Genomic DNA, 55,323 nt, shown 5'->3' with positions numbered 1-55,323 from the left:
GCACCATCTGCCCGCCGTGGGTGTGCCCGGACAGTTGCAGGTCGACACCGTAGCGGGCGGCCTCCTTGGCAGCCAGCGGCTGGTGTGCGAGCAGGACCACGGGTCGGCTCGGGTCGCGGTCACCCAGGGCGGCGGCGAAGTCCGGCCCGGCGGCGAGGCCGCTGCCGCCGGTCGCGTCCAGGTCGTTCACGCCGGCCAGGTCGAGCACACCGCCACGGGCCTGGATCTCCTGCCGCCGGTTCTGCAGGACCCGCAGACCGAGCCGGTCGACCTCCTGGACCCACTCCTCCACGCCGGAGTAGTACTCGTGGTTGCCGGTGACGAAGAAGCTGCCGTAGCGGGAGCGGAGGTCGCGCAGCGGCGCGGCGGCCGAGCCGAGTTCGGCCACCGAGCCGTCGACCAGGTCACCGACGACCGCGACGATGTCCGCGTCGAGCCGGTTGATCGCGGCGACGATCCGCTCGGTGTGTGCCCGTCCGCGCAGCGGGCCGAGGTGGATGTCGGAGACGGTGGCGATGCGCAGGCCGTCCATGCTGCGGGGGAGTTTGGCGAGGGGGATCCGCACCCGGTCGAGGTGGGGCGGGCCGAGCGCGGTACGAACGCCGTACCCCACGGTGCCGGTGGCGGTGAGGCCGGCGAAGATGGCCGCCCCACGGGCCAGCAGCAACCGACGGGACGGGTCGTGGTCCGGTGCCGCGACGGCGCCGGCTGCCGGTGGCTCGGTCGGCCCGGCGGCACCGACCAGCACCGGCTCCGGCGCGGCCGCGGTGGGCTCTGCGGCGACCACCCGGCGACGCAGCACCAGCCGGGCGACAAGCATTGGGACTTCCAGCACGACCAGTACGACGAGCAGGTAGAACATCAGCGCGAGCCACAGGTAGCCCGGCCAGGCGAGCCAGTAGAGCCCGGCCTGCGTTCCGGCGAGGGTGACCGGCACGAGCAGGGCCAGCACCAGGGCGGCGATCCCGCCGATCCGTCGCCAACGGCCCGGCGTGGTGGTGTCCCGAACGAGCCGCTTCCACAGGTAGAGGTGGATGAGGCCGGTGACCAGCGCCAGGACAGCCACGAACCCCAGAACCGCCATCATGTGTCGTGCCTCCCTCAGCCGCCCGCGAACGGGGGCAGGACATCGATCGTGGCCCCGGCCGGTAGGGGTGCCTGACGATCATGACAGGTGACGCCGTTCACGAGGAAACTCGCCACCCGCAGCACCCCGGCGAGCCGGTCGCCGTGGCGCTGGGTCAGCTCGGCCGCGAGGTCGTCCAGAGACGGCCCGGTGGGGATGGCCTCCTCGGCGCGGCCGGCGGCGGCGCGGGCACCTGCGAAGTAGCGGATGGTCAGCGGTGGCCCCTCCACGCTCAGCCTCCGATCGCGGACATCGGGCGGGTCGGCTGGAGGAAGGTGGGGTCGTCGATGCCGTGCCCGGCGCGCTTGCCCCACATCGCGGTACGCCAGCGCCGGGCCAACTCGTCGTCGTCCGCACCGGTGCGCAGCGCGGCGCGCAGATCCGACTCTTCGGTGGCGAAGAGGCAGGCGCGGACCTGACCGTCGGCGGTCAGTCGGGTGCGGTCGCAGTCCCCGCAGAAGGGGCGGGTGACGCTGGCGATCACGCCGACCCGGGCGGGGCCTTCGTCGACCAGCCAGGTCTCCGCCGGTGCCGCGCCGCGCTCGGTCGGGTCGGGGCTCAGATCGAAGACGGTACGCAGCGACGCCAGGATCTCCTCGGCGGTGACCATGGTGTCGCGGGCCCAACCGTGTTGGGCGTCCAACGGCATCTGCTCGATGATCCGTAGCTGGTAGTCGTGATCGAGGGCGAAGCGGAGCAGCGTCGGCGCCTCATCCTCGTTGACACCACGCATCAACACCGAGTTGATCTTCACAGGGCTGAGCCCGGCGGCCGCCGCCCCGGCGAGCCCGGCCAGCACCGCGTCGAGACGGGGGCGGCGGGTGAGCGTGGTGAACCGGTCCGGGTCCAGGGTGTCCAGTGAAACGTTCACCCGGTCCAGGCCGGCCGCCCGCAACGCCGGGGCCAGCCGGTCCAGGCCGATGCCGTTGGTGGTCAGCGAGACCCGGGGGCGGGGTTCGAGGGCGGCGACCGCCGTCACGATGTCGACCAGCCCGGCTCGGATCAGCGGCTCACCACCGGTGAACCGCACCTCGGTCACGCCGAGCAGCTCGACGGCCACCCGGACCAGCCGGACGATCTCCTCGTCGGTCAGCAACTCGGGGCCGGCCAGCCAGGGGAGACCTTCCGCCGGCATGCAGTAGGTGCAGCGCAGGTTGCACTTGTCGGTGAGGGACACGCGCAGGTCCCGGGCGACACGGCCGTACCGGTCGACGAGGACGCCGTCGGTCCCCGGGGCGGCGCTCACCTGTCGACCGTAGCGCGCTCGGCCCGGCTCAGGGCGCCACGGGCGGTCTGGACGACCACATCTCGGAAGCTGACGCCGAAGAGTGCCGTGTGCACGAGCAGCAGATGCAGTTGATGCACCGGCACCCGGTCATGCCAACCGTCAGGTAGTGGCCAACTCTCCTGATAGGCGGCCAGCACCCGATCCAGGTGTGGGATGCCGCCGAAGAGGGCGAGCTGGGCGAGATCCGTCTCCCGGTGCCCGCCGTGCGCTGCCGGGTCGACGAGCCAGGCCCGGTCGTCGGCCCCCCACAGCACGTTGCCCGGCCACAGGTCGCCGTGGATGCGCGCGGGCGGCTCGTCGCCGCCGAGCCCGTCCAGCCGACCGATGACCTGCTCGACCAGAGCGGCATCGGCGCTGGTCAGCGCGCCACCGTCGACCGAGCGTCGCAGGTAGGGGGCGAGGCGTCGCTCGGCGAACCAGGTCGACCAGCGCCCGCCGGTGGGGGTGTTGTCCTGTGGGAGCGAGCCGATGAACCCGGGCCAGCTGGCACCGAAGGCGGTTGCTCCCGCCCGGTGCAGCCCGGCCAACTCCCGGCCGAAGCGCTCCGCGGCCTCCGGCGTCGGTTCGCCGGGCTCCACCCAGTCGAGCGCCAGCAACTCCGGCAACACCACGATCACCTCGGGTACGCCGACAGCGCCCGCCTCCCGCAGCCAGCGCAGGCCGGCAGCCTCGGCGGCGAAGAATCCCTCCGGCGGCGGTCGGTCGGCGTCTTCAGGCCAGGATTTGGCGAAGACGGAGTGGCCGTCGTCGAGAGTGAGCCGAGCGGCCGCGCAGATGTTTCCACCGGCGACCGGCGTCTCTCGGAGCCGCTGATGGGTCCGGAAGGTCGGGAGGTGTGCCGGATGCGCGCGCAGGTACGCCAGGTCCATCAGCGCACGGTAACCGCTCCTTACGACAGCCAGGTGTCGCCCGACGACATCGGCGCTCTTTCCGCACCCGTAGGTGTGGCTTGAGCAGGTTAAACACGTTCAGTAACTGTGGATAAGCCGCGTGTCATCCACAGGGGTGGCCGGGCCCGGCACGCCCGCCGCAGGCTTCCGACATGACCTCGACCGAACGCCCTCAGCTCGCCGTCCGCTCACCCGCCGACCTGATCGCCGCTGTGCCGTACCTGCTCGGCTTTCATCCCACCGACAGCGTGGTCGCCGTGGCGCTGGTCGGCCGACAGATCGTCTTCGCCGCCCGCGCGGACCTGCCCGAGCCGACCGAGCTGGGCGGGCTGGCGGGGCACCTGGCCGGTGTGATCCGCCGGCAGGGCGCGGAGGCCGCCACCGTTGTGGGCTACGGGCAACCGGAGCGGGTCACTCCGGCCGTGGACGCGGTGCGCGACGCGCTGTACGACTTTGGGCTGCACGTGCTCGACGCGCTTCGGGTGACCGACGGCCGCTGGTGGTCCTACCTCTGCACCGAGCCCGACTGCTGCCCGCCCGAGGGCCGCCGCTACGACCCGAGCGTCAACCGAGTGACCGCCTCGGCGGTCTTCGCCGGTCAGGTCGCACTCCCCGACCGGGCTGCCCTGGTGGGGCAGGTGGCACCGGTGGACGGGCCGGCCCGGGAGGCGTCCCGGGCGGCCACCGCCCGCGCCGAGTCGAGACTGGCCGAGCTGATCGAGCAGGCGCCGGAGAGTGACCTGCTCGGGGCGCGGGCGTTGCGCGCCGCCGGGGTGGCGGCGGTCCGCGAGGCCCAGCGCCGCCAGCGGCGTGGTGAGCGGCTCGACGACGACGAGGTGGCCTGGTTGAGCCTGCTGATGACCCACCTGCCGGTCCGCGATCACGCCTGGGAACGCACCGACGGCCGGGACCGGGACATCGCCCTCTGGACCGACGTGCTGCGCCGCGCCGAGCCGGAGGTTGCCGCAGCGCCGGGTGCGCTGCTGGCGTTCGCCGCGTGGCGCGCCGGACAGGGCGCGTTGGCGGCGGTCGCGCTCGAACGCACGCTGAGCCTGCACCCCGACTATTCGCTCGCGCTGCTGCTGGACGACCTGCTCCGGCGGGGCGTGCCCCCGGCCGAGTTGGACGGCTGGCCGTCGGTCGGGATGCCCGGCGTCATCCGGCCCCGCAAACGGAGCCGACGTGGCCGCCGCTGATGAGCCGGTTCCCGATTGCCGCCCGGCTGCCGGAGACTCCCCGGCAGCTTTATCGCAATCTTGCTATAGTCGGCTCTGGCCAGTCTTCTTTCACCCGGAGGCTGTAACCGAGCTGCGAGCCATAGCCGCGATCGAACAGGCGGCAATCGGACACGCCGTCGAAAAGCTGGAGAGCCTCGGCCCCAACCTGGGCTACCCGCACTCCAGCAAGATCCGAACCGCCGACAACCTGCGTGAGCTGCGCCCACGTGGCGGACGTAGCCGGTGGCGCGTCTTCTATACCCAGGTTGGTGGCGCGTTCGTGGTCGGCGCTGTCGGTCCAGAAGCCAGCGTCAGTCAGCGGAACTTCGCCCGGGCCGTCGCAGCCGCAGAGCGAAGGATCAAGGACGTGGAGGTGGAGTGATGAAACGTTCCGAGCTCAAGACCTCGCAGCAGGTCATCGGCGATGCCAGCCGTCAGGACCCGGTGTTCCGCGCAGAGTGGGATCGGACAGCGTTCGCGCGCGAGGTCGCGCTTCGTATCGTGGGGTACCGCACCCAAAACCAGCTGACCCAGACCGCGCTCGCCCGCAAGGTGGGGATGACCCAATCAGTCATCGCGCGACTGGAATCAGGCGACCAGCCGCCGTCGATCGCGACGCTCGTCAAGCTTTCCAAGGGCACCGGTATGGAGTTCGACGTCAAGATCTCCCGCGGTGCCGTCGAGATCGTAGCCGCGTAGCCAGGCGGTTACTCCGCTTCACGGGACTCAGGGTGTCGAGAGCGGTAGGCGAACGGCTGGTGGCAGTGGCGTCCGCGCCGGACTTGTCTGGAATGACTGGATCATGAATGCCGCGAAACGGCGGGCGGCCGCCAGGCGGCTGGCGGTTGACTCGGCTCGGATGCCTTCGTTGGCCATCAGCGCCAGGATCAGGTCCTCCAGGACAAAGTCGTCCCGAAGTTCTCCTGTCGCTCGCGCCCGGTCGACGAGTTCGGCCAGCATGTGCAGTGTTCGGGTGCGATCGGCGGCGAAGCCGGCTTCCTGGGGAAGCTGACTGATGAAGGCGCGGGCGAAGCCTCGATCGTGGGCGTGCGTCTCCATGAGCTTCTCCACCACCAGGCGGAAACCCAGCCAGGCATCGGGTTGAGCGAGGCCCTCCTCGACGATCGCCGAACACACGGTCATCTGCTCGGCGAATGCGTCGGCGAGCAGCGCGTCCTTGGTGGGGAAGTGCCGGTAGATAGTGGCGGCGCCCACCTGTGCCCGCCGTGCGATCTCCCGGATCGGCACGTCGAGCCCGTTGGTCGCGAACGCCAGGCGAGCGACGGCCAGAATGCGCTCCCGGTTGTCGCGCGCATCCGACCGCTGGGCTTGTCTCACTTCGACCGTCACCGGTCTCACTTTAGCTAACCGGACGGGGTGCTCCGTTACGGTTCGGCCCATGAGAGCTGTCGTATTTGCCCAGTTCGGGCCACCCAACGTTGTGCACGTCGTCGAGGTGGTGGCCCCGCACGCAGGGCCGAGTGAGGTCCGTATCGCTGTCCGGGCGTCCGGGGTCTCGACAGGGGAGGTGCTGATTCGCGCCGGCAAGCTGGCCGACATGGTGCCCGTGACGTTCCCGTACCGGACCGGCTTCGAGGCGGCTGGGGTGGTTGACGAGGTTGGTGAGGGCGTTACCGGCGTCACCGTCGGCGATCAGGTGTTCGGCATGGCCTCGCCGACGACGCGTGGCGCCAACGCCGACCACGTGGTGCTGAGCGCGTGGGCCGCTAAGCCCGTCGCCTGGAGTTGGGAGGAGGCGGGCGGCGCTGCCGGCAGCGTCGAGACGGCCACCCGCGTTCTTGATCGGCTCGGGATCACAGCGGGGCACACCGTGCTGGTGAACGGCGCGGCCGGCGCGGTCGGCAGTGTCGCTGTCCAGGTGGCAGCCGCCCGTGGCGCCATCGTCATCGGCACGGCGAGTGAGCGCAATCATGAATTCCTGCGTTCACTCGGCACGGTGCCGACGACGTACGGCCCCGGGTTGCCCGACCGCATCCGCCGGCTGGCGCCGGACGGGGTCGACGCAGTCTTCGACTGCGCCGGAGGAGCACTGCCCGACCTGATTGCCATCGCCGGAGATACGGCACGCGTGGTGACGATCGCCGACTTCGCGGCCGCCGCCCACAAGGTCCACCTGTCGCACGGCGCACCTGCGGATCGGACTGGCAAGGCAGTGGGGTCCGGTGCCGATGTGCTCGCGGTACACGGCCTGGACATCGCGGTGCGCCTTGCCAAATCCGGTCGGCTGCACATTCCCGTCGCGGCCACCTTCCCGCTGACCGGGGCTGCGGCCGCACACGAGTTGAGCGAGGCGCACCACGCACCTGGAAGGATCGTTCTCATCAACTGACGTTGTTGCCTGCCGCAGAGACCGCCAGCCGCGTCACTTACCGCAGGCGAGCATCCTTCTGGATGTCTGGTGGGACAACCGTCAGTCGCTGGGGTCGATCTTTTCGCCAGCCCGACGAAGCCCGCCCAGGCGGGTTCCCCCGGCAACGCCCTCCGTCGAAGGATGTACGCGTTGCTCCTGTCCACGGCCGACGCGGCGGGGCTCACCGCCGCCGGAGAATGATCTCGTGACCGTTCTCCGCTCTGGTATGACATGACCCCCGAGTTGCTGCTGTCGCTGGCCGGGCTGGCGTTGATCGACAGCACCAGCATCGGCACCCTCTTCATCCCGGTCTGGTTGCTGCTCGCCCCCGGGCCGGTCAACGTCCGGCGGATCCTGGGCTACCTCGCCACCATCGCGGTGTTCTACCTCGCGGTGGGGCTACTGCTGGTCTGGGGAGGCAGCAGGCTGGGCGACGCGCTGGGCGGCGCCCTGGACAACCGGGGCGTCCTCTGGGCACAACTCGTTCTGGGCGTGGCGATGCTGGCGCTCAGCTTCCGCTACGACGGCAAACGGCGTCCTCGTACCGATGGTGTGTTGCGCTGGCGGGACCGGGCCACCGCCGGAGATTCCTCGGCCCGCTGGTTGGTCGGGCTCGCGCTGCTCGCGGCGCTTGCCGAGGTGGCGACCATGCTCCCGTACCTCGGTGCGGTGGGTCTCCTGGCCACCTCAGGGGTGGGAGCGGCGAGCGTGGTGGTGCTGCTCACCGGGTACTGCCTGGTCATGGTGCTGCCGGCGATGCTGTTGCTGGGTGCCAGGGTGGCCCGCCCGCGACTGGTCGAGCCGGTGCTGGCCCGCCTGAACGCCTGGATCGTCACGAAGGCGGGCAGCGCGTTTGGCTGGATCCTCGGCATCGCCGGTTTCCTGATCGCCCGTGACGCCGCCGCACGGCTGGCCCTGTTCGACCTGATCGACCGGATCGGTCGCTGACTCGGCCGCTCGGGTCAGGCTGGCTGCTCCACAGTGATCCGGTGCGGCCTGGTGTAGACGTTCATGGTCCGCCCGCGTAGGAAGCCGACAAGTGTCATCCCCGCCTCGTCGGCCAGTTCCGCGGCGAGGGTGCTCGGGGCGGACACCGCCGCCAGCAGCGGCAATCCCGCCATCCACGCCTTCTGGGTCAGCTCGAAGCTGGCCCGTCCGGAGACCAGCAGCAGGTGCCCGGCGAGCGGCAGCCGGCGTTCCCGCACGGCCCAGCCGATCACCTTGTCCACGGCGTTGTGCCGGCCCACGTCCTCCCGGAGCACCACCAACTCACCGTCCGGGGTGAACAGGCCCGCCGCGTGCAGCCCGCCGGTCCGATCGAAGCCGCGCTGGGCGGCGCGCAACCGGTCGGGCAGCTCGGCGAGCAGCGTGGCCGGGACGCTCAGCGGGTCCGCCGCGACCGGAAAGAGCGACCGGGTGCGTATCGCGTCGATGCTGGCCTTGCCGCATACCCCGCAGGAACTGGTCGTGTAGAAGTTCCGGGACGGGTCGGTGGTCGGTTCCGGTACGCCGGGGGCGAGCACCACGTCCACGACGTTGTACGTGTTCGGCGTCTCCGCGCCGGCGCAGAGTTGCGCTGTCAACACGTCGTCGGTCGACCGGATTAGCCCCTCCGTCAGCAGGAACCCGATGGCCAGGTCCAGGTCGTCGCCGGGAGTGCGCATGGTGACGGCGAGCGGCCGGCGTCGACCGGGGCCGGCCGCGCCGACCCGGATCTCCAGCGGTTCCTCCACGGCGAGCGTGTCCGGTCGGCGGACCGATCCGCGTCCGGCGGTCGCCGCGTCCAGGTCGATCCGGAGTACGCCACGTCGATCAGTTGCCCGTCCCATCTCGCCATCCTCCACCCCCAGCCGGCACACCCGCACAACCACCGACCATCAGCCCCCCAACCGCCACCCCCACCCACCCCGTCCAACCCCGTCCAACCCCGTCCAACCCCACCCACCCCCGCCCCGCGCACCCCCCACCCCACCCAGCACCACCCCACCCCGCCCCGCCCCAGGGCGTTGATCATGAAGTTGTTTGCGCGTGTCGTCGGCGTGTCGAGCAACAACTTCATGATCAATGGGCCGGGCCGGCAGGGTCGGAGGTCCGGGTGGGGGCCTCGCGATCGGGCCCGTTTGAGCGTTGGCCCGTTTGAGCGTTGGCCCGTTTGAGCGTCAAGCACGGCTACGGTGGCCGGGTGGGGACGTATGCCGCAGTGGTGCTCGCGGGTGGGGCCGCCCGACGGATGGGCGGGCTGGACAAGCCCGCGCTTCCGGTCGGCGGCCGGCCGATGCGTGACCGGGTGCTGGCCGCCGTCACCGACGCGACGCAGCGGGTGCTGGTCGGTGCGGCCGACGCTGTGCCGGCGGGTGTGCGGGTCGTCCGGGAGGACCCGCCCGGCGGGGGTCCGGTCGCGGCGGCGGCGGCCGGCCTGGCGTTGCTGGATCCCGACACCACACTGGTCGCGCTGCTCGCCGCCGACCTGCCGCTGCTCACCCGGGCCGCGATCGGCGACCTGCTGAACCACCTCCACCAGGAGACCCCCGACACCCAACCGGCGGGCGGCCACTCCACCCCGGCCTCGCTGGCCCGCCCCGGCCTAGCTCCGGCGCCTCCGGCCGGCGGTGGCCTAGCTCCGGCGCCTCCGGCCGGTGGCCGCCTCGCTCCGGCGTCGCTGGCCGGAAGTGGCCTCGCTCCGGCGTCGGCCCGCGGTGGCCTGGACGGTGAGCTGGGACCGGACGGGGCGTGCTTCGTGGACGGGGACGGGCGGCGGCAGTCGCTCTGCGGTGTCTGGCGGGTCGCCGCGCTGCGGGCAGCTGTGCACCGGCTGACTGTCGAGCGGGGCGGCAGTCTGTCCGGAGCCCCGGTGCGGGCCTTGCTGGCCGGTCTCGTCGTGCGGGAGGTGGCGTGGTCCGGCGAGGGCCCGCCGCCGTGGTTCGACTGCGACACTGACGAGGACGTACGCCGGGCGGAGGAGTGGGCGCGATGACGGTGATGGACGACTGGGTCACGGCGGTGTGCGCCGAGTTGGATCTGGACCCGGCCGCGGTGCCGGTGCCGGCGGTGCTGGATCTGGCCCGGGACGTCGCCCACCAGGTGCTGCGTCCGGGGGCGCCGATCACGGCGTACCTCTTCGGGTTGGCGGTTGGCCGGGGCGCGGAGCCGGCGGACGCCGCGGCCCGGCTCAGCGCGCTGGCGGGCGCCTGGCCGGTCGAGCTGGGCGCCGACCCCACGGACCCGACGGCCCCCTGACCGCCGCTGTCCGATCCCGGTCGGGGCTGATTCGAGCCACGGGCGGCGTGGGTAGGGTGATCGTGACGGACGGAGGCGATCATGACGGCTGACCACCCCTCGGCGCCGCACGGTGAGCTGCCCGGTGCTTCGACTGAGCCGGCGGAATCGATCCTGCTCGACGAGCCCAGCACCACCGACCTGCGGGCGAAGGTGACCGAGGCGTGGCGGGAGTTCGCCCGCGCGCTCGCCGTACGGCTGCGGGAACTTCCCGTCGGCGCGCACCTCGACGTGACCCTGGACCCCACCGCGTCCGGCACCGGGGACGCCGTCTATTCGATAAGCGTCGACGTGGACGCGGACCGGGTGTTGTCCGCCCGCGCGGTCGGCAACGCCGCTCTGCCGGCGGGCTACCGACTGGACCGGGGCGCGGTGGCGGACATGGTCGCGCTCGGTTGGTCCCCGCCCGGGGTGGTCGCCGGCTCCGGCGGTTCGTTCGGGCTGAACGCCACGACGGCCGAGTCGACCCAGGTCGCCACTCTGCTCTCCCGCACGCTGCGGGACGTCTACGGTGCTCCGCACCCGGCCTTCCTCGTCTATCTGGTGCACGACGCGGAGGGCGAGCCGCTGACGGTGGAACCGCTGGGCACCGCCCGCAGCGAGTTCGGTCCGGACGCCGACGTCGAGGCGGACCTGGAGGAGGCGTTGGCCGAGGCGGCTGCCGCTCAGGTCGAGCAGGACGACGTGCTCGACCTGGCCGATCGGGTCCGCACAGTGGTCTCCACCATGTTGAAGTCGGACACCGACCGGTTGCAGATCGACTCGGACGGCGACATCACCATCCGCGCCGGCTCGGCGATGGTCTTCGTGCGGGTGCGGGACAATCCGCCTCTGGTGGACGTCTTCTCCCCGGTGCTCACCGAGGTGGAGCCGACCGAGCGGCTCTACGTCAAGCTCTCCGAACTGACGAACCGGATGCCGATCGGCCGCCTCTACTGCGCCGACGACACGGTGTGGGCGTCCATCCCGGTGTTCGGTCGCAACTTCCAGGCGACCCATCTGATGCTGGCGGTGCAGGTGATGACCGGTCTCGCCGACGAGTTGGACGACCGCCTGCACGGCGAGTTCGGCGGCAAGCGGTTCTTCGGTGAGGGTGACAAGCCGGTCCGGCGCGACGAGTCGGAGCACCGCACCGGCATGTACCTCTGAGCCCGATCAGGCCACGTCCAGCAGGGTCTTTCCGATCGTCGCGCGCGCCTCGATGGCGGCGTGCGCGTCGGCGGCGCGTTCCAGTGGGAAGCGCTGGCCGATGAGCGGTCGCAGCTGGCCGGCCGCCGCGTCCGCCAGGGCCCGTTCGGTGTACGCCCGCAGCCGTGCCGGTGGCACGTCCGGGCGGACCATTGTGACCTGGCGTGCCGTGGCGGCCTCCGCCGACACCGGGGACCACTCCCCGCTCGCCAGCCCGAAGCTGACCATCCGGCCGCCCGGAGAGAGCAGGTCGAAGGCGGTGCGGGCCACCGGGCCACCGACCCCGTCGAGCACCACGTCGACCCCGCCCACCGCAGCGCGGACCTGCTCGGCCCATTCAGGCAGCAGGTAGTCGACGGCCAGCTCGGCGCCAAGGCCGGGTAGCAGGTCCACCTTGCGTCGCCCACCGGCCACGCCGATCACCCGGGCCCCGGCCCGGAACGCGAGCTGCACCAACAGGCTGCCGACGCCGCCGGCCGCGGCCTCCACCAGCACCCGGTCACCTGGGCGGACGCCGACCGCCTCGATCAGCATGGTGGCGGTCCGCCCGTCGGCCAGCAGTGCCACCGCCTCGTCCAGAGCCAACCCGGCCGGCACCGCGATCGTCGCCGACGCGTCCACCGCCGCGCGTTCGGCGTAACCGCCGGAACCTCCGGTGGCGCTGACCACCCGCTGCCCGGTCAGCGCCGGGTCGACGTCCGACCCGACCGCCGTGATCACCCCGCCGACGCCGTTGCCGGGGATCAGCGGTGGGGTGAGGCGGAACGGGCCGGGGTGGCCGGCGCGCAGTTGCGTCTCGATGAAGGTGATGTTCGCGTGCGCGACGTCGATCAGCACCTGGCCGGGACCGGGGACCGGGTCGGGCGCGGGGCCGGGCACCAGCACCTCGGGTCCGCCGAACTCACGTAACCAGATCGCCCGCATGACAGTCCCCTCGGCCCGGATGGGCTGCCTCGCCCACTCGGGGCCAGTCAATCTCCTCAACCTGGGTTGAGGTCAAGAGGTGCTGGCGGACGGGCCGACGCCGGGCGATTCGACCAGTCGGGAGAGCACGATGGTGCTGCGGGTGGAGGTCACGAAGGATTCGCCACGCAGCCGCTCCAGTGCTGCCTCCAGGTGGGCGATGTCGGCGGCGCGCAGGTGTACGAGCGCGTCCGCCTCCCCGGAGACGGTGTAGGCGCCGACCACCTCGGGGTGTCGGCGGGCGGCCACGCCGATCTGCGCCGGGGTGGTCCGGCCGGCGCAGAAGAGCTCGACGAAGGCCTCAGTGGTCCAGCCGACGGCGGCCGGATCAACGACGGCAGTGAATCCCCTGATCACGCCGGTGGCGCGCAGGCGGTCGACGCGACGTTTGACCGCTGGGGCGGAGAGTGACACCCGGGCACCGATGTCGGCGTAGGACGCACGGGCGTCCGCGACGAGTAACGCAATGATCCGCTGGTCTACCGCGTCTATCTGCAACGTTCCGCCTCTGGAAAGCAACGCTTGTGGCTGTTTTCAAAGTTCTACGGTACCTACTCTTGGTGACCGTGAACCAGCAGCGTTTCCCGCGAAAGCGGACATATCTCATGTGCTCGCCGGAGTACTTCGCTGTCGAGTACGCGATCAACCCGTGGATGGACGTGACCACACCGGTGGACCGGGACGCGGCCGTCAAGCAGTGGGACCGGCTGCGCGAGACGCTTGTCGGCCTCGGCCACGAGGTGCACCTGCTCCCCGCCGAGCAGGGCCTGCCCGACATGGTCTACGCCGCGAACGGCGGCTTCGTGGTGGACGGCAGCGTCTACGGCGCCCGGTTCAAGCACGAGCAGCGGGCCGCTGAGGCCGCCGCCCACCACGCCTTCTACGAGGCGCAGGGCTGGCGGTTCATCGCACCCAGCGAGACCAACGAGGGTGAGGGCGACTTCGCGTACGTGCCGGAGGCGCACGGAGGGCTCATCCTGGCCGGGCACGGCTTCCGTACCGAGATCCCCGCGCACGCGGAGGCGCAGGAGGCGCTGGGCCGTCCGGTGGTGTCGCTGCGTCTGATCGACCCCCGCTTCTACCACCTGGACGTGGCGCTCGCGGCCATCGACGACGCGAACGTCGTCTACTTCCCGGGCGCGTTCTCGGCGGCCAGCCAGCGGGTGCTCACCCAACTCTTCCCGGACGCGGTGATCGCCGACGACGAGGACGCGATGGCCTTCGGGCTCAACCTGGTCAGCGACGGCGCGAACGTGGTGCTCAACAGCGAGGCCACCCGCCTGGCCGGCAAGCTCAAGGCGGCCGGGTACACCCCGGTCCCGGTCGAGTTGGCCGAGCTGAAGAAGGGCGGCGGCAGCGTGAAGTGCTGCATCGCCGAGTTGCGGCACTGACCCAGTGAACGTCTCGGGGCCGGCCTCCCACTGGGAGACCGGCCCCGAATCGTGCTCCGGGTGGGCGTTCAGCCCAGCGTGGCCAGCTCGTTGATCAGCACGTTCGACATGACCTGACCGTCGCGCTGCACCTCGCGCAGGTACCACTTCTGCTGCGGGGTACGCGGCTGGTTGAACTGCCAGATGCCACGCGGGCTGTCGATCTGGCCGATCTTGCCCAGTGCCAGGTTGACCTGCTGCGGAGTCGGTTTCCCACCGGCCAGTTGGATGGCCTGGTCGAGCACCTGCGCCGCGTCGTACGACGCCATCGCGTACGTGGTGGGGGTGACCTGGTACTTCTTGCGGTACGCCGAGGCGAAGACCCGGTTCGACGTGTTGTTCAGGTCGGCCGAGTAGTTCAGCGCGGTCTGGATGCCCAGCGCGTTGTCCTTCAGGTTCTCCAGCACTGTGCCCTCGGTGAGGAAGCCGGGCGCGTAGATCGGCCCGGCGAACTTCTCGCGCAGCTGCTTGATGAACTCGACAGCCGCCGCTCCGGCGAAGAAGCAGAAGACCGCTGTGGGCTTCTTGGCCAGCGCCTTGGTGATGTCCGAGGCGTACGTCGTCTTGCCGGGGTTGGAGGTGGCGTTGGTGTAGGTCACCGGGTCGCCGATCCGCGGGTCGGTCGCGCCGAACTCCTGCCGGAAGCCGCGGACGACGTCCGGGCTGCCGACGTTCTCCGGCATGATGATCGCGATGCGGCCGTTCGCCGGCAGTTGGTCGCGTAGGTAGCGGCCCAGCGCCTTGCCAGCCTCGTCGAGCACGTACGAGGTCCGCCAGATGTAGAAGACGCTCTGCAGGCTGCTCGGTGAGGCGTTGGAGCCGATCAGCGGGACCCGGGCCTGCTCCACGGTGTCCCGGATGCCGACCATCACCGCCGAGTTGACCACGCCGGTGAGTGCCAGCACGCCCTGCTTGAGCAGGCCCTCGACGGCAGCCTTGCCCGTCTTCGCGGTGTCGCCCTCGTCGGCGGTCAGCAGATCCACCGGGTGGCCGCCCAGCCGCTGGTCGTGCAGGTCGAGGAAGAGCTGGAAGCCATTGGTGATGTCGTCGCCGATGCTCTTGAAACCACCGGCCTGCGGCGTGATCAAACCGATCTTGATCGGGCCCCGGTCGGCGGTCTGATCGGCGTCACCGTCTGAGCCACACGCGGCGACGAACCCGGTGGTCCCGAGCGCGGCCAACAGTTGGAGCGCCCGCCTGCGATTCATCTGCGACACCGAGTTCCTTCCAAGGAAGCGTTACAGGGCCGAACACCGCCCCACCGGCGTTCTACCTGGTCCGCGACGCTGCGTCAATGGCTATTGATCATCGTGCAGGGACCGCAACACGGCGAGCACCTGGGACCAGGCGACGGCCTCCGGGTCGATCAGCCCGAAATGCTCGCATCCGGGCAGTTCAACAAGGGAAATATCGGAACCTGTGACACGCGCCTCTGTGACGAAATCCCGGCTCATCTCCACCGGGACCTGACGATCGTCGGAGCCGTGCACAACTACTGTCCGTGTTCGTATCGGTACCAACATCCGTGGATCCGCCGCCGCGTACCGGTCCGGGACCTGTGCCGGTCCGCCGCCGAGCAGCGCGGCGACAGCGCCTGAGTCCAGATCCCGCCGGTACGCCTCGCCCAGATCGGCCACCGGGGCCAGGGCGAGCACCGCGCCCACCGTTGCCGGGGCGGTGGCCGCCACGTACAGCGCCAGGTGGCCGCCGGCGGAGTGCCCGACCAGGATCGGCGGGGCCGGGCTCACCCGGCCGGGCAGCGCCTCGGCCGCCAGCATCGGCAGCTCGGCCACCCCGGTCAGCACGTCGGTCAGGGTGCCCGGCCAGCCACCTCCGGGCTGCCCGGTACGGCGGTATTCCAGCTGTGCCACCGGGTAGCCGTCAGCGGCGAGAGCCGCGGCCAGCGGGCCGGTGTGCCGTCTGTCGTACTCGGCCCGCCAGAAGCCGCCGTGCACCACGACGACCAGCGGTCGGGCCGGCCCGGTTCCCGCCGGGAGACGCAGATCGGCCACCTGATCCGGGTGGTCCCCGTACGCCACTGTCCGGTCGGGTTCCGGTGCGGGCCGGGTCAACACGGCGCGCGGGTCGACAGGCATGGCGCGACGGTAGCGCGCCCCGCCCGGGTGGTTCGGCCCCGGTAGTCGGTCCCGGCCGGCATGGCTCGCGTCCGCTGGGTAAAGATGGACCCCATGACCGAAGCGCGCTCCGCTGGACAGAACGACGAGCCCGGCCCCGACGACTCCGGCCACTCCGGCACGGTGGTGGTGGTTGGCCCGGACGGCCGGCCGATCGGCACGATGCAGACCGACGAGGGCCAGGGCGAGGACCCGACCCGCCTGGTCGAACAGCCGGCCAAGGTGATGCGGATCGGCAGCATGATCAAGCAGTTGCTGGAGGAGGTGAAGGCCGCGCCTCTCGACGACGCCAGCCGCAACCGGATGCGGGAGATCCACGAGCGGTCGATCGTCGAGCTCAAGGAGGGCCTCGCCCCTGAGCTGCGTGACGAGCTGGAGCGCATCTCGCTGCCCTTCGCCGAGGACAAGGCCCCCAGCGAGGGCGAGCTGCGGATCGCGCACGCCCAGCTCGTCGGCTGGCTGGAGGGCCTGTTCCACGGCATCCAGGCGGCCCTGGTGGCCCAGCAGATGGCCGCCCGGGTGCAGCTGGAGCAGATGCGCGGCGGCCGGCAGGCGCTGCCCAGCGGCCCCGGTGGGGTCGTGCCCGGGATGCCGGGCATCGGCCAGCCGGGCGGCGGCGAGGGTCACAACACCGGTCAGTACCTCTGACCTCAGTCCACCCCGAAGACCTTCTCCAGGTACGCCGCCACGCCGTCCTCGGTGTTCGCCGTCGTCACGTCGTCGGCGACCGCCAGGACGGCGCGGTGCGCGTTGGCCACCGCCACGCCACGCCCGGCCCAGGTCAGCATCGGCACGTCGTTGGGCATGTCGCCGAAGGCCAGCACGTCAGCCGCGGCCACCCCGAGCTGGTCGCAGTACCAGGCCAGCCCCGCAGCCTTCGTCACCCCGGCTGCCGAGATCTCCACAAGCCCTGAGGACGACGAGTGCGTTGCCTCGGCCAACCCCGCCACCGCCGTGGCGATCAGCTCGGCGAAGGCATCCGGGTCCTGCTCGCCGGCGCGGGCGAGGAGCTTCACCGCCGGCACCGAAAGCAACTCCTCCGGCGTCTCGATCGGCCGGATGCCGTTGGCGTCGGCGTCCCAGCGCAGCGGGTAGTGCGCCTCGTGCCGCATCTCCCGGCTGTCCAGGATCTCCACGGCGAAGCTGATCCCGGGCACCTCGGCCCGTAGCCTCCGGGCGACCTCGGCCAGGTGGTGCGGGGCGAGCGGGTCAGCCCGTACCACCTCGTCCTCGAACGGGTCGTAGACGACGGCGCCGTTCGCGCAGACCGCCGGCAGCGGTCGGGCGAGCTGGTCGTACACCATCTTGAGCCAGCGGACCGGACGGCCGGTGACCAGGACGACCGGCGTGCCTCGCGCGGAGATCCGCGCGAGCAGGTCGGCGGTGCGTGGGCTGACTGTGTGGTCGTCGCGGATCAGCGTGCCGTCGATGTCGGTGGCGATGAGGCGGGGTGTGTCTCCCATTACCGGGACAGTAGCCGGTCCAGATACACCGCCACCCCGTCGTCGTCGTTGCGCAAGGTCACCTCGTCGGCGGCGGCGCGCAGCGCGGGGTGCGCGTTGGCCACTGCCACCCGCGACCAACCGGCCCACTCGAACATCGGCAGGTCGTTGGGCATGTCACCGAAGACCAGCACATCGGCCGGGTCGACCCCGAGGGTCTGCGCCACCACTGTCAGCCCGGTCGCCTTGTCCACGCCGGGCGGGCAGATCTCGATGAAGCCGAGCCCGGCCTGGGTGAGCGTGGCGACCTGCGGCGGGACGACCCGGCGGGCCACCGCCAGCAGTTCGTCCACGTGATGGTCGGCGGTCCGGGCGAACGCCTTGATCACGTCGCAGGCGAGGCACTCGTCGCGAGTGCGCGCCTCGAAGCGGTCCTGGTAGGGCCAGCTCTCGTGGTAGTCGCCCCACAGCGGGGCGTCGTGCTCGTCGGACGCCTCGACCATCACTGTCAGCGGGCCGGCCTCCGCCTCCAGGTCGGCGAGGAGCCGGGCCAGCACCTCGGCGGGCAACCGCTCGTCGCGGAGCACCACCGGGCCGCTCGGGTCGCTCTGGTCGACCACCCGTCCGCCGCCGGCCATCACCAGGAAGTCGGCGGCCCGGATGTCGTTGCGGGTCAACTCGGTCAACCGAGGGCCGCGTCCGGTCGCGCCGACCACCGGAATCCCGGCGGCGCGCACCCGGTCGAGCACCCCATGGGTGTACGCGGAGACGGTGTCATCGCTGCGGACCAGCGTCCCGTCGAGGTCGGTCGCGATCAACTTGGGCAGTCCCGGGCGGGTCATCGTTCCTCCTTCGCCCGCCGCCGTCGCACCGCCAGGGGTCAGGGAACCCGAGTCCCGGAGTGACGGCGGGCAGCAACCGTACCTCGCGGAACGGGTCGCATCCATGGCTTCCAGGCGAATCGGACGCCAACCCCGCCCCCGCGCCCCGCCCCCACCCGTCCCCGCGATCTTGCACTCTCGGTTGCCGTTCTGCGTGTTATGCGCCGTATGTCGGCGCAGTAAGTGCAAGATCGCCGCGGTGAGAGTGGGTGGGTGGGTGAGGGTGGGTCAGGGCTGGGGGTCGGGGCGGGTGAAAGGGGCGGCGGGGGTGACTGTCAGGTCGGCTGGGGCCGGTAGGCCGTCCTCGATCGGGTCGGGGCCTCTGCGGCGGCGCCAGGGGCGCGGTGCCGGCGGGTCGGCGGAGCGGTCGTCGTCCGGCGGCCCGAACGCGCCGGAGGGTGCGGCGGGGGCCAGCTTCAGGGCGGCCCCGAACAGCACACAGGCGACGAACGCCATCACCAGCCCACGGCCGTACTCGATGTGAAAGCCGTCCTCAAGCGAGTAGAAGAAGTTTCGCTGACCGGGGTTGTCGAGGCTGGCAGTGGCGGCCAGCAGCAGCATCAGCAGGGCACCGGCCAGGGTGAGGCCGGTCAGCCGGGCGTTCGGCCGCACGGCCGCCGTGCCGCGCAACGTCAGCGCCACGGCGCAGACGAGGGCGAGAAGCCCAACCAGATAGCCGACCCCGAAGCCACCGACCTCGGACACCCCGGCAGGCACCTCGAACGTCGCATTGCCGTCGGGCCCGCCGTTCGGCAGGCTCATCACCAGCCACTCACCGATGAGCGAGGCGATCGCGGCCACCGCGCCCAGACCGGCGAGCAGCAGGGGCAGCCGAGGATCCTGCGCGAGGTCGCCCAGGGACCAGGCGAAGCGGCGTCGCGGGGCCGGCTCGTCGGCACCCCACTCGATCACCGCCGGGGCCTCGGATCGGTCACCCTGTCGCGGGATCGGAAGCTCCTCGGACATCGGCCACCCTTCCGCCGGTCACGGACCTGTGTCGCATCATGGCACAGCAAGCTGGTGGTGACAGGGATCGCAGGGCTGGCGAGCGCGCCGGTCTGTCGCTCGGCGGTCGCCTTTCCGCTAGCGTTTGCCCCATGCCTATCCGTACCGCTTCAGCACAATGGCAGGGCAATCTCACCGAGGGCGCGGGCACCATCCGCACCGGTAAGGGCGGCCTGTCCGGCAACTACTCCTTCAAGTCGCGCTTCGAGGAGGGTGAGGGCACCAACCCCGAGGAGCTGATCGCCGCGGCGCACGCCGGCTGCTTCTCGATGGCGTTCTCCAAGGCGCTCGCCGACGCGGGCTCGACGGCCACCTCGGTCGAGACCACCGCCAAGGTGCACCTGGACAAGACCGACGCCGGCATGACGGTGACCCGGATCGACCTGGAGACGGTCGGCCAGGTCCCGGGGATCGACGACGCGGAGTTCCAGAAGCTCGCCGAGGCCGCCAAGGCCAACTGCCCGATCTCCCGCCTGCTCTCGCCGGGTGCCGAGATCACCCTCAACGCCCGCCTGGCTGCCTGAGCAAGCAGACCCACACCGGTACGTCCACGGAAGGAGCCTCCGCCCGATCCTGGGTGGTCGCTTCTTCCGTGCATGTGCGGACGACGGCCACTGTCGTCCAGCAGGACCGGGCCGCGTGCCCCCGCGTCGGGCACAATGGGCGAGGTGCCGGTGGAGATGAGCCGTGAGCGCTTCGAGGAGTTGGTCGGCGAAGCCCTCGACGAGGTGCCCGAAGAACTACTCGGCCTGATGAACAACGTGGTGATCCTGGTCGAGGACGACCCGCCACCGGGCGAGGTCGACCTGCTCGGCCTCTACGAGGGGCATGCGCTCACCGAGCGCGGCTGGGACTACTCCGGCGTGCTGCCCGACCGAATCTTCATCTACCGCCGTCCGATCCTGCGGATCTGCGACAACGACGAGGACGTCATCGACGAGGTGGCGGTGACAGTGGTGCACGAGATCGCCCACCACTTCGGCATCGACGACGCGCGCCTGCATTCGCTGGGCTGGGGCTGAGCCCGCGCGCCGCACGACCCGCCCGCGCCGCGCCGTCTGTCCGACGGCCTGTGCTTGCCGAGGTCGCCTACCGTCGGTGCAGCGAACGCGACACTATTCAGGAGGCCCTTTCATGCGCAGCGAGCTGTTCTCCGCGGAGAATCTGGAGAAGGAGTCCGCGCAGCCCGGCATGCGGTTGCAGAACTCCAAGATGTTGAAGATCGAGCTCAACGGCGAGGCGATGGCCCGGGTCGGGTCGATGGTCGCCTACCAGGGGAACGTGCAGTTCCAGGCGTTGGGTTCAGGTGGGCTCGGCAAGTTCCTCAAGCAGAAGCTCACCGGCGAGGGCGTCCCGCTGATGAAGGTCACCGGGCAGGGTGACGTCTTCCTCGCGGAGCTGGCCAAGGACGTGCACATCATCGACCTGGAGCCGGGCGACGCCCTCTCCATCAACGGCAGCAGCGTGCTCGCCTTCGACTCCACCCTCCAGTACGACATCAGGATGGTCGGCGGCGCCGGGATGGCGTCCTCGTCCGGCCTCTTCAACTGTGTGTTCAGCGGCTACGGGCGGATCGCCATCACCACCAAGGGCACCCCGGTCGTGCTGAACGTGGACGCTCCGACATACGTCGACCCCCAGGCCGCGGTCTGCTGGTCGGCCAACCTCCAGACCGGCTACCACCGGGCCGAGCAGCTCGGCCTCGGCACTCTGCTCGGACGCCGCACCGGTGAGTCGTTCACCATGAGCTTCGCCGGTCAGGGCTTCGTGGTGGTGCAGCCGTCCGAGGAGCCGCCGGTCATGGGCAGTGGCCAGCAGCAGCAGGAGGGCGGCCTGCTCGGCGGTCTGCTGAGCTGACCGCGAGTGGCGCGGGGCGCACCTGATCTGTCGAGCTGACCGCGGCGCGGGGCGCCCCCGTTCTCCTGGGGGCGCCCCGCGCCGGTCAGGTCAACTCGCCGGTACGTAGGCGGGTCAGCCAGGCCGCCGCGTCGGCATAGTCGACGTCGGAGAGGCCCGCTGGCGCGGGCACCGGGCGTTCGCCCGCCTCGGCCCACCGGTGCCGGGGGTAGGAGCCCAGGAAGCGGACGTCGGCACAGACCCTGCGGAGCCCTTGCAACGCCTCGCCCAGGCGTACGTCGGCCACGTGGCCGACGCAGTCCAGGAAGAACACGTAGCGGCCCAACGCCTCGCCGGTCGGCCGGGATTCGATCCGGGTCAGGTTGACCCCACGGACGGCCAACTCCATCAGCACGGACAGCAGCGCGCCGACCCGGTCGTGGGCGATGTAGACCGCGAGCGAGGTGAGGTCGTCACCGGTCGGCGGCGGTGGCGGCCCGGGGCGGGACACCAGCGCGAACCGGGTCACCGCGTCGGGGTGGTCGGCGATCTTGTCGGCGAGTGTGGTGAGTCGGTGCCGGGAGGCCCCGATCGGTGCGCAGATCGCCGCGTCGAACTCGCCAGTGCCGGCACCGGCGGCGGCCGCGCCGTTGGAGAGCACGTCGACCACCACGGCGTCGGGCAGGTGGTCGCGTAACCAGCCCCGGCACTGGGTGGACGCCTGTGGATGGGCCGCCACGGTGCGGATCGAGGTCAGCGGGGTGTCGGGCCGCGCGGCGAGCACGAACTCCACCGACAGGACCACCTCACGGGTGATCACCAGCGGCTCGCCCTCGGCCATCTCGTCCAGCGTGACGCCCACCGCGCCGCCGATCGAGTTCTCCAGTGGCACCAGCGCGGCATCGGCGTCGCCGGCACGGACGCTGTCCAGCGCCTCTCCGACGCTGCGCGCGGGCGTACGGGTGCCGCGCTCGGCGGCGGGTATGGAGCGCAGGGCCTGCTCGGCGAAGGTGCCCTCCGGCCCGAGGAAGACGAAACGTGTCGGCGGTGTTCCCGGCATGCCGACCAGCCTACGCACCCGGCCCGTTGGCCGGGCCGGCGTCGCAGGCGAGGGCGCGAATCCCGGCCGGGCTGGTGGCGCGTACCTCGATGGTGCAGACGTCCGTTCCGGCGGTGACCAGCACCGGGGAACCGGGCTCGCCCCGGGTGACCACCTGGAGTTCCTCGTGCCCGGTCACAGTCAGCACTGTGAACTGCCAGTCAGCGGCGCAGAGCGGCCCGGTGCGGACCTGGACCCGGACGTTCGCCGGCAGCACTCCGGCCCGGCCGCGCAACAGTTGCAGCACCCGCTGGCCGGTCGGCCCGTTGCGGCAGGCCGTCGCGACCAACCCGGCGTCCGGGGTGGGCGTGACAGTACCGAGAGACGGCGCGGTGGTGGGCGGGGTGGCCGGTGGGGTGCTCGGGCCGGACGGTGTCGGGGCCGCGGTGTGAGTGGGAGCGCTGGTCGGCTCCCCCAGCCCGGGTGGGGCGCCACAGCCGGCCAGCGCCGCGACGGCGAGCGCCATCGGCAGGACTCGGGCGAGGCTCCGCGCCGCAACGCGGTCGGCTGCCCGGCCAGGAGCCGCCGGTGAGGGGTGGACCGTCGACCGCGGTGAGGGGGACGCGGGCGGGGGTGGGGTGAACGGCACGGGCCGATCCTCGGGACATCGGAGAATTCGTCGCGGCCGGGGTGGCCGAGCCCATCGTAGGGCGAGCGGCCGGTCGGGTGAAGGTCAGCCGGTGACGCGGTGCCCGGCGCGCTGGAGCGCTGCGGTGCCCTCGGTCAGCCGGACGGTGGGCACCAGCAGGTAGTCGGTGTCGAACGTGGAGAACGTGACGGCGCTGACCCGTGCCTCGGCGAGCGGGTCGACCAGCGCGGCCAGGCTGCCGGTGCCGGCCAGCGTCACCGGGGCGGTGACCCGTAGGCAGCGCCAGGTCGTCTCCACCACCGCCTGTGCCGGCGCCCGCTCGGTCGGGCAGATCACGGAGATCCCGTCGGAGGTCCAGCTCACCGTCACCACGTCGGCGCCGCGCAGCCCGCTCGACAGCGCGTCCGGCACTGTGCTGCCGGCGGCCAGCCGGCACAGAGCGTATTCCCCGGGCAGCAGAGCGATATCGAGCATGAGGGCACCCTACGGCCTTCGTACGGACCCATCCAGGCCACGCCACGTGCGGCGAAGGACACACTGCGCCGCAGGTCAGACCTCGGAGAAGAAGGTGAGGGAGCCGGTGACGGTGCCGTCGGTGAGCACCGGGGTGGAGATCGCGTCGACTGTCGCGTCGGAGCTGTTCGCCGAGGCGGCCTGCACCCTGAGTAGCCCACGGGCGAGTCGGCCGGAGGAGAGCGCGAGCAGGGGCGGAATCTTGTCGATCTCGGCTTCGGTCAGCTCGCCCCGGTTGGCGGTGAAGTCGAGCAGGCGCAGCCCGCCATCGAGCAACGGTCGCCCGATCAGCCCGGCTGGCTCACCGAGACAGAGCAGCTCGCAACCGGCCGTGGAGATCGCCACCACCCGGGTGTCGGCGTCGATCAGCAGGCACGGCTCGTCGGCCCGGGAGACTGTCGACGACCATTGGCCGACGTTGTCGGACTCCGGCTCTGTCGAGGCCCGCGCCGCCGGCACGAACGCTTCCGAGAGCGAAAGTTCGACGTGGGCCACCGCGCCTCCTATGTGCACCGATCGACTGTCCACGCTAGCGGGTCGCCGACGGAATCACCGAGCGCACCGGGTCACCGGGGCGCTCAGCGTGAACCGAGGCGACCGGTGACGGCGCGGAGACCGGTGAGGCGAACGGGGGGACCGGAGCCGCGTGGCGTCGCCGGTGACGTTACCGGCGGTGGGCCGGCTTGTCAGCGGCCGTTCGGCCCTCGTCGTACCACCGGTAGTCGGCGGTTGGACGGTACGTGCCGTTCAGCCAGGTGCCCGGGTTCTGTGCGACCCGGGAAAGCTTCTCGGCGGTGGCGGGGCTGATCCGGCTGCCGCCGGCCACGAGCAGCCGGTCCAGTTCCCGGTGGGTGGCCATCAGGCAGTCCTTCGGAAGGCCGTAGACGCTGATCACGCCCGAGCCGACGAAGGTCAGCACCGGCGTCACCGGAACGGGCAGCCCCACCGCGTCCGAGAGGGCCTTGCTGGCCCGCTTGGCGTCCCGGCGGGACTCGGCCACGTACGGGGGCCGCTTGCCGTTGATCTGCACCACGTCGCCGGCGACGAGCACCCTGGCCCGGCCGTGGTCGGCGATGGTGACGGCGAACAGGCCACTCGGCCCGATGGCGAGGAACCCGGCTCGGTCGTCCTGACCGCGGTCGAGGACGTCTGTCACGTCGGTGCGCGGCCACTCGATCACGTGCCAGGCAGGCCCGAGATGGTCGAGTTGGCCCAGCGCCCGTGCCCCGGCCGCCTCCAGGCGGCGTGCACCCCGCTCGGCCCGACGGCGGCGGGCCCATTCGAGCGGTGTCGGACGGACCGGTTCGAGAACCCCCGGCGCCTCGACGCGGGGGTGTGGCACCGCGACGGGCGGCAGTGCCCGAGCGGACGGTACGGCTCGTCGTGCGGGAAAGACAGTCATCGCGACCTCCGGCAAAAGGTCCCTCGAAGTTATGTCCTCACTACCCTACGTTGCCACTACCGGTGTTCGGCAAGCCGGAGCGCCGGAGTGACTGTGGATGAATGCCATATTCATCCACAGTTCTTTTCTCGGATGCCGCTAAACCCTGCCCTACGCTGCGGGAGTGACCCACTACGTCGACAGTGAAGTCGGGCGGCTCGGCACCGTACTGCTGCACCGGCCCGGCCCCGAACTGGCCCGGCTCACCCCGCGCAACAACGACTCGCTCCTGTTCGACGCGATCCCCTGGGTGGGGCGCGCCCAGGAGGAGCACGACGCGTTCGCCGCCGCCCTGCGCGAGCGCGGCGTCGAGGTGCTCTACCTGGCCACCCTGCTGGCCGAGACGCTTGCCGTCGCGGACGCCCGGGCCGAACTCACCGAGCAGGTGCTGCGCTCCCGGCGGCTCGGCGACACGCTGCGCGCCCGCGTCGCCGACCACCTCTCCTACCTGGACCCGGCCGCGCTGGCCGACGTGCTCACCGCCGGGCTGGCCCATGAGGAGTTGCGGATCAGCTCCGAGCGGCCGGGCGGACTGGTCTACACGCTGATGGACCGACACGACTTCGTCATCGACCCACTGCCCAACCTGCTCTTCACCCGCGACTCGTCGCTGTGGATCGGCGACCGGGTGGGTGTCACCAGCCTGGCCATGCCGGCCCGCCGCCGCGAGACCACACTGACCGACGCCATCTACCGCCACCACCCCCGGTTCGCCGGCACCGAGTTCGTCTACCGCCCCGGCCTTGAGCATCTGGAGGGCGGGGACGTGCTGCTGCTCGCGCCCGGGGTGCTGGCGGTCGGGGTGGGCGAGCGGACGACACCGGCCGGAGCGGAACGCCTCGGCCGGCAGGTCTTCGCCGCCGGCCTGGCCCACACCATCCTGGTGGTGCCGATCGCCCAGAAGCGCGCCACCATGCACCTGGACACGGTGTGCACGATGGTCGACGTGGACGCCGTCCTGATGTACCCCAACATCGCGAGCACGCTGTCGGCGTACACGGTGATCGCCGGCGGGGACGGCGAGGACCCGCGGGTGGACGGGCCGGCGCCGTTCCTGCGGGCCGCCGCCGACGCGATGGACCTCGACCTGCTCCGGGTCATCGACACCGGGCTGGATCCGGTCACCGCCGAACGCGAGCAGTGGGATGACGGCAACAACACCCTCGCGCTGGCCCCCCGCCTCTGCGTCGGCTACGAGCGCAACACGGAGACCAACGCCCAACTGGAGCGGGCCGGCATCGAGGTGATCCCGATCGCCGGCTCCGAGTTGGGCTCCGGTCGGGGCGGACCGCGCTGCATGTCCTGCCCGATCACCCGCGACCCGCTACCCGTCGCCGGCTGAGCGTGCGACGAGCGCAGCCGTCGCCCGGCTGAGCGGAACGACCGCCCCGGCTCAGCGCAGGGTGAGTTGGCGGCCGAGCAGCCCCTGACGGGCCCGGCGGCCGGCGGCGTCGAGTGGGTCGGTGACGGTGAGCGCCTCGGCGTACCGCTTGGCGAACTGCGCCACCGGCTCCTCCCACTCGGCGGCCGGGGTCTCCTCCGGCAGGTCCCACACCGGCACGAGTCGACCGTGCGCGCGGAACATGCCGGCGAACTTGGTCTGCTCGCCAAGCGTCAGCGTGCCGGCCGCGCCGAGGCGGGCCAACGCGTCCAGGGCGGCGTCCTCGTCGTCCGGCAGCACCCAGCGCACGTGGGCCTTCTCCGGGACCTGACACCAGTACGCGGCCTTGGCCGCGGTCAGCCGGACCGTCGGGTAGATCGCCGCGTTCGCCCGCTCCAGCGACGCCTGGACGGTCGGATCGTCGGCCGCCCCGGGATCGAGCCAGAAGTCGAAGCCGTCGTGCATGGTGATGTCCAGTGGACCGTCCGCGAGGATGTCCTGCAGCCGGGGCCCGGGGCCGGGCAGTGGCGCCACGGCCACCTGGCCACCCGGCTCGGTACGCAGCGCACTGAGCAACGCGTCGGCCAGATCCCGCGACACGTCACCGGACTGCTGGTGGCGCTGGAGACCGATCAGCACCCGGCCGTCCGGCTTGGTGATGGCCGGGGCAGCCATGGGCAGCACCGTGGCGAGCGTCGCCGTCCGGTCGCCGAATTCCTCGACCAGGGCGGGCGCCAACCGCAGCGGGGCGGAGGCGGCGGGCACCAACTCGCGCAGCGCGATCCACTCGGACTCGTCTACCAGCCCGTCGAACGGACGTGGCACGAAGATGTCCCGCACCTTCTCGCGACGGGGCGTGGTGTCGGCGGCGGCGCGCTGGCTCTTTCGACGCTTGGTCACGGCGTCACAGCCTAGAGCCCCGAGCGGCTCGGCGTGACCGGGACCCGCCCGAGCCGTCCTCAGCCCGCTGACACCAGGTTGGGTCGGGGTGTCGGCACCGGGTCGAACTCCGCCCAGACGCGCTGGCCCATGCCGTCCTGCTCGACGCCCCACCGGGTGGCCAGGCCAGCCACGATGTGCAGCCCGCGCCCGTCCGCCGCGTCCGGGCTGGCCGTCCGGAGCCGTGGCCCGGCGCTCGCGCTGCCGCCGTCGGTGACCCGAAGCTGGATCAGTGTGCCCTCGGCCGAGGGCCGCAGCTGCCAGGCAACCCGGATCACGCCGCCGGGCAGCGGTCTGGCGTGCCGCACCGCGTTGCCCACCAGCTCCGCGAGCACCGCGATCAGGTCCGCGAGGAGCGTCGGGGGTACGACGTCCGCCAGCTCGGCGGCGAGTCGGTGTCGGGCCAGCCGTGCCCCGCCCGGGTGGTGGGGAACCACCACGCACCAGGCTCGATCCCTCGTTGCCGCTGCCACCGTCGCCTCCACGTCGCGCCACCCCTGGTCAACCGCGTGGTAGCCGCACCTCTGCGACCGTACCGCCGCCGGTCCTCGGACGTAGGGATACCCATCCATTCTGCTGTTCAACGATCCGGCGGACGAGATAGAGGCCGAGCCCGGCCCCCGGGTAGCCGCGACTGTCGCCGGACTCGCCCTGCCAGAACCTGTCGAACGCCCGTTCCACGTGCTCGGGTCGGATGCCGATGCCCTGGTCGCTGACCCGGAACGCCACCAGATGAGCGTCACCCGAGGCGGTGATCTCGATGGGAGAACCAGGTGCCGAGTACTTGCCGGCGTTGGTGGTCAGCTCGGTCAGCACGGTGGACAGGCTGGGCCGGTGACCGAGCGCTTTGGGCAGGTCGCTCGGGAGGCGGAGCACCAGCCGGCGGCGCAGCTCCGCCGGCAGGTCGACGACGGCGGAGCGCAGCGCCTCGCCGAGGTCGAACGGGGTGGGAGGGTCGTCGCCCGGCCCCACCTCGGCAGCCGAGCTGAGCAGACGGTCGACCAGCCGGGCCAGCTCGTTGGCGCGTTGCCCGATCACCCGGGCCGCCTGCCGGCGGTCGACGTCGGTCAGTGACTCCCAGTGGTCGGTGAGGGTGTCCGCGTACCCCTTGATGACGGTGACCGGGGTGCGCAGCTCGTGGCTGGTCACCGCGACGAACAGTTCGCGGTCGTGGTCGCGGCGCTGCTGGTCGGTGATGTCGCGGAAGGTGACCACCCGTAACGTTCCCGGGCCGGGCAGGTCGCCGGAGGTGATCCGCAGCCAGCGGCCGTCCGGCATCCGGTGGTCCCGAACCTGCCCGGAGGGTGGCAGCGGGAACGGCAACGGGCGGCTCAGCGCCTGCTCGACCGTCCGACCGGTGACCTGGGCGGCGGCCGGGTTCCAGAGCCGGACGTGCCCGTCCCGGTCGACGACGGCCAGCCCGTCGGCGAGAGCCGCCACCACCGGGCCGTCGCCGTGCACCGGCAGGCCACTCTGGTCGCCGTACATGTGCCCGACGCAGGAGGCGAGGTAGGCGATCACCCCCTGCTGCTCGGCGCCCGGCTCGTCGTCGCCCGGATAGAGGGCGTGCAGGCTGCCGACCGTGTGACCGCCGATCTCGGCCCGGGAGACGACCATCCGGCGCAGGCCGCTGCCGGCCAGCTCGCCGGCCAGCTTGCCGTTGAGGTCACTCACCCGCGCCTGGAGCACCCGTGGCCCGGAGAGCAGGCAGACGGTGTCCGGGTCGTCGACTGCCAGTGGTCGGCCGAGGGCCCACTCCGCCGCGCCGGTCGCGGCGATGACGCGACCGCCGGTCGGACCGAACTCGACGAACGCCATCCCGGTCGCGCCGAGCGCCGGCTGGGCCACCCGGAGTAGTTGGGTGAGGACCGGCAGGCCCGCGTCCCCAGAGTTGATCATCTCGATCACGACGGTGTGGCCGGCGAGGAGAGCGGGGAAATCGATACGCTCCGGCATGTGCCGAGTCTGCCCCGCCGACCCGGTTTTGGGCACCCCCGCCCGGTCGATGGGTCAGCGGTCCAGCCGGGCGAGGGCGTATGCGGGCCGGTCGGTGATGATCCCGTCCACCCCGGCGGCTAGCACCAGCTCCAGGTCGGTCGGCTCGTTGACCGTCCAGACGTACACCTGGTTGCCGGCCGCCCGCAGTGCGGGCAGCAACTGCGGGCGGGCCCGGACCAGGCCGATGCCCGGGCCGGCGATCCGGGTGCCGAACGGCAGCCGACCCAACCGCAGCCAGCGCGGCAGCACCTCCAGCAACAGCACCGTGGGCAGCGTCGGGGCCAGCTCGCGCACCCGACGGACCGCCAGCGGGGAGAACGACATGACGGTGACCTGCACCGGATCGTCCGGAGCGGGGTCGGCCAGCCCGTACCGGCGCAGCAGGCTGACCAGTCGCCGTTCCACGTTCGAGCCGTAGCGGGACGGGTGCTTCGTCTCCACGAGCAGTCGGACCGGCCGCCCGGCGGCGAGCACCGCGTCCAGGAGCCGGGCCAGGGTCAGCAGCCGGGTGTGCGACTCGTCCGGTGGCAGGTCGCCGTCCGGGGCGCTGCCCGGGTGCCACGAGCCGAAGTCCAGGGCGTCCAGCTCGGCGAGCGTACGCGCGCTGACCAGACCGCGACCGTTGCTGGTGCGGTCGAGTCGTCGGTCGTGCACGCAGACCAGGTGCCCGTCCCGGGTCAGCCGGACGTCGCATTCCAGGCCGTCGGCGCCCTCGTCGAGGGCGCGCAGGTACGCGGCGAGGGTGTGCTCGGGTAGGTCGAACGAGGCGCCGCGGTGCGCGAAGACCAGTGGCCCGCCCATTCCGCCGGCCTCAGATGACCTGGCCGGGCTGCCCGTTCGCGTCGACCACCGGTCGGCCGACCGCAGCCCACTGGCGCATCCCGCCGTCGGCGTTGCGCACCTGCTCCCAGCCGTTGTTGATCAGGTACGCGACGACCTGGGCGGACCGCCCGCCGGAACGGCAGACGACAGCCACCTCCCGGTCGGTGGGCACCTCGGCCAGCCGGGCCGGCAGTTCCATCATCGGCAGGTGGTGGGCGGTGGGCGCGTGGCCGGCCGCCCATTCGTCGTCCTCCCGCACGTCCAGCAGGTAGGTCTCGTCGGCGATCTCGGTCACGGGCACGGTGGGAACCTGGGGTCCGAACACAGGAAGCAACACTAGATCCTCGTGGCCCGGTTCGGCACCGACCGGGCCGTCGGCACTGTCACAACCGGGTCACCCAGCGGGGGTTGGCCTGCGCCCAGGCCGGCACCCGGGTCCCGCGCAGCGCCTCGAAGAGCCCGTTGCCGCCGTTGTCCAGCACCACGTACGAGACCTCGTCGATGGTCTGCGGCGAGGAGGGCACCTGGACGCCGCGCATCCCGTCGGGCGGCAGCGCGCGCAGCGCGAGGAGCAGGTCCTCCAGGGGTACGCCGTTGGTGTCGACTGTCAACGAGCTGCCGACCGCCCGGAGCACCTGGTCCAGTTTGACGGGGTTGCTCCGCAGGTCCGCCCTGCCGGCGCTGTCCAACATCGCCCGGAGCAGCTGCTGCTGGTGGTGCTGCCTGTCGTAGTCACCGCCGGGCAGGTCGTAGCGCTGTCGGACGTAGTCCAGCGCCTGCGCGCCGTCCATCTGTTGGCAGCCGGTGGCGAAGACCCGGTTGGTGTGGATCGAGCGGACCTCGGTGTCCACGCACATCTCCACCCCGCCGAGCAGGTCGATCACCTTCCGGAAGCCGGAGAAGTCGATCAGCGCGGCGCCGTCGAACCGGATTCCGGTGAGCCGGTGCAGGGTGGCGGAGAGCAGTTGGGCGCCGGCCTGCCCGCCGCCGCCGTGCTCGTACGCGGCGTTGATCTTGTCTTGACCGCCGCCGAAGCCGTTCGCGGGCGGGATCGTGACCAGCAGGTCACGCGGGATGGAGACCAGGTACGCCTCCCGCTGCCCGGCGGGGACGTGCACGATGAGGATGGTGTCCGAGCGCTGGTCGGGGCCGCTCTCGCCCGGACGTCGGTCCGAGCCGACCAGGAGGTAGTTGAGCGGCCCGTCCAGGTCGGTGCGCCCTGTGCGGGCGTCGGCGTCGAGCAGTTGCTCCTTGGTCACCGTGCGGTCGTAGCGGTGGCTGAGCGTCTTGAGCCCGGCCACGGCGAGCCCCGCCAGCAGGACGAGAGCCAGGCCGATGCCGAGCAGGATGCGCGGCCAACGGGCGCGAGGCGACCGGGCGGACGGGCCCGCTCCGGCCCGGTCCGCTGCGTTCCGTCCCCACCTGGACGTGACCGCCTCCCCGCAGCCGATACGTGAAACCTGCTCACGTCAGGCTACGGGCGGTGAGGAGGCCGTCGCTGGCTTTCCGCCACTCCCGGCCTCACTTGCGGCTGGAGATCACCTCGGGGTGGGTGAAGACGAACTCGGCGAGTTTGTCCTGCTTGACCGCCTGGAACATCGCCATCGTCTCTTCGTTCAGGCCCTCGGTGTTGTTGTTGTTGGCGTTGAAGGTGCCGTTGTTGGTCTTGAGCATGGTCAGCTCGTTGCCGGTAACCCCGCGCATGGTGAAGATGAATTTCTCGATCGGCACGCCACCGGTGTCCAGCACGGACGCCTCGCCCGCCGCCTTGATCAGGTTGTTCATCTTGGCCGGGTTGGTCAACATCCCGCCCTGGGTGGCCTTCTTGGCCATCGCCTTGATCAGCTGCTGCTGGTTGGCCTGCCGGTCGTAGTCGCCGTTCTTGAGGGACTTGCGCTGGCGGGAGTAGTCGAGCGCGGCCCAACCCTCCATCTCCTGGCAGCCCTTCTTGTGCACCACCGGGGTCCGCTGCTTGCCGGTCTTCTTGGCGTCCGCGTTCCACATCGGCTTGCCGTCGACGTACGACATGTGCAGCGACTTGACCTCCTGGCTGACGCAGATGCGCACAGTGCCCAGGGTGTCGATGACGTTCTTGAAGCCACCGAAGTTGATGATCGCCGCGCCGTCGAAGCTGATCCCGGTGAGCCGCTTGATCGTCTGGGCCATCAGCTGGGCGCCACCCTCCCAGCCGCCACCGTTGGCGGCGCCGGCCTGGAACGCGGCATTGATCTTCCCGCTGCCGCCGCCGTAGCCGCTCTTCTTGAACGCCGGGATCTGCGCCTCGGTGTCCCGGGGGATCGAGATCAGGTATGCCTGGTCGTGGGTTGCCGGAATGTGCAGGATGATGATGCTGTCCGAGCGGACGTCGTCGGCGGCCCAGCGCTCCCGCGCGTCCACACCGAGCAGCAGCATGTCGATCGGGCCGTCCAGGCTCGCGCCGCCCTCGGCGTCGGACTTGCCGGCCTCACCCAACAGGTTGCCCTTGGCGATGCCGCCGGTCGCCTGCCCGATCAGCGCCTTGCTGCCGACGATGGCCACCCCGCTGCTCAGCATCAGCACGGCACCGAAGACCACTGTCAGCCTGGCCCAGAGCGGGTCCTTGCGCTTGGTCCGCTTCTTCGACCCACCACCACCCGGGCGGTCGCCACCGCCACCACCACCGCCGCTGCCGGGCGGGCGCGAGCCCGGCCCGCCACCTGAGGGGCGTGCCTGGGCGGGTATGGCCGCAGCGACTCGACCGCTGGGGGCGGCGGACCCGGAGGAAGAGGGGCGACGACTGGCCTGAACCGGCATGCATGCTCCAGCTCGTGATCAGGAGGGGGCGGCACCACTGTACGTACATCAAATCGACTTGGCGAGTTCATCCCGGGTCAATCCGGACGTCGAATTTCGCAGACTCAGTCGATCGTCGCCGCTCGATGACCCGAACGGCTGGTGCCAGCCGGGCCGCGGTCAGCCGCCGTCGTTGCTCTTCGGCGGGTTCGCCTTGACCCAGTCGGCCATCGTGTCTCCGGACATGGCCTGGTACATCGCGAGCGCCTTCTCCCGGTCCGACACCACCACCGACTCGCCGTTGATGGTGTCACTGCCCGAGTTCGGGCTGGTCACAAAGGTGAGGTTCTGGCCGCGCAGGTTACGGAACTGCAGCGCCATGTCTGTAACCGAGAAAGTCTGGTCGACGGTTACGGCCGCGGTCACCGACTTGAGGAAATCGTTGAGCTTCTTCGGGTTCGCCAGTGTGCCGGTGCTGGCCGCCTTGTCCATCAGTGCCCGAAGGAACTCCTGCTGGTGCCGCATCCGGGCGAAGTCCCCGTCCGGGAACTGCTTGCGCTGCCGGATCCAGTCCAGCGCCTCCGCGCCGTCCATGTGGTTGGTGCCCTTGGTGAAGGTCCGGTACGGCTTGTGGATCGAGGTGATGGTGCGCTCCACCTTCAGGTCCACCCCACCGAGAGCGTCGGTGACCTCCTTGAAGCCGCCGAAGTCGATCGCCATCACGTGGTCGATCCGAACGTCGGTGAAGCACTCCACGGTGCGTACCGCCAGCGGCAGCCCGCCGAACGCGAACGCTGCGTTGATCTTCGCGCGCGAGCCGGAGCCGCAGTCCGCGCCGGCGCTCTCCGGGATCGGCACGTACAGGTCCCGGGGGATGGAGACCAGGTAGGCCTCCTGGTGGTCGGCCGGAATGTGCATGACGATGATCGTGTCGGCGCGCCACTGACTCTTGCTGTCGACCGGCGCGTCCGGGTCCCGTGAGTCGCTGCCGACCAGCAGGATGTTCAGCGCGCCATCGACGGTCTTGGTGGGCCGACCGCCGGTGATCTCCGCGAACGGGTCGGTGCGGGCCAGGTCACCGTTGAGGTTGCGGGCGTACAACCAGGCGCCGACGCTGCCGAGCAGCGCCAGCACCAGCACTGCGGCCCCGGCCACCAGGGCGATCCGACCCCAGCGCGGTCGCGGGCCGCGCCGCCCCGATCCGCCGAGGCCACCCGGGCCGCCGGGCCCGGTGGGCCCCGCCGGGCCGCCGGAGCGAGGCTGCTCCTCGTCGTACGACGGGTAGAAGCGCGCCTCGGTCGGACGGGCACGCCCGGAGGCGCCCCGATCGGGGCCGGGCACCGATGCGCGCCCGGCGCTGCGGTGCAGGTACGGATGCGGGACGCCGGCAGACGAGGTCGCGGACATGTAACTCAGGGTACGTAGCGGGAGCCACTGCCGCCTTCAGGCGACACTCAGCGACAGGCGGTACGCGAGAATCTGGTTACCCTAGCCGCGAGCGGAAGTACTCGATCGTGCGTCGCAGGCCATCTTCGGGCGCTACCGACGGCTCGTACCCGAGCAGTTCACGAGCGAGCGTCAGATCAGGGCGGCGCATCTCCGGGTCATCCGAGCTGCGGGTGACATAGGTCACCTTCGAGGTGCTGTCGGAGAGCGACACAATCAACTCGGCGAGTTGCCGCATGGTCAGCTCGTGCTCGGTGCCGCAGTTGACCGGGCCCGTCTCGGTCGAGTCGAGCAGCAGCAGGATGCCGCGCACCAGATCCTCGACGAAGCAGATGGACCGGGTCTGGTTGCCCGTGCCGTGCACGGTGATCGGCTCGCCGCGCAGCGCCTGGGAGATGAAGGTGGGGATGGCGCGGCCGTCGTCCGGGCGCATCCGCGGGCCGTACGTGTTGAAGATCCGGACGATCGCCGCGTCGAGCCCGCGATAGCGGTGGTACGCCATCGTCGCGGCCTCGGAGAAGCGCTTGGCCTCGTCGTAGACGCTGCGGACCCCGATCGGGTTGACGTTGCCCCAGTAGGTCTCCCGCTGCGGGTGCTCCTTCGGGTCCCCGTACGCCTCGGATGTGGAGGCCATCAGGAACCGGGCGCCGTCGGCGGCAGCGCGCTCCAGCAGGTGCAGGGTGCCGACCGAGCCGACCCGGAGGATCTCCACCGGCAACTGGGCGAAGTCGGTGGGGCTGGCCGGAGAGGCCATGTGCAGGATCGCGTCGAACCGCTCGGCCAGCGCCGGGTGGTGGGTCGGCAGACCGTCGGAGATGTCCGCCTCGACGAGGGTGAAGGTCGGCCGATCCAGCAGGTGGGCGACGTTCTCCTTGGAGCCGGTCACGAAGTTGTCCAGCGCCACCACCGTGCAGCCTCGGGCGATCAGGGCGTCCACCAGGTGCGACGGGACGAAGCCAGCCCCGCCGGTGACGAGGACGCGGTGATCGGAACCAAAGCGCTCAGCAACCTTCATGCGGCTCAGCCTACCGACAGCCGAATTCGCGGAAGGGGTCCCCTGTTGACGTCGTACGTCAAGAGGGAACCCCCCGACAGGTGCCGCGATCAGTGGGCGCCAGCGCCGGTGAGGGCGCGCACCTCCAGCTCCGCGTACTTGTCCTCGTCGTGCTCCTTGGAGATGACAGTGCCGATCCACCCGCAGAGGAAACCGAACGGGATGGAGAGGATGCCCGGGTTGGACAGCGGGAACCACTGCCAGTCGTGGTTCGGGAACATCGAGGTCGCCGCACCGGAGACCACCGGCGAGAAGAACACCAGCAGCACCGCCGAGAGCAGTCCCCCGTAGATCGACCACACCGCGCCGGAGGTGTTGAACCGCCGCCAGAAGAGGCTGTAGAGGATCGCCGGCAGGTTGCCCGAGGCGGCGACAGCGAAGGCCAGCGCCACCAGGAACGCCACGTTGAGGTTCTGCGCGTAGATCGACAGGGCGATCGACACCGCGCCGATCCCCAGGGCGGAGATCCGGGCGACCCGCACCTCCTGCCGCTCCGATGCCTCACCCTTCTTCAGCACGTTGGCGTAGAAGTCGTGCGCCAGGCTGGACGACGACGCCAGCGTCAACCCGGCGACCACAGCGAGGATGGTGGCGAAGGCGACCGCCGCGATGATCGCCAGCAGGGCTGCCCCGCCCAGTTCGCCGCCGAAGAATTCGATGCCGAGCGCTTCGGCCAGCTGCGGTGCCGCGGTGTTGCCGGCCTTGTCCTGTGCCGTGATCGCCTGGCTGCCGACCAGCGCCGCCGCACCGAAGCCCAGGGCCAGGGTGAGCAGGTAGAAGGTGCCGATGATGCCGATCGCCCAGAGCACGCTCTTACGGGCCGCCTTCGCGGTCGGCACCGTGTAGAAGCGGATCAGGATGTGCGGCAGACCGGCGGTGCCGAGCACCAGGGCGATGCCAAGGGACAGCAGGTCGACCTTGTTGTAGAACGTCTGCGTCGAGTTGCCGGCCACCTCGACGCCGTACCGGAGCCCGGGTTCGAGGAACGCGCTGCCCTTGCCGGATGCGGCGGCCGCCTGGCCGAGCAGCTCCGACAGGTTGAAGTTGAACTTCGCCAGCACCAGGATGGTCATCAACAGCGCGCCGCTCATGAGCAGGAACGCCTTGACGATCTGCACGTAGGTGGTGCCCTTCATGCCACCCACGGTCACGTAGATGATCATCAGCGTGCCGACCATGATGATGGTGGCGACCTTCGCGGTGTCCGCGTCCATGCCGAGGAAGGTCGTCCCCGGCCGGATGCCGAGCAGCAGCGCGACCAGCGCGCCCGCGCCAACCATCTGGGCGAGCAGGTAGAAGATCGACACCGTGATGGTGGAGACCGCCGCCGCCGTACGCACCGGACGCTGACGCATCCGGAAGGCCAGCACGTCCGCCATCGTGTACCGGCCCGAGTTCCGCAGCAGTTCCGCTACCAGCAGCAGGGCCACCAGCCAGGCGACCAGGAAGCCGATCGAGTAGAGGAAGCCGTCGTAGCCGTACAGCGCGATGATGCCGGCGATGCCGAGGAACGAGGCGGCCGACATGTAGTCGCCGCCGATCGCCATGCCGTTCTGGAAGCCGGAGAAGGACCGGCCGCCCGCGTAGAAGTCGGTAGCCGTCTTGGTCTGCCGGCTGGCCCAGATGGTGATGCCCAGGGTCACCGCCACGAAGACCAGGAAGAGCGTGATGGTCAGGTTGCGGGCCGTGTGATCGCCCGCCTCGGCCGCCTCGGCCGCGAGGAACGTCTCAACCGCGAGGACCTTGCTCATGGGTCACCTCCCCGATCTCGGCGCGGATCCGGTCCGCGATGGGGTCGATTTTCCGGTCCGCGTACCGGGAGTAGAGCCAGGCGATCAGGAACGTGGAGACGAACTGGAGCAGGCCGAAGACCAGTGCGACGTTGATGTTGCTGTCGAACAGCTTCGTGCCCATGAAGTCCCGGGCGTACGCGGAGAGAATGACGTAGAGCGCATACCACAGGAAGAACGCGACGGTCATCGGGAAGACGAAGCCGCGCAGCGCACGCCGCAGCCCGGCGAACTCGTCCGACCGTTGTACGGCCAGGTACTTGTCCGACTGGGAAGCAGCCGGAGCGGGTGTGTCCGTGGACATCTGTGGATCACCACCTTCACAGGCGTCAGAGGAGTTTCGCGCACCGTAAAGAGCGCACTCCCCGGCAGGGAAGGCTGAGATCGACGCCGGTCGGCGAGTGCGCCGAGCGGTTGCCTGGCTGCGCCAAGTGACTCAGGTCACTGCGGTGATCGGTAGCCCCTGGCGAGGTGTCCGTTCAGACCGGCAGCTCGTGGTAGCGACCCCGGTAGTGCAGCAGCGGGGTGGCCTCCCCGGTCAGGTCGACCGCCTCGATCGTGGCCTCGACCAGCAGGCCCCAGCCGTACTCCCGGGCGGTGTCCAGCCGGCACCCGGCCCAGGCGCCGGCGTCCGCCGGAACCGGCCCGTACGGCGTCTCGTTCCACGCGCCGGTGGCGAAGAGCCCGCCCGGGGCGGGGAAGAGGCCGGCGAACCGGTCGGCGAGCTGCCGGTGTGGCGGGCCGAGCGGCGTGACGGCGAACCGACCCGACTCCTCGACGGCCGCCCAGAGGTCGGACTCCGGGTCGATCAGCCCGAGCAGCCGGTCCGGTTCCCCCTCGGCGACCAGGGTGGACGAGACGGTCAGCCCGGCCGGACCGGGTGCCGTCCAGAGGGTCACCGGTGCGGCGAGGCGACCACGCAGCCGGCGTACCGGCGACCGTTGCCCGGTCGGCACCGCGAACGGATCGGTGTGGTGGATCTCGGCGCCCGGCTCATGATTCACGTGAAACATTGTGCCGCCCCGGACCCTCGCCCAACCAGCGAAGCGCTCGTGCAGGTCAGCGGGGTGGCTAGCACGGCCAGAGCGCGCCGCAACCACGGCGACCCCACAGTGATCGTCGCATCGACAGGTGTGGCCGGCTCACCGTGGCTCTCCGGCCGGCCGGTGCCGTGAGGTCGACCGGTTGTGGCACGGTCCGCTCGCCCGAGGGCAATACGCGAATGACCGTGATGCCCCTGAGTCATCGTGATGTCTGAGGGGCATCACGCTCGGGGTGGCACACCGATCCCGCCGTCTGGTCGTTTGCGTGGTCCGAGGCCCGGTCCGCCGGCCGGGCGGCGGCGGGCATCACCAGCGGCCACCGTTCGCCCGCCAGGTCTGCGCGAGGGTCAGCCAGCCGGCGCGGCCCGGTCGCGGCAGGGCCACCGTCGGCCCGTTCGCCCACGCGGGTGGTCGATTCGGCGGGCCTGCCGACCGCTCCGATCCGGTCCCGCCCGGCACGGCCCGACTCCCACCTTCGCTCCGGCCGCTCACCGTGGCTTCATCGCCGATGCTGGCCAGGCGGCTGGCCGTCGCGTCGGTCAGCGGCGCGGCGTGACAGTGGCCAGCAGTTCCGGCTGACGTCGGTCCAGCACGTCGCCGGCCAGGTACGCGCCCAGCAGCGCCGCGCCCAGCCCGTACGCGGCGCCGACCGGCAGGGCCAGCCAGAGCCACGCGTCACCGAGCAGCGCGGCGGCCACCACCATCGGCACCGCGGCAACCACCGAGGCGAGCATGGCCAGCAGGGTGAGCAGGCCCTTCGCCAGGCCCGCACCGCTGTTCATGGCGAACGGGTTGCTCGTCTCCGGCAGTGAGTACGCCCCGAGCACCGAGATCAGGCTGTTCACCGCCAGCCCGGCACCGTAGGTGGCGACCAGGCCGCCGATGGTGAGCCCGATCCACTCCGGTCGACTGAGCAGGAACGACAGCACCACCGCGACGACGCCCAACATCGGCAGCACGTACAGCGAGAAAGCCGTCATCCTGGCCCGCAACTCGACCCGGCCGGGCACCCCGGCCACCACGTTCGCCGCGTACGCGCTGCCGTCGAAGCCAAACTGGTTGGCCAGGGTGACGGCGGCGAGGACGCCCACGAGGAGCATGGAGATGGTGACCACGACGGGCGAGCTGTCGCTGGCAGCCGCAGTGAACCCGGCGCCGTCCTCGAACGCGAAGTCCCCACCCGTAACGTTGATCAACACCGGCACGAAGATGCCGACCACCGCGATCGTGATCAGGTTGGCGCGGCGGCGCGCGTCCCGCCACCAGTAACGGGCCTCCCGGGCGACCAGGGCACCGAACTGGTCCCGGCCGGCCCAGGTGGCGACCCGGGGAAACAGTTGGGCGACCGCGCCGCCGGTGACCCCGCGCCGCACCGGGGCCTTACCGGCGCTGGCCGCACCCACCATCGCCGACTCGATCGACCGGGACCACCAGGCCAGCAGGGCGCCGAGAGTCACCACCGTGATCAGCAACTTGACCGGTGCCGCCCACACGCGCCCCTGGGCCACGTCGATGCCGACGGTCCACGGCGCGCCCAACGGCGTCCAACCGATCACGGTCGCCACGCCGGCGAGCCGGTCCCAGTCGGCCTCGCGCAGCGCGGCGAGGCCGAAGACCTGCAACGGGCCGAGCAGCGCGGCCGTCACCGCCAGCAGCACGGCCGCCAGGTCGCGGACCCGTCGGGACCGCAACATGCTGGCGAACGCGCTGGTCACCGCCCGGCTGGCGGCGACGCAGAGCAGCAGCCCGGCGAGCACACCCACGACGGCGACCAACCCCGCCGACCAGCCACCCAACGACCAGGAGGTCAGCACCAGCCCGAACGACGCGATGAGCACCGCCAACACCGGCACGCTGATCAGGGCCGCCACGAACAGGCCGGTCACCAACGTGCGCCGGGGCAGCGGCAACAGCGCGAACCGGGCCGGGTCCAGTGTCTCGTCGACACCGAAGAAGACCAGCGGCAGAAACAGCCAACCCAGCACCAGCAACCCGCCACCGGACGCCGCGATCAGCACCGCGTACTCGCCGTTGCCGGCCAGGCCCGGCGCGGCGAAGAGGAAGAACCCGCTGGCGGCGAACCAGAGCCCGAGCAACGCGCCGCCGACGAAAAGGGCGATCCGCCAGCCCTGGCCCCGAAAGTTGTTGCCCATCACCCGCAGCTTGAGCCGCGCGAAGTGTCGAGCGGAGACGGTGCGTACGGGCGCGGCGGGGGTGGCGTCCACGCTCACTGGGAGAGCCACGACAGCTCCTCGCCGGTCGCGGTGCGCCCGCCGACCACCTCGACGAAGACCTGCTCCAACGAGCGACCGCCGCGGACCTCGTCGATGGTCCCGACGCGCTTGATGGTGCCGCCAGCCAGGATCGCCACGTGCGAGCAGAGCCGCTCGACGACCTCCATGACGTGGCTGGAGAAGACCACGGTGCCGCCGCCGGCCGCGTACCGGGTGAGGATGTCCCGGATCAGGGCTGCGGAGACCGGGTCGACCGCCTCGAACGGCTCGTCCAACACCAGCACCCGGGGGCCGTGCAGCAGCGCACAGGCCAGGCCGATCTTCTTCTTCATGCCCGCCGAGTAGTCCACCACCAGCGTCCGACCGGCGTCGCCGAGCGCCAGCACGTCCAGCAGCTCGGCAGCCCGCTGGTCGACCACCGCCGGGTCCATCCCCCGCAGCAACCCGTTGTACGCCAGCAGCTCCGCGCCGGTCAGCCGGTCGAAGAGCCGGACCCCGTCCGGCATCACACCGAGCAGCCGCTTGGCGGCGACCGGGTCCTGCCACACGTCGTGCCCGAGCACCCAGGCCGAGCCGGCGTCCGGTCGCAACAATCCGACCGCCATCGACAGGGTGGTCGTCTTGCCGGCGCCGTTCGGGCCGAGCAGGCCGTAGAAGGAGCCGGCGGGGACGTCCAGGTCGACGCCGGCCACCGCGATCGTGCCGTCGAACCGCTTGGCCAGGCCACGCAGTGCGAGCGCGGGGTGCTCAACAGTCATGCGCCGACGTTATCCGTCGATCGCCAGTTCCGCCGTCCGGCGACGGGCGGACCCGCGATCATCCCCGAGGCGGACGAGCCCTCAGAGCCCCTGGTACGGGTGCTGACGACCGTTGTCCCGCTCCCACTCGGTCACCGCCCGGGTGCGGTCCGGGTCCTCTGCCAGCAACCGCCAGTACTGCGCCACCACCCGTCGGGTCTCCGCGAGCGGGTAGTGGGCCTTGAGCACGTCCCGCCAGAGGTTCTGTAGGTCGACGCCGTTGGCGCTGAGCTCGGCGGCCCAGGCGTTGCCCTCCCAGCTCTCGCTCTCCTTGCGCCCCGCGGCGATGTCCTCCAGATCGGCCAGCAGGTCCAGGCAGAGTTCGTGCACCACCTGGATGTCGTCGGTCAACCACATCCCCAGGCAGGCGAGCCGCCGGTCCGTGGAGTGGTACTCCGCGATCCGCTCCTCCGACCAGCGGAACTCGATGCTCAAGGAGTGCCTCCAGGAAGAGTGGGGAAACCGTGGGCGAGAGTATCGGTCTCCGGATCGTAGAAGCCTCTCAGATGCACACCGTTGAACTTGCCCGACCACCGTCCGGTCTCCGGGTCCTTCACGACATCGGGGGAGTGGAACCCCCTGGTGATCGCGTTGTCGACGTCCTGGGGTGTCCAGTGGTCAGGGAAGAAGGTGCTGCCGCCGCGCTTCTCCCGCCACTCACCGTTGCGCCGGTTCAACATCGCGACCCTGGCGTTGTAGACACCGGTGCGGTTGTCCCGCCTCGTCACCTTGATGACTTTCGCGCCGGGCGGGTCGATGCCGCCCGGGCGGTGGTGCCATCCCGAGGCTCGGCCGTCGCGCTCGCCCAGCAGGGTGTGCCGGAGGCGTTCCGGCGTCATGCCGTCCGTCCGCTGCCCGCGTCGCGCTCGTGCCCGCTGTTTGCGCAGGTGGGACAGGGCGGCCCGGATGAATTTTCCCCGGGCCCGCTTACCCATCGAGGAGCGCTCCGATCACCTCGTCGATCAGCAGACCGACGATCTCGCGGGTGATCATCTGAAAGATTGGGATCTCCGCGAGGGTGGCCCCGAACGTCGCGACAGCTGTCGCCACCGCCTGCGCGATCTGGATGCCCAGGATCACCAACTGCACGATGACCTGGATCTTCAAGGCCAGCACGATGGCTCCGACGATCATGAGCCCGGTGCCGGCCAGGGTGGCCGCGAGAGCCCCGTCCTGCAACACCGGCACCGGGCCCTCCTGCTCGGTCCAGTACCGCTGGAACGCCTCGATGTCGGCACCGGCGTTGCTGGCCCCGACCGGCTCGGCCGCCTGCCCCGCCTCCGCCGTCAGGGTCTGCAACGTGCCGCTGAAGGCGAGCCAGCGCTGCCCCATCTCGACCAGGGTGGTCTCGTCCGCCTGCGGCCAGTCGTAACCGATCATGCTGAGGAAGGTGGTCAGCTCACCCGGCAGTTGCAGCCCCATGTCAGCTCACCCCAGCTGCTGGCCGAGCCCGGCCATGCGCTCCGCGACAGCCCGCTCGTCCTCGTCGATCAGGTGCGCCATCCGGTTGAGGTCGACGCCGACCACGCCGAGCTCCTCGATGACGGACTCGAAGCACTCGGCGGCGTACGCGGTCACCTCCTCGCAGGCCGCACCGATCAGGCTGCCGATGTCGTCGCCGCCCCAGGGCGCGCCGAACCCCTGCAGATCGGCCAGGAACGTCCGTAGCTCGGTGAGGAAGCGGTCGGAGATGTCCTGAAGGTTGGTGCCGGCATCGCGCAGCCCGGCCGGGTCCACAACCCGGCCCATCTCAGGGCCGCCCACCAGAGGCGAGCCGCTCCTGGACGCCGCTGAGGGTGTCCATGATGCCCTGCAACTGCGGCACCGCGCTGCGCTGCACCTCGCGCAGCTGCTCCAGCAACGCCGTCGTGTCCGGTGCGGCAGTGGCGGCGGCAAGTGCCGAGCGTAGGTCGGTCAGGGCGGCATTGGTGGCCTCGCGGATCTCCTCGGCCAGACTCTCCGAGGCCCCGCGCATCATGCGCGGGTCGATCCAGACCGACTCGATCTGTCCACCGGGGAGCGCCACCACCCGGACCATTCCGTCGGCCGCCTCGCCCACGCCCTGCACGACCGGCTGCGCCTCCGCCGCGCCACCTGCGTCGCCGCGGCCGAGTGTCGACAGCAGCTCGGAAATTGACCTGTTCAGATCCGAGGGGTACGTCACGAACGCAGTGTAGTAAGTCCTCGGTGGCCACCTCAGCCCTCGATTGCGCCCCGCCGGTTGGCAGCGGTGATCACTGCATCCGCAGGGCTTCCGGGGTGTGCAGGCGGAGCATTGTGGCGGCGACGTCGGCCGGGGCCCGGCGACGGGTCGCCATCGACACGGCGACCATCACCGTGAAGGCCAGCGGCACCGTCCAGGCGGCCGGCTGCGCGATGAGTGTGGCCGGCCAGCCGGACAGCGGTGGACCGAGCACCGTGACCAGGACCGCGCCGATCGCTGCGCCGCCGCCGGCCACCACACCGGCGGTGGCGCCCACATCCGTCAACCCACGCCACCAGATGCCGAGCACCAGCAGCGGGCAGAAACTCGACGCGGCGACCGCGAAGGCCAGCCCGACGACCTGCGACACGTCCAGCCCGGAGACGTGCAGCGCCAGCACCGCTGGCACACCACCGGCGATGACGGTGGCCAGCCGGAACCCGCGTACCGAGCCCCGGCCGAGCACGTCCGTCGAGATCACCCCGGCGACGCTGGTCAGCAGGCCGGACGAGGTGGAGAGGAACGCCGCGAAGGCGCCCGCGGCGACCAGCGCGGCGAGTAGCCGCCCGGTCAGGCCGTCACCCAGGGCCGCTTCGGGTAGCAGCACCACCACCGCGTCGGTCTGGCCGCTGAGCAGCAGCTGCGGGGTGTAGATCCGGCCGAGGACCCCGTACAGGGTGGGCAGCAGGTAGAACGCGCCGACCAACGCCAGCACGACCAGTGTGGTCCGACGGGCCGCCGCGCCGTCCGGATTGGTGTAGAAGCGCACCAGCACGTGCGGCAGGCCCATGGTGCCCAGGAAGGTGGCCAGGATCAGCGAGTACGTGGCGAACAGGCCCCGGTCGTCGTCACCGGCGGCGCTGGGCAGCAACCAGTCGTTGGCATCGGTGGCCACCCCGGAGACCTCCGGCACCGGATCACCGGCGGCGAAGGTCAACTCGTCGCCGGGGCGTACCTCCCGGATGTCACCGTCGGGCAGGGTGAGGGTCGCGCGGTGCTCGACCACGACTGTGGTCGCGGTCCGGAACGTCGGCCCGTCGGGCGGGGTCACCGCCGGGCGGCCGTCGGCCTGCCACTGCAGGGCCAGGAAGATCACCGGTACGGCGAGTGCGGTCAGCTTGAGCCAGTACTGGAACGCCTGCACGAACGTGATCGCACGCATGCCGCCCAGCGCCACGTTCGCGGTGACCACGGCCGCCACCAGCAGGGCTCCGAGGGGGTACGGGGAGCCGGCCACGGTGGCCAGGGTCAGCCCGGCGCCCTGGAGCTGCGGCACCAGGTACAGCCAACCGATGAAGATCACGAAGGCGGTGGCAAGGATGCGGAGCCGACGCGACCCCAGCCGCACCTCGCAGAAGTCGGGCAGTGTGAACGCACCGGAGCGGCGCAGCGGCGCGGCCACGAAGAGCAGCAGGGCCAGGTAGCCGGCGGCGAACCCGACCGGGTACCAGAGCACGTCCACGCCGTACTTGAGGACCAGCCCCGCGATGCCGAGGAAGCTCGCCGCCGACAGGTACTCCCCGCCGATGGCGGCGGCGTTCCAGGTGGGACTGATCGCCCGCGACGCCACCAGGAAGTCGGACGTGGTCCGGGCCAACCGCAGCCCGTAGAAGCCGATCCCGACGGTGACCAGGGTGACCGCGACGATGGCCGGGACCACGAAGTCGTTGCCCACTCAGCGCTCCGGCCGTTGCACCAGGTCGGTGAAGTCCTGCTCGTTGCGTTCGGCCAGCCGCACGTACGCCCAGCCGACGGCGATCAGGAACGGGAAGGAGACCACTCCGAGCAGCAGCCACGGCAGGTTGACGCCGGCGACTGTCGTCCGGCCGAGCGAGGGCGCGATCGCGAACAGCCAGGGCAGCCCGCCCAGACCGATGGCCACCACCAGGGACAGCCGCAGCGCCAGCGCGAGTTGCGCCCGGACCAGGCCGCGGACCAGCGCCTCGCCGACCTGGGTCTGCTGGGCCAGTTCGGCGCGGGTCCGCTCGGCGCGGGTGTCCTGCCTGGTGATCTCGGCCAGCACGATCCGGGACCGCCGGGGCGGCGGTACCGCACCGCTCGACCCGACGTCGGGGAGTTGCTTGGCCACCCCGGCAGTCTCGCCCGCCGTACGCGATTGTCAAGCGTTCGTGCTCACCAGCGTTCCAGGTCGAGACAGTAGGTCAGGGTGTGGCTCACCGGAATCGTGTCGAGTTCCGCCCGGGCCCGCAGCCGGCCGAGGTTCGTCGCCCAGAGGCCGTCCCGGGGCTGCTCGACGGCGATTCGCGTCAGTGCGCAGGTGCGCATCGGTTCGGGCAGTCGGGCCAGCGCCGGTACGGCGTCGGCCGACAGCCCGGACACGTAGTCGACGTCCAACCGTCCGGTCTTCAGGTACCTGTCGACGTTCCGGTCGGCGATCAGCCGGTCGGGATTGACAAGTGCCAACCCGAGCAGGGCCAGCACCGCAGTGCCGATCACCAACCTGGGCAGCCACTCGGCCCGCAGCCGCACCACGGCGACCCCGACCAGGAGGAAGAGCAGCCCGAGCCACAGCTCCATGGTCGTCACGACGAGCCGCAGCCGGGTGGCGCCGTACGCGTCGGCGTAGACCTGCATCCGGTAGAGCGCCGAAGCGACGATCACCAGACTGAGCGCGGTGAGTGTGCCGAGCAGGACCCGGACCAGCAGCCGGTCCGCCCGGGTGGCCGTCGCCGCCCGGCGGGCGGCGACCGCGATCACCAGCAGGGTGAGCGCGGTGACGGCGAGCAGTTGCCAGAACCCGCCACGGGCGTACTGGGCGTAGGTGAGCCCGGCCGTACGCAGCACGTGCCCCGCGCCGCCGAACAACACAGTCAGTTGGACCAGCACGAACACGGCGAACAGGGCGTCGAGCAGCACCAGCGGGAGGGTCCACTCCAGTCGGTGGGCCGGTCGTGACGGCGTCGGTCGCAGACCCTCCAGGTCCGGTGGGCGGCTGACCAGGTACGCGCCACCAAGCAGGGGGCCGCCGATCAGCAACAGGCGGACCGTCCAGCCGATCACGCCGGGTAGCGAGATGTCCGGCAGCAGGGCGGCGACCAGTTCGGCGAAGACCGCGTCGGCGGAGGAGAAGAGCATCCCGAACAGCGCCAGCAGGACGGCGGAGATCGCAAGGCTGGTGAGGATACGTCCGAAGCCGATCCCGGACCCTGTCGGGCGGGTGTCGCGTATTCCGCGTGCCGCCCAAGGGAGCGCCCGTACCGTCGCGGCCGGCGGCAGCGTCGCCGCGACCAGCATGCCGAGCGGGCTTCGCCCGCCGGTCACCGCGAGTGTCCCGGTCACCGCCGCCGCGAGCAGGCAGAGGACGAAGAGCCAGCCCGCCGCACGGACCGTGCCGACGGCTGTCAACGCGACGGTCGCGGCGGCCCAGATGGCCTGCTCCGCCCGCCCCGGTGCCCCCGTGGCACCGGGACGGGCGGTGACCGCCTGGACTGTCGGCTCGGGTGCAGCGGCCGGCCCCGCCGGAGCCGTTGGTGCCGCCTCGCCGGTCGGTGTGACGGGGTTCGCCGCCGGGGACGACGTCCCGGAACGAACGACGCTGGCGGTGACGAGGGCTGCCGTGGCGGCCAAGGCGGCGACCAGCCAGCCGAGGCCCGGACGAACCATGGTGAGCACCGAGGCGCCGACGACCGCCGCAGCCGTCAGCGCCCCCAGCACCTGCGGACGGGCCGGGCCGGATGGCCCCGGCCAGCGGCGTTGGACCAGCGACGGTGGCCTGGGCAGGGCGGGTGTGACCGGCCACGCCTGAGGCCGGCTGGCGGCCGGTGTGGCCGGGCCGGCGCCGACGGTCGGGGAGGCCTGCGGTCCGGTCGGTCCGCTGGCCGGGAGTGGGGTGCTGCCGGGGCTGGTCATGCGGCCTCTTCTCGGTATGGCCCGTCGCACGGGATGGTGACCTGAATGCGGCAGCCGGGCCGGTCACCCCGGTCTGGTCCGGCGGGGTCGAGGACACCGATCCGCCCGCCGTGCAGTTCGACGACCCACCGGGCGATGGCCAGGCCGAGACCGGTCCCGCCGCCGGCGGCACGGTCGCCGCGGGTGAACCGCTCGAACACCCTTGAACGCTCGGCCGGCGGAATGCCCTGACCCTCGTCGCTCACCTCGAAGCGGAGCTGGTCGCCGTGTTCCTCGGCGCACACCCGTACCGTGCCGCCGGGTGGGCTGTGTCGGGCCGCGTTGTCGAGGAGGTTCGCGAAGACCTGGTGCAGCCGCCACGGGTCCGCGTGGACCGTCAGGGGTGTCGGCAGGTCACGGAGCTGGAAGCGCACGTCCAGCCCGGCGCCGGACGCGCTGGCCGTGGCGTGCTCCACCGCCTCGTCGAGGAAGTCCCCCACGTCCATGCGTACGCGGCGCAGCGGCACCACCCCGGCGTCGAGTCGGGACAGGTCGAGCAGGTCGGCGACGAGGTGCCCGAGCCGTTCGGTCTGGGCCAACGCCGAACGCAGCGCCGCTGGTTCGGGGTCGGCGACCCCGTCCACCATGTTCTCCAGCACGCCCTGCAACGCGGTGATCGGCGTACGCAGCTCGTGCGAGACGTTGGCGATCAGCTCGCGTCGACGCTGGTCGGCGGCGTGCAGATCCTCGGCCATCTTGTTGAACGCCTGGGCCAGCTCGCCGACCTCGTCGCGGGAGGTGGCGCGTACCCGACGTGTGTAGTCGCCGCGGGCCATCGCGCCGGCGGCCGCCGTCATGTCCCGTAACGGCGAGGTCATGCCGTGGGCGAGCACCTGCGAGGTGAGCAGGGCGACGGCGATGGCGGTGGCCGAGGTGATCGGCGGCGGCCAGCCGATGCCGTACGAGAAGTAGGCGAGCCCGGCCGCCCCGGAGGCGACAAGCAGCACACCCAGCTTCAGCTTGATCGAGCGCACCGGGTCCAACGGTCGGGGCAGCAACTCCAGCACCCGGTCCAGCCAGGTGAGCACTGTCGCCGTCATGACGGCAGCTCCAGTGCGTAGCCGACCCCGTGCACCGTGCGGATGAGGTCGGCGCCCAGCTTGCGGCGCAGAGCCTTGATGTGGCTGTCCACGGTGCGGGTGCCGCTCCCGTCGCACCACCCCCAGACGTCGGCGAGCAGCCGTTCCCGGGGGAGCACGGTGCGGGGCCGCCCCGCGAGGTGGACCAGCAGGTCGAACTCGGTCGGGGTGAGGTGCACGTCCGCCCCGGCCCGGCGGACCCGTCGCTCCGCCTCGTTGATCTCGATGTCGCCGAGGCGGAGGGCGGGCGGCGCGGGAGTGGCGGCGGCCCGCTCCATCCGACGCAGCAGGACGTGCACCCGGGCGGTGAGTTCCCGCATCGAGAACGGCTTGGTGAGGTAGTCGTCCGCGCCGACTGCCAGCCCCACGAGCAGGTCGGTCTCGTCGTCCCGGGCGGTGAGCATCAGCACCGGCACCGGCCGGTCGGCCTGGATCCGGCGGCACACCTCCAGGCCGTCGAAGCCCGGCAGCATCACGTCGAGGACGACGAGATCCGGCTGTCCGGTGTGGAACTGGGCGACCGCGCTGGGCCCGTCCGCCGCGATCTCCACAGTGAAACCCTCGGCCCGTAGCCGGGCGGCGATGGACTCGGCGATGGTCCGTTCGTCCTCGACCACCAGTATCCGGCGTGCGCTCATGGGTCCTGACTGTAGGGAGCGGCCGTGGAGATCAGTGGTTTGCGTTGTGAATAACCTGTGGAGAACCGGTCGCGGCTGTGGATAACTCGGGCAGCATGCCGGCTGGCGTGTGCGAACTCCGGCGCCTCGTTGTGGACAACCGACCTTCTGACCCGCCGGGTTTGATCCAATCGAGGTGCGGAAGTCGGGCCATCCGGCCGGTGGGATGGCCCGACTTTCGGGAACCCGTGTCGATCATCGACGGCTGACTGTCACTCCAGGCCGATGCGCTCCGGTCGGGCCGAGGCGGAGCCGAGCCAGGTGTGCGGGTTGCCGTACCAGCACCAGCCCAGCTTGGGTGCACCCTGGCTGATCCACAGCGCCGGCACCCGCTTGTCGCCGCACCGGGAGCCGACCAGTGAGAAGCACCTGTTGCTCGCCAGCGCGGCCGGGTGCAGCGTGATGAAGGCGAGCCCCTCGTCGATGCTCAGCGGCAACCGGCCCTGAGCGGTGATCCCCTCCATGGCCGTGGCCGGTGCCACGTTGCGGAATTCCTCGCCCCGGTCGACGTCGAAGAGCAGGTACGCCGGACCGGCCGGTACCTCCAGCTCCTTGATCGGATCGAAGCGGGGCAGGTCGTCCTCGGCGTAGTTCCGGTCGACGACGCCGGGCTTGCGCTTGCCGGCCAGGGTGGTGAGCTCCACCCGTTCCGGCACACCGATCAGGTCTCGGGTGGTGACCAGCAGGAACGGCACCCGGGCGTCGGTGGGGGCGGGCAGCCCGGCGGTGCCCTCGACCGCTCTGGCCCGCAGTGGCGCGACCAGGTCGCGGAAGGTGCTCTCGGTCAGCCCGGCGAGGGCGGGGTAACCGAGCTGCACCAGTCGGTCGAGTTGGCTGTCGAACTCGGATTTGGCGTCGAACGGGGTCGTCTCGGTCACGGCAGGCCTCCCGGAAGTCGTACGGACTAGCGTACAACGTACGGTAGGGCTGCTTTCATTCCCGGCTCAGCGACTCCAATCCTGCTTCGCGGCCCTGACCAGCTTGTCCTTCAGCTCCCGGGTGTGCCGCCGGCTCACCGGCAGCTCGGTCGAATCGATCACCACCACGTAGCCGGAGTTGACCAGCCGCAACTCCGCGATCAACTTCAACTGCACCAGGTACGACCGGTGCACCCGGACGAAACCGGCATCGGCCCACCGCTCCGCCAGCGTGGCCAGCGAGACCCGCACCAGGTGCGACCCGTCCGCCGTGTGCAGCCGGGCGTAGTCGCCCTGCGCCTCCACCCAGCGCACCGCCGAGCGCGGCAGCATCCGGGTGGTGCCGGCCAACTCGATGGGAATGGTCGGGTCCTCCTCCGCGCGGGCCAGCGCCGCCGGGTGCGACGGCACCACCCGCGAACCGATCACCCGACGCAGCGACTCGGCCAGCCGGTCGGCCCGAACGGGTTTGCGCACGTAGTCGGTGGCACCCAGATCGAAGGCGTCCACAGCGCCGTCGTCGTAAGCGGTGACGAACACGATCGCCGGTGGTCGAGCGAAGCGGCGCAACACCCGGGCCAGCTCCATGCCGTCCAGGCCGGGCATCCGAATGTCCAGGAAGACCACGTCCACGTCGCCGTCGCGAAGCAGCCGCAGCGCCTCGGTGGCATCCCCGGCAGTGTGCAGCCGGGCCACCCGGGGGTCGGCCCGCAGGTGGTACGCCAGCTCGTCGAGCGCTGGCGGCTCGTCGTCCACAGCGAGGACGCGCAGGAAACCGGACGCGTTCACCGCACCCGTCCCGGCCCGCTCGCTCACGACCCTGCCCGCACGCCCGGGTGGAACTTCGGCACCCGCATGCTCACCTTCGTGCCCGAGCCCAACCCGGTCTCCACTACCAGGCCGAACCGGTCCCCGAAGACAGAGCGCAACCGCTCGTCGACGTTGGAGAGGCCGACGTGCTGGCCCGTGTCGTCGCCAGGGTCGCCGGTGCCGCGGGCCAACTCGGCGATGCCGGCGGTCAGCGTGGTCGGATCCATTCCCACTCCGTCGTCCTCCACCGTGATGTGGCATTCGGCTCCCGCGTCCCGGGCCTCGATGCTCACCATGCCCGTGCCCGGCTTGCGGGACAACCCGTGGCGAACCGCGTTCTCCACCAGCGGCTGGAGGCAGAGGAACGGCAGCGTCACAGGCAGCACCTCCGGGGCGATCTGCAACCGCACCTGCAACCGGTCGCCGAACCGGGCCCGCTCGATGGTCAGGTAGCGGTCGATCGACCGCAGCTCCTCGGCCAGCGTGGTGAACTCCCCGTGCGCCCGGAACGAGTACCTGGTGAACTCCGCGAACTCCAGGATCAGCTCCCGGGCCCGCTCCGGGTCGGTGCGGACGAACGAGCCGATCGCGGTCAGCGCGTTGTAGATGAAGTGCGGGCTGATCTGCGCCCGCAACGCGCGGATCTCGGCGCGGGCAAGTCGCTCTCGCGACGAGTCCAGCTCGGCCAGGGCGAGCTGGTTGCCGGCCCAGTGCGCCGTCTCCAGGGTGGCCTGCACCAACCCCGGAGGCGGCGGGCTGTCGGCGACCGCCACCAGCGCGCCCACCACCCGGCCGTCCGCCCCCAGCAACGGCGCGACCACCGCCCCGCGGACCGGGCAGTCGACCCGGTCGCAGTGCAGTTCCTGCTCACCCAGCACCGTCGAGCGGCCGCTGTCCACCGTCCGCCGAGCCGCCGCGAGCAGTTGCTCTCCGTGGTGCGTGCCGCGCCCGTCGACGGCCAGCAGCCGGTCGGCGTCGGTGAGCGCCAGCCCGACCGCGCCCACCAGCGCCCGCAGATGCCGTACGGCCTTCGCCGCGCCCGCCTCGCTCAACCCCGCTCGCAGCGGCTCGGCGGCCAGGCCGGCGGTGTGCAGCACCTCGTAGGTGGCCCGCTGGGTGGCGGTGGCGATGCCACGGCGGGCCCGCAGCCGCAGCACCGCCAGCAGGGCCGCGGTCAACGCGGTGACGAGTGAGACGACGCCGACCACGGCGGAGAGGTTGGCAGCCACGCAGCGATCCTCGCCCCTGCGAGCCGGCGCGCCAACCCCTCTAGTACGCGCCCTTGCGGGCGAGCACCACCCCGACGGTGCGCCACAGGATGCTCAGGTCGTACGCGAGCGACCAGTTGTCGACGTAGTAGAGGTCCAGTCGGACCGACTCGTCCCAGGACAGGTCGGAGCGGCCGGAGACCTGCCACAGCCCGGTCATGCCGGGGCGGACCAGCAGTCGACGCCGCACGTCACCCAGGAAGTCACCGTCGTCGGCCGGTAGCGGGCGGGGCCCGACCAGCGACATCTCGCCCCACAGCACGTTGATCAGCTGCGGTAGCTCGTCCAGCGACGTGGCCCGCAGGAAGCGACCGACCGGGAAGACCCGAGGGTCCTCCTTCATCTTGAACAGCATGCCGTCGGTCTCGTTCCGATCGACAAGGCTGGCCAGCCGGTCCTCGGCGTTGACGTACATGGTCCGGAACTTCCACACCCGGAACGTGCGCCCCTCGTGCCCCACCCGGGGCTGGCGGAAGAAGACCGGGCCGGGGTCGGAGATCCGGATTGCCACGGCGATGGCCAGGAAGAGCGGAATCAGCAGCAGCAGGCCGAGACCGGCGGCGACCCGGTCCATCAGGTTCTTGGCCAGCAGCGCCGGCCCGGACAGGGTCGGCTCCTCGACGTGCAGCAGCGGCAGACCCTCGATCGGCCGGATGTGCACCCGGGGGCCGGCGATGTCGGTGAGCTGCGGGGCAACAACCAGGTCGACGCCGGAACCCTCCAGCTGCCAGGCCAGCCGGCGCAACTCGCCCGGCTCCGCGCTGGCCGACCCGCAGACGGCGATGGTGTCCCCACCGACCTCACGGACCAGGGCCAGGACGTCGCGTCCGGCGTACACCGGAACCGGGGTCGGCATGCCTCGGGCCGCCGCGTACCCGTCGGTGATGTGGATGGCGACGGGCATCAGCCCGGCGGCCGGGCTGCGGGTGACCGCCGCGTAGACCTCCAGGCACTCGGGCAGGGTGCCGACCAGCACCATCCGGTGAGCGGCCTGGCCGGCCCGCCGCCGGATGTAGTGCAGCGCCCAGCGGGCCACGAAACGGCCCCAGAGGATCAACAGCGTCGCGCCGACCAGTGCCGTGCCCACTGTGAAACGGGAGAGCTGGGTGACTGTGGAGAAGGCGAGGAAGGAGACGCTCGCGGCCACCGTCACCGATGCCCGGATCACCCGCTTGAACTCGTCCGGGCCGAGCCCCAGGTAGCGCCGGTCGTAGGCCCGGTTGCTCCAGAGGATCACCACCCAGCCGAGCGGAAGCAGCAGGTAGGAGACGGTGTGGAACCAGGTCGGGTCCTGCTGGGTGCCGGAGAAACCGGAGGCAGCCTGGTCGAAGAGCTGGATCGCGATCCAGCTGGCGAACGCCGCCGCGCCGAAGTCGAGCAGCAGCAGGATCGCGATGTAGGGGCGGTGCCAGCGGGAGACACGGCGTCGCGCCCTCGTCCACGCCGACCGAGGAACGCCGTTGTGGGACGGCGGCGTCGGCGGCTGGATCTCGAAGCTGTCGACGTGCCGCACGAGTCTGCTCCGGCCTTCGTTGGTTACCGGGCGCTGGAGGCTTGCCGTCACCTCACCCATGTCCTCCCGCATGACACGGGCCGCTCACTCGGCGTGAAGGCCCGGGTCGCCCACCGTCCCAGTCTCCCACGCGGGCCCCGACCGGTCGTCGCCCCGAAGGAGATTGGCGACCGACGGTGCTGGCGGGATCTGGCCGGCTCCGCACCATTTCAGAAGCCGGGGACCGGGCCACTATACCGATGGATGCGCGCGTGGCGAGAAGGGCGGACCGGAGCTTCCGCTCAGGGAGGGCGATTCCGCTCCGTAGGCCTGAAGTGCAATTACTCACCGTACGAGGCGAGACAACCGACGGTCAGCGAGCGGCTTGCCGCCGGTCTGGCAGGTGGGGCAGTACTGGAGGCTGGAATCGGCGAACGACACCTCGCGCACTGTGTCCCCGCACAGCGGGCAGGGCAGGCCGGTGCGCGCGTGCACCTTCAGCCCGGAGCGTTTCTCGCCCTTCAGCTCCGCGGCCCGCTGCCCGAGGGAGCGCTCGACCGCGTCGCCGAGGACCTGCCGGGTGGCGGCGTGCAGGGTGGCGATCTGGGCGTCGGTGAGCCGATCGGTGATCGCGAACGGGGACAGCTTCGCGGCGTGCAGGATCTCGTCGGAGTACGCGTTGCCCACCCCGGACAGCACCGACTGGTCGGTCAGCACCCCCTTGACCTGCCCCCGCCTGCTCCGCAGCCGCTCGGCGAAGAGGGGCAGGTCCGCGGCGAGCGCGTCCGGGCCCAGCTTTGCCACCCCGGGGACCGCCGCGAGGTCGGTGACCAGGTATGCGGCAAGCTTCTTCTGGGTGCCGGCCTCGGTGAGGTCGAAGCCGGAACCGTCATCCAGGCGTACCCGCACCGCGATCGGACCCTTGCCCGGACGCAGCGGGGTGGTGGCGGGGAACGCCTCCCGGTAGTGCAGCCAGCCTGCTCGCGCCAAATGCACCACAAGGTGCAGGCCGCCCTCGAAGAGGACGTCGAGGAACTTTCCGTGCCGACTGGCGTCGACCACCGCCCGGCCGGCGACCTCGGTCGGTGCCGGCTCGTACGTCTTCAGGGCGCTGATCGCGGCGATCTCCAGCCGATCGACGCGCCGCCCCACCGCGCGCTGACGCAGGTAACCCGCGAGCGCCTCAACCTCCGGTAGTTCGGGCACGACACAACGGTAGCCTTCTTTCCCGTGAGAATCGTGGTGGCACACAACCGGTACCGGGAAGCCCAGCCTTCCGGTGAGAACACGATCGTCGACTCGGAGATCGCCCAGCTCACCGCCGCTGGCGTCGAGGTGCTGCCCTTCATTCGCAGTTCGGACGAGATCCCGTCGATGTCGACGGCGGCGAAGGCGCTGCTGCCGATCTCGCCGATCTGGGCGCCGCGCGCCCAACATGACCTGAGCCGACTGCTCACCGAGCACCGACCGGACGTTCTGCACCTGCACAACCCGTACCCCCTGATTTCGCCCTGGGTGGTGCGGACCGCGCACCGGCACGGCGTGCCGGTGGTGCAGACGGTGCACAACTACCGGCAGGTCTGCTCGTCGGGGATCTACTTCCGTGACGGCGTGATCTGTCAGGACTGCAAGGGCCGGGCGTTGGGTGTGCCGGCGATCAAGCACCGCTGCTACCGCGACTCGGCGGTGCAGAGCGCGCTGATGGCGACCACCCTTGCCGTGCACCGGGGCACCTGGCGCTCGGTGGACCGGTACATCGCGCTCACCTCGGCGATCGCCGATCACCTCCGCGAATACGGCATTCCGGACGAACGCATCGTGGTGAAGCCGAACTCCGTACCCGACCCGGGTCGGCCGGCGCCGCTCGGTGACGGGTTCCTCTACATGGCCCGGCTCTCCCCGGAGAAGGGCGTCGACCTGCTGCTGGACGCCTGGCGCCGGCACCCGGTGGGTTCGCTGGGCACGCTGCGGGTGGCCGGTGACGGCGAGCTGCGCCACCTGG

The 55,323-nt window shown here is 71.2% G+C and carries 62 protein-coding genes (2 of these 62 running past the window's edge); 15 read left to right on the top strand and 47 right to left on the bottom strand.

Features of this window, described 5'->3' with window-relative positions:
- The 4 genes in view from AB0K35_RS09750 to AB0K35_RS09735 are tightly spaced (at most 14 nt apart) and all read right to left on the bottom strand, a layout consistent with a single transcriptional unit that may run on beyond the window.
- On the bottom strand, positions 1-1,087 hold the 5' portion of the coding sequence (locus tag AB0K35_RS09750) for a metallophosphoesterase (protein WP_238670035.1). The gene continues 161 nt to the left of window position 1, outside the view; 1,087 of the gene's 1,248 nt are visible here — the first part of the coding sequence; it begins with the start codon at positions 1,085-1,087; its stop codon lies beyond the left edge, outside the window.
- A 14-nt stretch (positions 1,088-1,101) separates the two neighbouring features.
- Positions 1,102-1,356: a MoaD/ThiS family protein gene (locus tag AB0K35_RS09745; RefSeq protein WP_238670034.1), complete on the bottom strand. Its 255-nt coding sequence runs from the start codon at positions 1,354-1,356 to the stop codon at positions 1,102-1,104.
- 2 nt (positions 1,357-1,358) lie between these two features.
- Entirely contained in the window at positions 1,359-2,372 is a 1,014-nt protein-coding gene (gene moaA / locus AB0K35_RS09740; protein ID WP_363884722.1) for a GTP 3',8-cyclase MoaA, read from the bottom strand.
- A complete protein-coding gene (locus AB0K35_RS09735; protein ID WP_363884720.1) occupies positions 2,369-3,283 on the bottom strand; it encodes a fructosamine kinase family protein in 915 nt (304 codons plus the stop codon). Before AB0K35_RS09735 ends, moaA begins: the two co-directional genes overlap by 4 nt.
- 173 nt (positions 3,284-3,456) lie before the next feature.
- On the opposite strand from AB0K35_RS09735, the gene AB0K35_RS09730 reads away from it, so the two are divergent.
- Genes AB0K35_RS09730 through AB0K35_RS09720 form a run of 3 tightly spaced genes read left to right on the top strand, consistent with a single transcriptional unit; the run spans position 3,457 to position 5,220 of the window.
- Positions 3,457-4,500 (top strand): DUF4192 domain-containing protein, encoded by a 1,044-nt coding sequence (locus AB0K35_RS09730; protein WP_238670031.1) that lies wholly within the window; start codon positions 3,457-3,459, stop codon positions 4,498-4,500.
- On the top strand, positions 4,487-4,903 hold the full coding sequence (locus tag AB0K35_RS09725; RefSeq protein WP_363884718.1) for a type II toxin-antitoxin system RelE/ParE family toxin: 417 nt from the start codon (positions 4,487-4,489) through the stop codon (positions 4,901-4,903). Before AB0K35_RS09730 ends, AB0K35_RS09725 begins: the two co-directional genes overlap by 14 nt.
- Positions 4,903-5,220, top strand: a complete 318-nt coding sequence (locus AB0K35_RS09720; protein ID WP_238670029.1) for a helix-turn-helix transcriptional regulator — start codon at positions 4,903-4,905, stop codon at positions 5,218-5,220. Before AB0K35_RS09725 ends, AB0K35_RS09720 begins: the two co-directional genes overlap by 1 nt.
- Positions 5,221-5,247: 27 nt before the next feature.
- Here AB0K35_RS09720 and AB0K35_RS09715 read toward each other — a convergent pair whose 3' ends face one another.
- Positions 5,248-5,871 carry a helix-turn-helix domain-containing protein gene (locus AB0K35_RS09715; RefSeq protein WP_363884716.1) on the bottom strand — a complete coding sequence of 208 codons (624 nt, stop codon included), beginning with the start codon at positions 5,869-5,871 and terminating at the stop codon, positions 5,248-5,250.
- Between the two features lie 49 nt (positions 5,872-5,920).
- On the opposite strand from AB0K35_RS09715, the gene AB0K35_RS09710 reads away from it, so the two are divergent.
- Together AB0K35_RS09710 and AB0K35_RS09705 are read left to right on the top strand one after the other, a co-directional pair.
- Positions 5,921-6,871, top strand: a complete 951-nt coding sequence (locus AB0K35_RS09710; protein WP_363884714.1) for an NADP-dependent oxidoreductase — start codon at positions 5,921-5,923, stop codon at positions 6,869-6,871.
- A 252-nt stretch (positions 6,872-7,123) separates the two neighbouring features.
- Entirely contained in the window at positions 7,124-7,840 is a 717-nt protein-coding gene (locus AB0K35_RS09705) for a GAP family protein (protein WP_363884712.1), read from the top strand.
- 14 nt (positions 7,841-7,854) lie between these two features.
- Here AB0K35_RS09705 and fdhD read toward each other — a convergent pair whose 3' ends face one another.
- The gene (gene fdhD / locus AB0K35_RS09700; RefSeq protein WP_363884710.1) at positions 7,855-8,721 is read right to left on the bottom strand and encodes a formate dehydrogenase accessory sulfurtransferase FdhD; all 867 of its coding nucleotides are present in this window, start codon (positions 8,719-8,721) and stop codon (positions 7,855-7,857) included.
- Between the two features lie 353 nt (positions 8,722-9,074).
- On the opposite strand from fdhD, the gene AB0K35_RS09695 reads away from it, so the two are divergent.
- The 3 genes from AB0K35_RS09695 (at position 9,075) to AB0K35_RS09685 (ending at position 11,317) form a co-directional block, all read left to right on the top strand.
- Positions 9,075-9,866, top strand: coding sequence for an NTP transferase domain-containing protein (locus AB0K35_RS09695; protein WP_363884708.1), 792 nt, complete (start codon positions 9,075-9,077; stop codon positions 9,864-9,866).
- Complete coding sequence (locus AB0K35_RS09690) at positions 9,863-10,129, top strand: DUF6457 domain-containing protein (RefSeq protein ID WP_363884706.1); 267 nt, start codon at positions 9,863-9,865, stop codon at positions 10,127-10,129. Before AB0K35_RS09695 ends, AB0K35_RS09690 begins: the two co-directional genes overlap by 4 nt.
- A gap of 81 nt (positions 10,130-10,210) precedes the next feature.
- Positions 10,211-11,317 carry a YbjN domain-containing protein gene (locus tag AB0K35_RS09685; protein ID WP_238670022.1) on the top strand — a complete coding sequence of 369 codons (1,107 nt, stop codon included), beginning with the start codon at positions 10,211-10,213 and terminating at the stop codon, positions 11,315-11,317.
- Between the two features lie 6 nt (positions 11,318-11,323).
- On the opposite strand, the gene AB0K35_RS09680 is transcribed toward AB0K35_RS09685, so the two are convergent.
- Positions 11,324-12,280, bottom strand: a complete 957-nt coding sequence (locus AB0K35_RS09680) for a zinc-binding dehydrogenase (protein ID WP_363884704.1) — start codon at positions 12,278-12,280, stop codon at positions 11,324-11,326.
- 72 nt (positions 12,281-12,352) lie between these two features.
- Positions 12,353-12,817, bottom strand: a complete 465-nt coding sequence (locus tag AB0K35_RS09675) for an Lrp/AsnC family transcriptional regulator (RefSeq protein WP_238670020.1) — start codon at positions 12,815-12,817, stop codon at positions 12,353-12,355.
- A gap of 59 nt (positions 12,818-12,876) precedes the next feature.
- Between AB0K35_RS09675 and ddaH the strand changes: the two genes are divergently transcribed.
- Positions 12,877-13,710: a dimethylargininase gene (ddaH, locus tag AB0K35_RS09670; RefSeq protein ID WP_238670019.1), complete on the top strand. Its 834-nt coding sequence runs from the start codon at positions 12,877-12,879 to the stop codon at positions 13,708-13,710.
- Between the two features lie 68 nt (positions 13,711-13,778).
- Here ddaH and AB0K35_RS09665 read toward each other — a convergent pair whose 3' ends face one another.
- Together AB0K35_RS09665 and AB0K35_RS09660 are read right to left on the bottom strand one after the other, a co-directional pair.
- A complete protein-coding gene (locus tag AB0K35_RS09665) occupies positions 13,779-14,966 on the bottom strand; it encodes an ABC transporter substrate-binding protein (RefSeq protein WP_238670018.1) in 1,188 nt (395 codons plus the stop codon).
- 81 nt (positions 14,967-15,047) lie between these two features.
- A complete protein-coding gene (locus tag AB0K35_RS09660; protein WP_363884701.1) occupies positions 15,048-15,845 on the bottom strand; it encodes an alpha/beta fold hydrolase in 798 nt (265 codons plus the stop codon).
- Between the two features lie 84 nt (positions 15,846-15,929).
- Here AB0K35_RS09660 and AB0K35_RS09655 point away from each other — a divergent pair, with 84 nt between their 5' ends.
- Positions 15,930-16,532, top strand: coding sequence for a bacterial proteasome activator family protein (locus tag AB0K35_RS09655; protein WP_091396749.1), 603 nt, complete (start codon positions 15,930-15,932; stop codon positions 16,530-16,532).
- A 2-nt stretch (positions 16,533-16,534) separates the two neighbouring features.
- Here AB0K35_RS09655 and AB0K35_RS09650 read toward each other — a convergent pair whose 3' ends face one another.
- The 3 genes from AB0K35_RS09650 to AB0K35_RS09640 all read right to left on the bottom strand — a co-directional run bounded on the left by AB0K35_RS09650 (position 16,535) and on the right by AB0K35_RS09640 (position 19,173).
- Positions 16,535-17,347: an HAD family hydrolase gene (locus tag AB0K35_RS09650; RefSeq protein ID WP_238670016.1), complete on the bottom strand. Its 813-nt coding sequence runs from the start codon at positions 17,345-17,347 to the stop codon at positions 16,535-16,537.
- Positions 17,347-18,168, bottom strand: a complete 822-nt coding sequence (locus AB0K35_RS09645) for an HAD hydrolase family protein (protein ID WP_363884699.1) — start codon at positions 18,166-18,168, stop codon at positions 17,347-17,349. Before AB0K35_RS09645 ends, AB0K35_RS09650 begins: the two co-directional genes overlap by 1 nt.
- Before the next feature lie 267 nt (positions 18,169-18,435).
- The gene (locus AB0K35_RS09640) at positions 18,436-19,173 is read right to left on the bottom strand and encodes a hypothetical protein (RefSeq protein ID WP_238670014.1); all 738 of its coding nucleotides are present in this window, start codon (positions 19,171-19,173) and stop codon (positions 18,436-18,438) included.
- A 131-nt stretch (positions 19,174-19,304) separates the two neighbouring features.
- Between AB0K35_RS09640 and AB0K35_RS09635 the strand changes: the two genes are divergently transcribed.
- The 3 genes from AB0K35_RS09635 to AB0K35_RS09625 all read left to right on the top strand — a co-directional run bounded on the left by AB0K35_RS09635 (position 19,305) and on the right by AB0K35_RS09625 (position 21,069).
- Positions 19,305-19,736, top strand: coding sequence for an OsmC family protein (locus tag AB0K35_RS09635; protein ID WP_091396762.1), 432 nt, complete (start codon positions 19,305-19,307; stop codon positions 19,734-19,736).
- Positions 19,737-19,886: 150 nt separating this feature from the next.
- The gene (locus AB0K35_RS09630) at positions 19,887-20,234 is read left to right on the top strand and encodes a metallopeptidase family protein (protein WP_238670058.1); all 348 of its coding nucleotides are present in this window, start codon (positions 19,887-19,889) and stop codon (positions 20,232-20,234) included.
- A gap of 112 nt (positions 20,235-20,346) precedes the next feature.
- Positions 20,347-21,069 (top strand): AIM24 family protein, encoded by a 723-nt coding sequence (locus AB0K35_RS09625; RefSeq protein ID WP_354969821.1) that lies wholly within the window; start codon positions 20,347-20,349, stop codon positions 21,067-21,069.
- A gap of 85 nt (positions 21,070-21,154) precedes the next feature.
- On the opposite strand, the gene pheA is transcribed toward AB0K35_RS09625, so the two are convergent.
- From pheA to AB0K35_RS09600, 5 genes are all read right to left on the bottom strand, one after another.
- Positions 21,155-22,108, bottom strand: a complete 954-nt coding sequence (pheA, locus tag AB0K35_RS09620) for a prephenate dehydratase (RefSeq protein WP_357360715.1) — start codon at positions 22,106-22,108, stop codon at positions 21,155-21,157.
- A 10-nt stretch (positions 22,109-22,118) separates the two neighbouring features.
- On the bottom strand, positions 22,119-22,613 hold the full coding sequence (locus tag AB0K35_RS09615; RefSeq protein WP_363884696.1) for a hypothetical protein: 495 nt from the start codon (positions 22,611-22,613) through the stop codon (positions 22,119-22,121).
- A 207-nt stretch (positions 22,614-22,820) separates the two neighbouring features.
- Positions 22,821-23,210 (bottom strand): ACT domain-containing protein, encoded by a 390-nt coding sequence (locus AB0K35_RS09610; protein ID WP_238670010.1) that lies wholly within the window; start codon positions 23,208-23,210, stop codon positions 22,821-22,823.
- A 75-nt stretch (positions 23,211-23,285) separates the two neighbouring features.
- A complete protein-coding gene (locus AB0K35_RS09605; protein ID WP_238670009.1) occupies positions 23,286-23,744 on the bottom strand; it encodes a hypothetical protein in 459 nt (152 codons plus the stop codon).
- Between the two features lie 169 nt (positions 23,745-23,913).
- A complete protein-coding gene (locus tag AB0K35_RS09600; RefSeq protein ID WP_238670008.1) occupies positions 23,914-24,651 on the bottom strand; it encodes a hypothetical protein in 738 nt (245 codons plus the stop codon).
- A 163-nt stretch (positions 24,652-24,814) separates the two neighbouring features.
- Here AB0K35_RS09600 and AB0K35_RS09595 point away from each other — a divergent pair, with 163 nt between their 5' ends.
- Positions 24,815-26,032, top strand: coding sequence for an arginine deiminase (locus AB0K35_RS09595; protein WP_357268164.1), 1,218 nt, complete (start codon positions 24,815-24,817; stop codon positions 26,030-26,032).
- A 51-nt stretch (positions 26,033-26,083) separates the two neighbouring features.
- Here AB0K35_RS09595 and AB0K35_RS09590 read toward each other — a convergent pair whose 3' ends face one another.
- From AB0K35_RS09590 to AB0K35_RS09450, 29 genes are all read right to left on the bottom strand, one after another.
- Positions 26,084-26,971 carry a DUF5926 family protein gene (locus AB0K35_RS09590; protein ID WP_238670006.1) on the bottom strand — a complete coding sequence of 296 codons (888 nt, stop codon included), beginning with the start codon at positions 26,969-26,971 and terminating at the stop codon, positions 26,084-26,086.
- Positions 26,972-27,030: 59 nt separating this feature from the next.
- Positions 27,031-27,450, bottom strand: coding sequence for an ATP-binding protein (locus tag AB0K35_RS09585; RefSeq protein WP_238670057.1), 420 nt, complete (start codon positions 27,448-27,450; stop codon positions 27,031-27,033).
- Between the two features lie 61 nt (positions 27,451-27,511).
- A complete protein-coding gene (locus AB0K35_RS09580; protein WP_363884692.1) occupies positions 27,512-28,966 on the bottom strand; it encodes a PAS domain-containing sensor histidine kinase in 1,455 nt (484 codons plus the stop codon).
- Between the two features lie 54 nt (positions 28,967-29,020).
- Complete coding sequence (locus AB0K35_RS09575; RefSeq protein WP_238670004.1) at positions 29,021-29,809, bottom strand: glycerophosphodiester phosphodiesterase family protein; 789 nt, start codon at positions 29,807-29,809, stop codon at positions 29,021-29,023.
- Between the two features lie 10 nt (positions 29,810-29,819).
- Complete coding sequence (locus tag AB0K35_RS09570) at positions 29,820-30,155, bottom strand: rhodanese-like domain-containing protein (protein WP_030487745.1); 336 nt, start codon at positions 30,153-30,155, stop codon at positions 29,820-29,822.
- Between the two features lie 58 nt (positions 30,156-30,213).
- Complete coding sequence (locus AB0K35_RS09565) at positions 30,214-31,176, bottom strand: LCP family protein (protein WP_363885259.1); 963 nt, start codon at positions 31,174-31,176, stop codon at positions 30,214-30,216.
- 175 nt (positions 31,177-31,351) lie between these two features.
- Complete coding sequence (locus AB0K35_RS09560; RefSeq protein WP_363884690.1) at positions 31,352-32,623, bottom strand: LCP family protein; 1,272 nt, start codon at positions 32,621-32,623, stop codon at positions 31,352-31,354.
- A 159-nt stretch (positions 32,624-32,782) separates the two neighbouring features.
- On the bottom strand, positions 32,783-34,009 hold the full coding sequence (locus AB0K35_RS09555) for an LCP family protein (RefSeq protein ID WP_363884689.1): 1,227 nt from the start codon (positions 34,007-34,009) through the stop codon (positions 32,783-32,785).
- A 76-nt stretch (positions 34,010-34,085) separates the two neighbouring features.
- Positions 34,086-35,063 carry an NAD-dependent epimerase/dehydratase family protein gene (locus AB0K35_RS09550; protein WP_210782732.1) on the bottom strand — a complete coding sequence of 326 codons (978 nt, stop codon included), beginning with the start codon at positions 35,061-35,063 and terminating at the stop codon, positions 34,086-34,088.
- Between the two features lie 89 nt (positions 35,064-35,152).
- A complete protein-coding gene (locus tag AB0K35_RS09545) occupies positions 35,153-36,853 on the bottom strand; it encodes a cation acetate symporter (protein ID WP_363884686.1) in 1,701 nt (566 codons plus the stop codon).
- Entirely contained in the window at positions 36,831-37,196 is a 366-nt protein-coding gene (locus tag AB0K35_RS09540; protein ID WP_238670000.1) for a DUF485 domain-containing protein, read from the bottom strand. Before AB0K35_RS09540 ends, AB0K35_RS09545 begins: the two co-directional genes overlap by 23 nt.
- 175 nt (positions 37,197-37,371) lie before the next feature.
- Positions 37,372-37,992, bottom strand: a complete 621-nt coding sequence (locus AB0K35_RS09535; protein WP_363884684.1) for a flavin reductase family protein — start codon at positions 37,990-37,992, stop codon at positions 37,372-37,374.
- Positions 37,993-38,474: 482 nt separating this feature from the next.
- A complete protein-coding gene (locus tag AB0K35_RS09530; protein WP_363885257.1) occupies positions 38,475-40,166 on the bottom strand; it encodes an ABC transporter permease in 1,692 nt (563 codons plus the stop codon).
- Positions 40,163-40,927 carry an ABC transporter ATP-binding protein gene (locus AB0K35_RS09525; protein ID WP_238669999.1) on the bottom strand — a complete coding sequence of 255 codons (765 nt, stop codon included), beginning with the start codon at positions 40,925-40,927 and terminating at the stop codon, positions 40,163-40,165. Before AB0K35_RS09525 ends, AB0K35_RS09530 begins: the two co-directional genes overlap by 4 nt.
- A gap of 81 nt (positions 40,928-41,008) precedes the next feature.
- Positions 41,009-41,401 (bottom strand): hypothetical protein, encoded by a 393-nt coding sequence (locus AB0K35_RS09520; RefSeq protein ID WP_357360698.1) that lies wholly within the window; start codon positions 41,399-41,401, stop codon positions 41,009-41,011.
- Complete coding sequence (locus tag AB0K35_RS09515; protein WP_238669997.1) at positions 41,398-41,901, bottom strand: EndoU domain-containing protein; 504 nt, start codon at positions 41,899-41,901, stop codon at positions 41,398-41,400. The genes AB0K35_RS09520 and AB0K35_RS09515 overlap by 4 nt, the downstream gene beginning before the upstream one ends.
- The gene (locus AB0K35_RS09510; protein WP_363884681.1) at positions 41,894-42,388 is read right to left on the bottom strand and encodes a hypothetical protein; all 495 of its coding nucleotides are present in this window, start codon (positions 42,386-42,388) and stop codon (positions 41,894-41,896) included. Before AB0K35_RS09510 ends, AB0K35_RS09515 begins: the two co-directional genes overlap by 8 nt.
- A gap of 6 nt (positions 42,389-42,394) precedes the next feature.
- Positions 42,395-42,715 (bottom strand): hypothetical protein, encoded by a 321-nt coding sequence (locus tag AB0K35_RS09505; protein ID WP_238669995.1) that lies wholly within the window; start codon positions 42,713-42,715, stop codon positions 42,395-42,397.
- Position 42,716: 1 nt separating this feature from the next.
- Positions 42,717-43,130 (bottom strand): YbaB/EbfC family nucleoid-associated protein, encoded by a 414-nt coding sequence (locus tag AB0K35_RS09500; RefSeq protein WP_238669994.1) that lies wholly within the window; start codon positions 43,128-43,130, stop codon positions 42,717-42,719.
- A gap of 70 nt (positions 43,131-43,200) precedes the next feature.
- The gene (locus AB0K35_RS09495; protein ID WP_238669993.1) at positions 43,201-44,844 is read right to left on the bottom strand and encodes a cation acetate symporter; all 1,644 of its coding nucleotides are present in this window, start codon (positions 44,842-44,844) and stop codon (positions 43,201-43,203) included.
- Positions 44,845-45,258: a hypothetical protein gene (locus tag AB0K35_RS09490; RefSeq protein WP_238669992.1), complete on the bottom strand. Its 414-nt coding sequence runs from the start codon at positions 45,256-45,258 to the stop codon at positions 44,845-44,847.
- A 44-nt stretch (positions 45,259-45,302) separates the two neighbouring features.
- Entirely contained in the window at positions 45,303-47,039 is a 1,737-nt protein-coding gene (locus AB0K35_RS09485; protein ID WP_363884678.1) for a DUF4153 domain-containing protein, read from the bottom strand.
- The gene (locus AB0K35_RS09480; protein ID WP_363884676.1) at positions 47,036-48,118 is read right to left on the bottom strand and encodes a HAMP domain-containing sensor histidine kinase; all 1,083 of its coding nucleotides are present in this window, start codon (positions 48,116-48,118) and stop codon (positions 47,036-47,038) included. The genes AB0K35_RS09485 and AB0K35_RS09480 overlap by 4 nt, the downstream gene beginning before the upstream one ends.
- On the bottom strand, positions 48,115-48,795 hold the full coding sequence (locus AB0K35_RS09475) for a response regulator transcription factor (protein WP_238669989.1): 681 nt from the start codon (positions 48,793-48,795) through the stop codon (positions 48,115-48,117). The genes AB0K35_RS09480 and AB0K35_RS09475 overlap by 4 nt, the downstream gene beginning before the upstream one ends.
- 251 nt (positions 48,796-49,046) lie before the next feature.
- Positions 49,047-49,712, bottom strand: a complete 666-nt coding sequence (locus tag AB0K35_RS09470; RefSeq protein WP_363884673.1) for a DUF5701 family protein — start codon at positions 49,710-49,712, stop codon at positions 49,047-49,049.
- 66 nt (positions 49,713-49,778) lie between these two features.
- The gene (locus AB0K35_RS09465) at positions 49,779-50,540 is read right to left on the bottom strand and encodes a LytTR family DNA-binding domain-containing protein (protein WP_238670054.1); all 762 of its coding nucleotides are present in this window, start codon (positions 50,538-50,540) and stop codon (positions 49,779-49,781) included.
- 23 nt (positions 50,541-50,563) lie between these two features.
- On the bottom strand, positions 50,564-51,790 hold the full coding sequence (locus tag AB0K35_RS09460; protein WP_238669987.1) for a histidine kinase: 1,227 nt from the start codon (positions 51,788-51,790) through the stop codon (positions 50,564-50,566).
- A gap of 40 nt (positions 51,791-51,830) precedes the next feature.
- A complete protein-coding gene (locus AB0K35_RS09455) occupies positions 51,831-53,402 on the bottom strand; it encodes a sugar transferase (RefSeq protein WP_186718385.1) in 1,572 nt (523 codons plus the stop codon).
- A 264-nt stretch (positions 53,403-53,666) separates the two neighbouring features.
- Positions 53,667-54,527 carry a DNA-formamidopyrimidine glycosylase family protein gene (locus tag AB0K35_RS09450; protein ID WP_363884671.1) on the bottom strand — a complete coding sequence of 287 codons (861 nt, stop codon included), beginning with the start codon at positions 54,525-54,527 and terminating at the stop codon, positions 53,667-53,669.
- 24 nt (positions 54,528-54,551) lie between these two features.
- On the opposite strand from AB0K35_RS09450, the gene AB0K35_RS09445 reads away from it, so the two are divergent.
- Positions 54,552-55,323 carry the 5' portion of a glycosyltransferase gene (locus tag AB0K35_RS09445; RefSeq protein ID WP_363884669.1) on the top strand. 497 nt of this gene lie beyond the right edge of the window, so only the first 772 of its 1,269 coding nucleotides appear in the window; it begins with the start codon at positions 54,552-54,554; its stop codon lies off the right edge, out of view.

The organism is Micromonospora sp. NPDC053740 (assembly GCF_040677775.1).
Taxonomy (GTDB): Bacteria; Actinomycetota; Actinomycetes; order Mycobacteriales; family Micromonosporaceae; genus Micromonospora; species Micromonospora alfalfae.
The sequence above is the reverse complement of the archived record's forward strand: the minus strand, read 5'-3'. Positions and strand labels throughout refer to the sequence as shown.

Bases quoted from the DNA above. Each gene is read 5' to 3' on its own strand.
- AB0K35_RS09485 (WP_363884678.1), bottom strand. From the start codon at position 47,039: ATGACCAGCCCCGGCAGCACCCCACTCCCGGCCAGCGGACCGACCGGA.
- AB0K35_RS09730 (WP_238670031.1), top strand. From the start codon at position 3,457: ATGACCTCGACCGAACGCCCTCAGCTCGCCGTCCGCTCACCCGCCGAC.
- AB0K35_RS09505 (WP_238669995.1), bottom strand. From the start codon at position 42,715: ATGGGCCGGGTTGTGGACCCGGCCGGGCTGCGCGATGCCGGCACCAAC.
- AB0K35_RS09560 (WP_363884690.1), bottom strand. From the start codon at position 32,623: ATGCCGGTTCAGGCCAGTCGTCGCCCCTCTTCCTCCGGGTCCGCCGCC.
- AB0K35_RS09645 (WP_363884699.1), bottom strand. From the start codon at position 18,168: ATGACCCGCCCGGGACTGCCCAAGTTGATCGCGACCGACCTCGACGGG.
- AB0K35_RS09650 (WP_238670016.1), bottom strand. From the start codon at position 17,347: ATGGGAGACACACCCCGCCTCATCGCCACCGACATCGACGGCACGCTG.
- AB0K35_RS09515 (WP_238669997.1), bottom strand. From the start codon at position 41,901: ATGGGTAAGCGGGCCCGGGGAAAATTCATCCGGGCCGCCCTGTCCCAC.
- AB0K35_RS09525 (WP_238669999.1), bottom strand. From the start codon at position 40,927: ATGACTGTTGAGCACCCCGCGCTCGCACTGCGTGGCCTGGCCAAGCGG.
- AB0K35_RS09610 (WP_238670010.1), bottom strand. From the start codon at position 23,210: ATGCTCGATATCGCTCTGCTGCCCGGGGAATACGCTCTGTGCCGGCTG.
- fdhD (WP_363884710.1), bottom strand. From the start codon at position 8,721: ATGGGACGGGCAACTGATCGACGTGGCGTACTCCGGATCGACCTGGAC.
- AB0K35_RS09580 (WP_363884692.1), bottom strand. From the start codon at position 28,966: ATGCCGGAGCGTATCGATTTCCCCGCTCTCCTCGCCGGCCACACCGTC.
- AB0K35_RS09455 (WP_186718385.1), bottom strand. From the start codon at position 53,402: ATGGGTGAGGTGACGGCAAGCCTCCAGCGCCCGGTAACCAACGAAGGC.
- AB0K35_RS09640 (WP_238670014.1), bottom strand. From the start codon at position 19,173: ATGTCCGAGGAGCTTCCGATCCCGCGACAGGGTGACCGATCCGAGGCC.
- AB0K35_RS09540 (WP_238670000.1), bottom strand. From the start codon at position 37,196: ATGTCCACGGACACACCCGCTCCGGCTGCTTCCCAGTCGGACAAGTAC.
- AB0K35_RS09690 (WP_363884706.1), top strand. From the start codon at position 9,863: ATGACGGTGATGGACGACTGGGTCACGGCGGTGTGCGCCGAGTTGGAT.
- AB0K35_RS09625 (WP_354969821.1), top strand. From the start codon at position 20,347: ATGCGCAGCGAGCTGTTCTCCGCGGAGAATCTGGAGAAGGAGTCCGCG.
- AB0K35_RS09550 (WP_210782732.1), bottom strand. From the start codon at position 35,063: ATGAAGGTTGCTGAGCGCTTTGGTTCCGATCACCGCGTCCTCGTCACC.
- AB0K35_RS09710 (WP_363884714.1), top strand. From the start codon at position 5,921: ATGAGAGCTGTCGTATTTGCCCAGTTCGGGCCACCCAACGTTGTGCAC.
- AB0K35_RS09705 (WP_363884712.1), top strand. From the start codon at position 7,124: ATGACCCCCGAGTTGCTGCTGTCGCTGGCCGGGCTGGCGTTGATCGAC.
- AB0K35_RS09635 (WP_091396762.1), top strand. From the start codon at position 19,305: ATGCCTATCCGTACCGCTTCAGCACAATGGCAGGGCAATCTCACCGAG.
- AB0K35_RS09660 (WP_363884701.1), bottom strand. From the start codon at position 15,845: ATGCCTGTCGACCCGCGCGCCGTGTTGACCCGGCCCGCACCGGAACCC.
- AB0K35_RS09720 (WP_238670029.1), top strand. From the start codon at position 4,903: ATGAAACGTTCCGAGCTCAAGACCTCGCAGCAGGTCATCGGCGATGCC.
- AB0K35_RS09510 (WP_363884681.1), bottom strand. From the start codon at position 42,388: ATGGGGCTGCAACTGCCGGGTGAGCTGACCACCTTCCTCAGCATGATC.
- AB0K35_RS09545 (WP_363884686.1), bottom strand. From the start codon at position 36,853: ATGAGCAAGGTCCTCGCGGTTGAGACGTTCCTCGCGGCCGAGGCGGCC.
- AB0K35_RS09680 (WP_363884704.1), bottom strand. From the start codon at position 12,280: ATGCGGGCGATCTGGTTACGTGAGTTCGGCGGACCCGAGGTGCTGGTG.
- AB0K35_RS09555 (WP_363884689.1), bottom strand. From the start codon at position 34,009: ATGTCCGCGACCTCGTCTGCCGGCGTCCCGCATCCGTACCTGCACCGC.
- AB0K35_RS09475 (WP_238669989.1), bottom strand. From the start codon at position 48,795: ATGAGCGCACGCCGGATACTGGTGGTCGAGGACGAACGGACCATCGCC.
- AB0K35_RS09480 (WP_363884676.1), bottom strand. From the start codon at position 48,118: ATGACGGCGACAGTGCTCACCTGGCTGGACCGGGTGCTGGAGTTGCTG.
- AB0K35_RS09685 (WP_238670022.1), top strand. From the start codon at position 10,211: ATGACGGCTGACCACCCCTCGGCGCCGCACGGTGAGCTGCCCGGTGCT.
- AB0K35_RS09615 (WP_363884696.1), bottom strand. From the start codon at position 22,613: ATGGCGCTCGCCGTCGCGGCGCTGGCCGGCTGTGGCGCCCCACCCGGG.
- pheA (WP_357360715.1), bottom strand. From the start codon at position 22,108: ATGCCGGGAACACCGCCGACACGTTTCGTCTTCCTCGGGCCGGAGGGC.
- AB0K35_RS09575 (WP_238670004.1), bottom strand. From the start codon at position 29,809: ATGGGCGGGCCACTGGTCTTCGCGCACCGCGGCGCCTCGTTCGACCTA.
- AB0K35_RS09655 (WP_091396749.1), top strand. From the start codon at position 15,930: ATGGACCCCATGACCGAAGCGCGCTCCGCTGGACAGAACGACGAGCCC.
- AB0K35_RS09600 (WP_238670008.1), bottom strand. From the start codon at position 24,651: ATGACTGTCTTTCCCGCACGACGAGCCGTACCGTCCGCTCGGGCACTG.
- AB0K35_RS09735 (WP_363884720.1), bottom strand. From the start codon at position 3,283: ATGGACCTGGCGTACCTGCGCGCGCATCCGGCACACCTCCCGACCTTC.